This window comes from Clostridium homopropionicum DSM 5847 (assembly GCF_001263795.1).
Lineage (GTDB): Bacteria > Bacillota > Clostridia > Clostridiales > Clostridiaceae > Clostridium_H > Clostridium_H homopropionicum.
In genome coordinates this window covers 1-57,671 of record NZ_LHUR01000018.1, presented here as the reverse complement: position 1 = coordinate 57,671, position 57,671 = coordinate 1, and the positions used below count along the sequence as shown (strand labels likewise).

At 29.9% G+C, this 57,671-nt stretch carries 63 protein-coding genes and 3 tRNA genes (1 of these 66 running past the window's edge); 8 read left to right on the top strand and 58 right to left on the bottom strand.

Annotation, left to right across the window (positions count from 1 at the left end; genetic code table 11):
* The 26 genes from CLHOM_RS06780 to polA all read right to left on the bottom strand — a co-directional run.
* Positions 1-1,311, bottom strand: the 5' portion of a protein-coding gene (locus tag CLHOM_RS06780) for a glycoside hydrolase family 57 protein (protein ID WP_052220949.1). It extends 285 nt beyond the left edge of the window; only the first 1,311 of its 1,596 coding nucleotides appear in the window; its start codon is at positions 1,309-1,311; its stop codon lies beyond the left edge, outside the window.
* A gap of 15 nt (positions 1,312-1,326) precedes the next feature.
* Positions 1,327-1,737, bottom strand: a complete 411-nt coding sequence (locus CLHOM_RS06775; RefSeq protein WP_052220948.1) for a DUF4912 domain-containing protein — start codon at positions 1,735-1,737, stop codon at positions 1,327-1,329.
* A 95-nt stretch (positions 1,738-1,832) separates the two neighbouring features.
* A complete protein-coding gene (locus CLHOM_RS06770; RefSeq protein ID WP_052220947.1) occupies positions 1,833-2,654 on the bottom strand; it encodes a DUF7852 domain-containing protein in 822 nt (273 codons plus the stop codon).
* Positions 2,655-2,783: 129 nt separating this feature from the next.
* Complete coding sequence (locus CLHOM_RS06765; RefSeq protein ID WP_139205659.1) at positions 2,784-3,572, bottom strand: CsxC family protein; 789 nt, start codon at positions 3,570-3,572, stop codon at positions 2,784-2,786.
* A 133-nt stretch (positions 3,573-3,705) separates the two neighbouring features.
* Positions 3,706-4,824 (bottom strand): rod shape-determining protein RodA, encoded by a 1,119-nt coding sequence (gene rodA / locus CLHOM_RS06760; protein ID WP_052220945.1) that lies wholly within the window; start codon positions 4,822-4,824, stop codon positions 3,706-3,708.
* Positions 4,825-5,059: 235 nt separating this feature from the next.
* Positions 5,060-5,326, bottom strand: a complete 267-nt coding sequence (gene minE / locus CLHOM_RS06755; protein ID WP_052220944.1) for a cell division topological specificity factor MinE — start codon at positions 5,324-5,326, stop codon at positions 5,060-5,062.
* 11 nt (positions 5,327-5,337) lie between these two features.
* Positions 5,338-6,135, bottom strand: a complete 798-nt coding sequence (minD, locus tag CLHOM_RS06750) for a septum site-determining protein MinD (RefSeq protein WP_052220943.1) — start codon at positions 6,133-6,135, stop codon at positions 5,338-5,340.
* A gap of 13 nt (positions 6,136-6,148) precedes the next feature.
* On the bottom strand, positions 6,149-6,781 hold the full coding sequence (gene minC / locus CLHOM_RS06745) for a septum site-determining protein MinC (protein ID WP_052220942.1): 633 nt from the start codon (positions 6,779-6,781) through the stop codon (positions 6,149-6,151).
* Between the two features lie 105 nt (positions 6,782-6,886).
* The gene (locus CLHOM_RS06740; protein WP_052220941.1) at positions 6,887-9,949 is read right to left on the bottom strand and encodes a penicillin-binding transpeptidase domain-containing protein; all 3,063 of its coding nucleotides are present in this window, start codon (positions 9,947-9,949) and stop codon (positions 6,887-6,889) included.
* A gap of 16 nt (positions 9,950-9,965) precedes the next feature.
* Entirely contained in the window at positions 9,966-10,457 is a 492-nt protein-coding gene (mreD, locus tag CLHOM_RS06735; protein WP_052220940.1) for a rod shape-determining protein MreD, read from the bottom strand.
* An 11-nt stretch (positions 10,458-10,468) separates the two neighbouring features.
* On the bottom strand, positions 10,469-11,314 hold the full coding sequence (gene mreC, locus CLHOM_RS06730; protein WP_052220939.1) for a rod shape-determining protein MreC: 846 nt from the start codon (positions 11,312-11,314) through the stop codon (positions 10,469-10,471).
* 9 nt (positions 11,315-11,323) lie between these two features.
* On the bottom strand, positions 11,324-12,385 hold the full coding sequence (locus CLHOM_RS06725; RefSeq protein ID WP_175478673.1) for a rod shape-determining protein: 1,062 nt from the start codon (positions 12,383-12,385) through the stop codon (positions 11,324-11,326).
* Between the two features lie 52 nt (positions 12,386-12,437).
* Positions 12,438-13,124, bottom strand: coding sequence for a RadC family protein (gene radC / locus CLHOM_RS06720; protein WP_052220938.1), 687 nt, complete (start codon positions 13,122-13,124; stop codon positions 12,438-12,440).
* A 12-nt stretch (positions 13,125-13,136) separates the two neighbouring features.
* Positions 13,137-13,712, bottom strand: coding sequence for a Maf-like protein (locus CLHOM_RS06715; RefSeq protein WP_052220937.1), 576 nt, complete (start codon positions 13,710-13,712; stop codon positions 13,137-13,139).
* A gap of 10 nt (positions 13,713-13,722) precedes the next feature.
* Positions 13,723-13,983: a DUF4321 domain-containing protein gene (locus CLHOM_RS06710; RefSeq protein ID WP_052220936.1), complete on the bottom strand. Its 261-nt coding sequence runs from the start codon at positions 13,981-13,983 to the stop codon at positions 13,723-13,725.
* Positions 13,984-14,126: 143 nt separating this feature from the next.
* On the bottom strand, positions 14,127-14,831 hold the full coding sequence (locus CLHOM_RS06705) for an SPOR domain-containing protein (protein ID WP_052220935.1): 705 nt from the start codon (positions 14,829-14,831) through the stop codon (positions 14,127-14,129).
* A gap of 127 nt (positions 14,832-14,958) precedes the next feature.
* Entirely contained in the window at positions 14,959-15,540 is a 582-nt protein-coding gene (locus tag CLHOM_RS06700) for a C40 family peptidase (RefSeq protein WP_052220934.1), read from the bottom strand.
* Positions 15,541-15,697: 157 nt separating this feature from the next.
* Entirely contained in the window at positions 15,698-16,201 is a 504-nt protein-coding gene (locus CLHOM_RS06695) for a GNAT family N-acetyltransferase (RefSeq protein ID WP_052220933.1), read from the bottom strand.
* A gap of 95 nt (positions 16,202-16,296) precedes the next feature.
* Positions 16,297-16,665: a hypothetical protein gene (locus CLHOM_RS06690; protein WP_052220932.1), complete on the bottom strand. Its 369-nt coding sequence runs from the start codon at positions 16,663-16,665 to the stop codon at positions 16,297-16,299.
* A gap of 77 nt (positions 16,666-16,742) precedes the next feature.
* Positions 16,743-17,180 (bottom strand): ACT domain-containing protein, encoded by a 438-nt coding sequence (locus CLHOM_RS06685; RefSeq protein ID WP_052220931.1) that lies wholly within the window; start codon positions 17,178-17,180, stop codon positions 16,743-16,745.
* A 9-nt stretch (positions 17,181-17,189) separates the two neighbouring features.
* Positions 17,190-17,633 carry a hypothetical protein gene (locus tag CLHOM_RS06680; RefSeq protein WP_052220930.1) on the bottom strand — a complete coding sequence of 148 codons (444 nt, stop codon included), beginning with the start codon at positions 17,631-17,633 and terminating at the stop codon, positions 17,190-17,192.
* A 181-nt stretch (positions 17,634-17,814) separates the two neighbouring features.
* Positions 17,815-18,207, bottom strand: coding sequence for a bacteriohemerythrin (locus tag CLHOM_RS06675; RefSeq protein ID WP_052220929.1), 393 nt, complete (start codon positions 18,205-18,207; stop codon positions 17,815-17,817).
* Between the two features lie 188 nt (positions 18,208-18,395).
* Positions 18,396-18,480 (bottom strand) — tRNA-Leu (locus CLHOM_RS06670).
* Between the two features lie 60 nt (positions 18,481-18,540).
* Positions 18,541-19,149, bottom strand: coding sequence for a lytic transglycosylase domain-containing protein (locus tag CLHOM_RS06665; RefSeq protein WP_052220928.1), 609 nt, complete (start codon positions 19,147-19,149; stop codon positions 18,541-18,543).
* Positions 19,149-19,754 carry a dephospho-CoA kinase gene (gene coaE, locus CLHOM_RS06660; RefSeq protein WP_052221028.1) on the bottom strand — a complete coding sequence of 202 codons (606 nt, stop codon included), beginning with the start codon at positions 19,752-19,754 and terminating at the stop codon, positions 19,149-19,151. Before coaE ends, CLHOM_RS06665 begins: the two co-directional genes overlap by 1 nt.
* Positions 19,755-19,765: 11 nt before the next feature.
* Complete coding sequence (gene polA, locus CLHOM_RS06655) at positions 19,766-22,411, bottom strand: DNA polymerase I (RefSeq protein WP_052220927.1); 2,646 nt, start codon at positions 22,409-22,411, stop codon at positions 19,766-19,768.
* A gap of 203 nt (positions 22,412-22,614) precedes the next feature.
* Between polA and CLHOM_RS06650 the strand changes: the two genes are divergently transcribed.
* Together CLHOM_RS06650 and CLHOM_RS06645 are read left to right on the top strand one after the other, a co-directional pair.
* Positions 22,615-23,409, top strand: a complete 795-nt coding sequence (locus CLHOM_RS06650; protein WP_052220926.1) for a TIGR00266 family protein — start codon at positions 22,615-22,617, stop codon at positions 23,407-23,409.
* Between the two features lie 294 nt (positions 23,410-23,703).
* Positions 23,704-23,790: transfer RNA gene (locus CLHOM_RS06645), tRNA-Leu, on the top strand.
* 64 nt (positions 23,791-23,854) lie between these two features.
* Here CLHOM_RS06645 and CLHOM_RS06640 read toward each other — a convergent pair.
* The 8 genes from CLHOM_RS06640 to CLHOM_RS06605 all read right to left on the bottom strand — a co-directional run bounded on the left by CLHOM_RS06640 (position 23,855) and on the right by CLHOM_RS06605 (position 29,073).
* On the bottom strand, positions 23,855-25,198 hold the full coding sequence (locus CLHOM_RS06640; RefSeq protein WP_052220925.1) for an FAD-dependent oxidoreductase: 1,344 nt from the start codon (positions 25,196-25,198) through the stop codon (positions 23,855-23,857).
* 124 nt (positions 25,199-25,322) lie between these two features.
* Positions 25,323-25,763, bottom strand: coding sequence for a DUF134 domain-containing protein (locus CLHOM_RS06635; RefSeq protein ID WP_052220924.1), 441 nt, complete (start codon positions 25,761-25,763; stop codon positions 25,323-25,325).
* Entirely contained in the window at positions 25,733-26,206 is a 474-nt protein-coding gene (locus CLHOM_RS06630) for a Fur family transcriptional regulator (protein ID WP_052221027.1), read from the bottom strand. Before CLHOM_RS06630 ends, CLHOM_RS06635 begins: the two co-directional genes overlap by 31 nt.
* A gap of 17 nt (positions 26,207-26,223) precedes the next feature.
* Positions 26,224-26,580, bottom strand: coding sequence for a NifB/NifX family molybdenum-iron cluster-binding protein (locus CLHOM_RS06625; protein WP_052220923.1), 357 nt, complete (start codon positions 26,578-26,580; stop codon positions 26,224-26,226).
* A 32-nt stretch (positions 26,581-26,612) separates the two neighbouring features.
* Positions 26,613-26,972, bottom strand: coding sequence for a C-GCAxxG-C-C family (seleno)protein (locus CLHOM_RS06620; RefSeq protein WP_052220922.1), 360 nt, complete (start codon positions 26,970-26,972; stop codon positions 26,613-26,615).
* Positions 26,973-27,022: 50 nt separating this feature from the next.
* Positions 27,023-27,868, bottom strand: coding sequence for an ATP-binding protein (locus CLHOM_RS06615; protein WP_052220921.1), 846 nt, complete (start codon positions 27,866-27,868; stop codon positions 27,023-27,025).
* The gene (locus CLHOM_RS06610) at positions 27,859-28,689 is read right to left on the bottom strand and encodes a P-loop NTPase (RefSeq protein WP_052220920.1); all 831 of its coding nucleotides are present in this window, start codon (positions 28,687-28,689) and stop codon (positions 27,859-27,861) included. Before CLHOM_RS06610 ends, CLHOM_RS06615 begins: the two co-directional genes overlap by 10 nt.
* Before the next feature lie 18 nt (positions 28,690-28,707).
* Positions 28,708-29,073 carry a NifB/NifX family molybdenum-iron cluster-binding protein gene (locus CLHOM_RS06605; RefSeq protein ID WP_052220919.1) on the bottom strand — a complete coding sequence of 122 codons (366 nt, stop codon included), beginning with the start codon at positions 29,071-29,073 and terminating at the stop codon, positions 28,708-28,710.
* A gap of 230 nt (positions 29,074-29,303) precedes the next feature.
* Here CLHOM_RS06605 and CLHOM_RS06600 point away from each other — a divergent pair, with 230 nt between their 5' ends.
* Positions 29,304-30,209, top strand: a complete 906-nt coding sequence (locus CLHOM_RS06600) for a pentapeptide repeat-containing protein (protein ID WP_082204374.1) — start codon at positions 29,304-29,306, stop codon at positions 30,207-30,209.
* A gap of 55 nt (positions 30,210-30,264) precedes the next feature.
* On the opposite strand, the gene CLHOM_RS06595 is transcribed toward CLHOM_RS06600, so the two are convergent.
* The 3 genes from CLHOM_RS06595 to CLHOM_RS06585 form a co-directional block, all read right to left on the bottom strand.
* On the bottom strand, positions 30,265-31,317 hold the full coding sequence (locus CLHOM_RS06595) for an HD domain-containing phosphohydrolase (protein WP_052220918.1): 1,053 nt from the start codon (positions 31,315-31,317) through the stop codon (positions 30,265-30,267).
* Between the two features lie 9 nt (positions 31,318-31,326).
* Positions 31,327-32,841, bottom strand: a complete 1,515-nt coding sequence (locus CLHOM_RS06590; protein WP_052220917.1) for a sensor histidine kinase — start codon at positions 32,839-32,841, stop codon at positions 31,327-31,329.
* Between the two features lie 156 nt (positions 32,842-32,997).
* Positions 32,998-34,707 (bottom strand): methyl-accepting chemotaxis protein, encoded by a 1,710-nt coding sequence (locus CLHOM_RS06585; protein ID WP_052220916.1) that lies wholly within the window; start codon positions 34,705-34,707, stop codon positions 32,998-33,000.
* A gap of 337 nt (positions 34,708-35,044) precedes the next feature.
* Here CLHOM_RS06585 and CLHOM_RS06580 point away from each other — a divergent pair, with 337 nt between their 5' ends.
* Positions 35,045-36,622, top strand: a complete 1,578-nt coding sequence (locus tag CLHOM_RS06580; RefSeq protein WP_052220915.1) for a hypothetical protein — start codon at positions 35,045-35,047, stop codon at positions 36,620-36,622.
* Positions 36,623-36,675: 53 nt separating this feature from the next.
* Here the strand turns inward: CLHOM_RS06580 and CLHOM_RS18860 are convergent, their stop codons facing one another.
* The 8 genes from CLHOM_RS18860 to CLHOM_RS06550 all read right to left on the bottom strand — a co-directional run bounded on the left by CLHOM_RS18860 (position 36,676) and on the right by CLHOM_RS06550 (position 43,053).
* The gene (locus tag CLHOM_RS18860) at positions 36,676-36,969 is read right to left on the bottom strand and encodes a HesB/IscA family protein (protein WP_341376788.1); all 294 of its coding nucleotides are present in this window, start codon (positions 36,967-36,969) and stop codon (positions 36,676-36,678) included.
* Positions 36,970-37,022: 53 nt separating this feature from the next.
* Entirely contained in the window at positions 37,023-38,942 is a 1,920-nt protein-coding gene (selB, locus tag CLHOM_RS06575) for a selenocysteine-specific translation elongation factor (protein ID WP_052220914.1), read from the bottom strand.
* A complete protein-coding gene (selA, locus tag CLHOM_RS06570) occupies positions 38,939-40,345 on the bottom strand; it encodes an L-seryl-tRNA(Sec) selenium transferase (protein WP_052220913.1) in 1,407 nt (468 codons plus the stop codon). The genes selB and selA overlap by 4 nt, the downstream gene beginning before the upstream one ends.
* 70 nt (positions 40,346-40,415) lie before the next feature.
* Positions 40,416-41,441: a selenide, water dikinase SelD gene (selD, locus tag CLHOM_RS06565; RefSeq protein WP_200903904.1), complete on the bottom strand. Its 1,026-nt coding sequence runs from the start codon at positions 41,439-41,441 to the stop codon at positions 40,416-40,418.
* Between the two features lie 73 nt (positions 41,442-41,514).
* A tRNA-Sec gene (locus tag CLHOM_RS18145) sits at positions 41,515-41,611 on the bottom strand.
* A gap of 219 nt (positions 41,612-41,830) precedes the next feature.
* Positions 41,831-42,382, bottom strand: a complete 552-nt coding sequence (locus CLHOM_RS06560; protein ID WP_052220911.1) for a rubrerythrin family protein — start codon at positions 42,380-42,382, stop codon at positions 41,831-41,833.
* 135 nt (positions 42,383-42,517) lie between these two features.
* Positions 42,518-42,832, bottom strand: coding sequence for a hypothetical protein (locus CLHOM_RS06555; RefSeq protein ID WP_052220910.1), 315 nt, complete (start codon positions 42,830-42,832; stop codon positions 42,518-42,520).
* Positions 42,833-42,870: 38 nt separating this feature from the next.
* Positions 42,871-43,053, bottom strand: coding sequence for a hypothetical protein (locus CLHOM_RS06550; RefSeq protein WP_052220909.1), 183 nt, complete (start codon positions 43,051-43,053; stop codon positions 42,871-42,873).
* A gap of 135 nt (positions 43,054-43,188) precedes the next feature.
* Between CLHOM_RS06550 and CLHOM_RS18290 the strand changes: the two genes are divergently transcribed.
* A complete protein-coding gene (locus CLHOM_RS18290) occupies positions 43,189-43,347 on the top strand; it encodes a hypothetical protein (protein ID WP_161803204.1) in 159 nt (52 codons plus the stop codon).
* 69 nt (positions 43,348-43,416) lie between these two features.
* Here CLHOM_RS18290 and CLHOM_RS18790 read toward each other — a convergent pair whose 3' ends face one another.
* Positions 43,417-43,551, bottom strand: coding sequence for a hypothetical protein (locus tag CLHOM_RS18790; RefSeq protein ID WP_278321723.1), 135 nt, complete (start codon positions 43,549-43,551; stop codon positions 43,417-43,419).
* A 173-nt stretch (positions 43,552-43,724) separates the two neighbouring features.
* On the opposite strand from CLHOM_RS18790, the gene CLHOM_RS06545 reads away from it, so the two are divergent.
* Positions 43,725-44,030 (top strand): ArsR/SmtB family transcription factor, encoded by a 306-nt coding sequence (locus CLHOM_RS06545; protein ID WP_074782906.1) that lies wholly within the window; start codon positions 43,725-43,727, stop codon positions 44,028-44,030.
* A gap of 62 nt (positions 44,031-44,092) precedes the next feature.
* On the opposite strand, the gene CLHOM_RS18285 is transcribed toward CLHOM_RS06545, so the two are convergent.
* The 3 genes from CLHOM_RS18285 to CLHOM_RS06540 all read right to left on the bottom strand — a co-directional run bounded on the left by CLHOM_RS18285 (position 44,093) and on the right by CLHOM_RS06540 (position 45,269).
* A complete protein-coding gene (locus CLHOM_RS18285) occupies positions 44,093-44,233 on the bottom strand; it encodes a hypothetical protein (protein WP_161803203.1) in 141 nt (46 codons plus the stop codon).
* Between the two features lie 20 nt (positions 44,234-44,253).
* Positions 44,254-44,409, bottom strand: a complete 156-nt coding sequence (locus tag CLHOM_RS18475) for a hypothetical protein (RefSeq protein ID WP_175478671.1) — start codon at positions 44,407-44,409, stop codon at positions 44,254-44,256.
* Between the two features lie 71 nt (positions 44,410-44,480).
* Complete coding sequence (locus CLHOM_RS06540; RefSeq protein WP_052220908.1) at positions 44,481-45,269, bottom strand: N-acetylmuramoyl-L-alanine amidase; 789 nt, start codon at positions 45,267-45,269, stop codon at positions 44,481-44,483.
* A 125-nt stretch (positions 45,270-45,394) separates the two neighbouring features.
* On the opposite strand from CLHOM_RS06540, the gene CLHOM_RS06535 reads away from it, so the two are divergent.
* The gene (locus CLHOM_RS06535) at positions 45,395-45,880 is read left to right on the top strand and encodes a DUF4883 family protein (RefSeq protein ID WP_052220907.1); all 486 of its coding nucleotides are present in this window, start codon (positions 45,395-45,397) and stop codon (positions 45,878-45,880) included.
* A gap of 46 nt (positions 45,881-45,926) precedes the next feature.
* On the opposite strand, the gene CLHOM_RS06530 is transcribed toward CLHOM_RS06535, so the two are convergent.
* From CLHOM_RS06530 to CLHOM_RS06515, 4 genes are all read right to left on the bottom strand, one after another.
* A complete protein-coding gene (locus tag CLHOM_RS06530; protein ID WP_052220906.1) occupies positions 45,927-48,854 on the bottom strand; it encodes an insulinase family protein in 2,928 nt (975 codons plus the stop codon).
* A gap of 66 nt (positions 48,855-48,920) precedes the next feature.
* Entirely contained in the window at positions 48,921-49,751 is an 831-nt protein-coding gene (gene folK / locus CLHOM_RS06525; protein ID WP_052220905.1) for a 2-amino-4-hydroxy-6-hydroxymethyldihydropteridine diphosphokinase, read from the bottom strand.
* Positions 49,744-50,562: a dihydropteroate synthase gene (gene folP, locus CLHOM_RS06520; protein ID WP_052220904.1), complete on the bottom strand. Its 819-nt coding sequence runs from the start codon at positions 50,560-50,562 to the stop codon at positions 49,744-49,746. Before folP ends, folK begins: the two co-directional genes overlap by 8 nt.
* 34 nt (positions 50,563-50,596) lie before the next feature.
* Positions 50,597-51,094: an HD domain-containing protein gene (locus tag CLHOM_RS06515; protein ID WP_052220903.1), complete on the bottom strand. Its 498-nt coding sequence runs from the start codon at positions 51,092-51,094 to the stop codon at positions 50,597-50,599.
* Between the two features lie 154 nt (positions 51,095-51,248).
* Here CLHOM_RS06515 and CLHOM_RS06510 point away from each other — a divergent pair, with 154 nt between their 5' ends.
* Complete coding sequence (locus CLHOM_RS06510; protein WP_052220902.1) at positions 51,249-52,085, top strand: PHP domain-containing protein; 837 nt, start codon at positions 51,249-51,251, stop codon at positions 52,083-52,085.
* 196 nt (positions 52,086-52,281) lie between these two features.
* Here CLHOM_RS06510 and CLHOM_RS06505 read toward each other — a convergent pair whose 3' ends face one another.
* From CLHOM_RS06505 to glpX, 5 genes are all read right to left on the bottom strand, one after another.
* On the bottom strand, positions 52,282-53,703 hold the full coding sequence (locus CLHOM_RS06505) for an aminopeptidase (protein WP_052220901.1): 1,422 nt from the start codon (positions 53,701-53,703) through the stop codon (positions 52,282-52,284).
* 115 nt (positions 53,704-53,818) lie between these two features.
* Positions 53,819-54,760 (bottom strand): magnesium transporter CorA family protein, encoded by a 942-nt coding sequence (locus CLHOM_RS06500; protein ID WP_052220900.1) that lies wholly within the window; start codon positions 54,758-54,760, stop codon positions 53,819-53,821.
* A 50-nt stretch (positions 54,761-54,810) separates the two neighbouring features.
* Entirely contained in the window at positions 54,811-55,380 is a 570-nt protein-coding gene (locus CLHOM_RS06495) for a 5-formyltetrahydrofolate cyclo-ligase (RefSeq protein ID WP_074782908.1), read from the bottom strand.
* The gene (hprK, locus tag CLHOM_RS06490) at positions 55,355-56,284 is read right to left on the bottom strand and encodes an HPr(Ser) kinase/phosphatase (protein ID WP_052220899.1); all 930 of its coding nucleotides are present in this window, start codon (positions 56,282-56,284) and stop codon (positions 55,355-55,357) included. The genes CLHOM_RS06495 and hprK overlap by 26 nt, the downstream gene beginning before the upstream one ends.
* 55 nt (positions 56,285-56,339) lie before the next feature.
* Positions 56,340-57,308, bottom strand: coding sequence for a class II fructose-bisphosphatase (gene glpX, locus CLHOM_RS06485; RefSeq protein WP_052220898.1), 969 nt, complete (start codon positions 57,306-57,308; stop codon positions 56,340-56,342).
* Between the last annotated feature and the right edge of the window lie 363 nt (positions 57,309-57,671).

The window sequence follows — 57,671 nt, the reverse complement described above, 5'->3', positions numbered from 1 at the left end:
ATTTGCAAGCTTAATCATATTCCTTTCAGCTTTATGCAAATCCCTATAAATCCAGTGATTTGATTTGTTAAGCCATACAGAGTAATCACTATTTTCTCCCCAACTTGAAGCTGCTGGTTCGCAATTTTGAACATATTTGCTTTGAAGTAAATATTTCCATGGAGTAGTTAGCTCATAATTTATCCAATTCTCTGAAGAAACTCTTATAAACTCATCTATAAAATCTGGTCCTTCAAACCACCAATGTCCATAAAGTTCAGTATCATACGGAGCTACTATGATAGGTTTATCTTTAATATCTATATTTACTTTTTCAATTTGCTTGCATCTTTCTTCTGCAAAATGTCTTGCATGGAGTTTAACTTTACTCATAGCTTCTTCTCTATTGTAATATTCTTTTCTCTCAGTCTTACCAGTTATTTTATAATATTTAATACCAGTGTCAATTCTAATGCCCCCCTTGTTTATGTATGGCTTAATATATTCTATAGGAGCATCATATCCTAAATCTCTATAAAATTCTCTATAGGAATAATCTCCTGGATATCCAATTACACTACTCCATACCTGTTTTGATGAATCCATATCTCTTCCAAAAGCACATATACCATTTGTTGTTGCAATAGGCTTATATGTTCCGTATAACGGTCTAGGATTTGCATTTATTATTGCTTTATCTTCAGAAATAAAAAATTTTATCCCGAATTCTTTTAGTATTTCATCAATATTTTTTGAATAAGCACACTCAGGAAGCCAAATTCCCTTTGGCGATTGTCCCATAGTTTTTATATAGGATTTTACTCCTATTGATATTTGAGCCTTTATTGCTTCTCGATTTAAATCAAGTAATGGTAGAAATGCATGAGTTGCAGATGAGGTTATGACTTCCAATACTCCTATCTTTACAAACTTTTTAAAAGCATTAATTATGTTTTTATCATAATTATTATAAATATTAATTAATTCTTTAAATCTTTCATTATAAAAGCATGACAAATTATATAAGTCCTTGTTCTCTTTGTTTTTTTTTATTTCTTTTTCAGATAGCTCTAAAGCATTGTGAATATATTCACTAAATCTTTTATTAAGATAATTATCCTGAAGCATACTCATTAACGTTGGAGTTATTGACATTGTAATCTTAAAATTTATCTTATCCTTAATTAAAGAGTCATATACCTGAATTAAAGGTAAATAGCATTCTGTCATTGCCTCAAATAGCCATCTTTCCTCAATAGAATCAATTACTTCTGGATGCCTTATAAATGGCATATGGCTATGTAGTACTATGGAAACATCCCCTTTTTTCACCTTTCTCCCTCTTTTCTAATATGAATATATTTTGTCTTGAACAAATTCACAAACCTTAATAAATTTTACTTTATTATTACTTGACTCTTTGTTAGTCAAAGTTGTAACTTTATTTGAGGTTGCTATGGGTAATATAGTACCATTCTCAAATTTTCTGCACAGCTTAACTAGTACTTGAATATTGCATCTGTTCAATGTTATAAACCAATTGTCTGCAAAAGGATCTATATGCTCTTCATAGATTTTAATTTCTTTTTCATTAGTGAATTCATATACAATTATCATTGATTTTGATTTTTTCCAGCTTTCTTCTCCGTACAATTCTTTAATTTTATATACGTCCTTTGAAGAAATATTGAAATAGCAATAAATTGTATACGAACCTTGAACTAATAGACTTACAGATGAATTTCCATCATCATACAAATTGATCCCCTCCAAATTATGATATGACAATTATACCTTAATTTGTAATTCATGTCATTAATTTTAAATTAATTAACTAAAAAACCGTCTTCCTATTACATTGAAGAAGGTTTCTTAGATGTAAAATTATTGCTTACTACTATAGGATAAATTTGAGTAACTGTTATAAGTAAGTTAATTATATTCTTTCTATTGATCTTTTTAAATATATTACAATTGCTATTAGAACTATTAGAATCCATATCTAATATATTATCTGTAGTAAAAATATTTGCTTCATTAATATAACAGCTTATATTTTTGTTATATTTATCATTTGAAAATCTCTTTTCTGGACAGTAGCAGTGTATAATTGTATTAAATTTAAATGGGAAAAATAATTTTAAAGTTTTTATATATCCCTTATATGCATTATTATTTAAATCTTCAAAACTATTATACTCAAGGGTACTTATCAATTTACCCTCCAATAGTAATTCCCCTTCTATCTTATTTGTACTTTTCTTTGCTATATCTATTGGAATGAATTTACTATCAGTTATACAAACATCACTTTTGGTTCTTAATATTTCAGTAATATTTTCATTAAAATCGATTGCTTCTTCTATAGGGATACTAATCCTTTTTTCTGCAATTACTACTGGAATATTAACTATTATTGTATTTTCATTAGAATCCTCCTGAACTGTTATCTTTGGAGTTACTTTGTCAAAAAATGTTTCTTCAACATGTGAATTATTATCTTTTATTTCTTTATTGATTGAGCAATTTTTATTATTATTCATTTTCTTTTGTTCAATAGTTGAAAATACAGTATAATTTCTGTAGTAATTATATAATTCATATATTATTTTTATTAATAAAATAGCTTTTAAAGCCTGTTCTTGATTTTCATAATTTACTGAGCATTTTCTCACAAGTAACACCTCTTTATTCTTGCTAATAAAATCTTATATACTAATAATATATTCTAAAATAGAGAAATAGAAACTATTATTAATAAATTAAGACCTATAGCTAAAATGCTATAGGTCTTAATTTATTAATTAGCAAATATTAACTTGTTGAACTTGTAGTACTTTCACTGTAATGAAAACAACCATTTTTTCAGTTAATTTAGTAGTAATTTCTTTTTTCTTATCTTTAGCTTCATAATTAGCTTCTTTTTCCATTAAGCAATCTTCTTTATGCCAGTTTTCTTCTTCACATCTTTGAATATCTGCTTCAAATATTCTTGCTGATATTAATTCGCAGTATGGCTTTTCATTGTAGTACACTGTTTCTTCAAATTCTGTTTCACATAAGCTTCTTCCCATAAATTCTTCTTCACATACTTTGCAGTCCCCTTGTTTAGTGCATAATAAATCTATTTCCCTTGAGAAGCCCCTTAAATTTATTACTGGAGGAACAACATAAGTTACTTCAGTAACACAAGTAAAAGGTATCTTTGCTGTAATATGATTTATTTCCCCTTTAACTATCTTGTCTTCTTTACATTCAGATGTTGCATATTCTATATTCTTTCTAACATATCCACTAATAAATAACTTACCAGTTCTTAGCACTCCACCTTCAATAATTCCTGCCCTTGGAATTAGTTTACATTGTGTCAAAAATACATCTTTTTTAACTCTTTTTATTTCAAATAAAGGTTTTTTTAAATAAATTTTTGACTCTACATCAACTTGTACTTCCCTTTGAGCTAATACTACTGGAATTTTTGCAACTACTGGTCCACATATGCCAGTTGGTGTTATATTAACGCCTGGACAAAGAGGTAATGTTGTTGATTCTACTTTGCCACAGTCTTCTTTTTTAGAATTACAATACTCCATAAAAATATCCCCCTTAATTTTTCGTGAAGACATAATTTTTCATGTCTAATATATACTATGCAAAGCTTGTACATCCGTCCCAAAAAAAAAGAAAATCCTTGATGTTTTTTTTCATCAAAGATTTTTAATATACTTAAAAATTTATCTTTTTTCTTCTCATACCAACATTTAGCACTAATCCAATTGCCATAAAGCTAGTTAATATCGAACTACCCCCATAACTCATTAAAGGCAATGTAATCCCCGTAATAGGCATTAATCCAATAGTCATGCCTATATTTTGAAATATTGAAAATAAGAAAGTAGATATTACTCCAACTACAACTATAGAACCAAAAAGATCCTTAGAATTTTTAGCTATTTTAATAAATTTATATAATAATAATCCATATAAAAACAATAATACTAAAGCACCAATCAATCCCCATTCTTCACCTACAACTGAGAAAATAAAATCTGTATGAGCTTCGGGAACATTATTCCCTGCAATCTGTAGTCCCTTTGTAAATCCTTCTCCTAATATCTTACCTGAGCCTATTCCCATTAAAGACTGATTTAGCTGAAAAGAAAGTCCTTGTCCATGAGCCTCTGGACTAATAAAGGATAGTAATCTACCTTTCCAATAGGTTTTCATAAGAGGTGAATTCCAAATTACAACTATTAAAGCAAAAATACCTGCAAGACCACCAAGAATAACTCTCATATTTAGACCGGCAACATAAAATATGCCTAAGGCTATAAAAAATGTTACCATTGTCATACCCATATCAGGTTGTATTACAATCAATACCATAGGAAGTATACTGTAAAATGCAAGTTTGAAAAAGTTTTTTGGTTCATTAACCTTTCCTTCCATATCATCTAGTAATCTAGCAAGCATAATAATCATTCCTAGCTTTGCAAATTCAGAAGGCTGAATAGCTCTTGAACCTATCCCAATCCACCCGGTTGCCCCTTTATGAGTGCTTCCTAATACAAAATCATTTAATGCTAATAAAATGATGCCTGCCCAATATATTATACTTGCAAAGTTTCCAATCATTGAATAATCTATCAATAAAATAATATAAATTACAACCAGGCCTAAAATAAGCCAAGTAAATTGTAGTTTTGCATAATAAATACCTAAACTCCTAAAGGTAGCACTATATACATTTATACAGCTAAATAATACTATAATTACACAAATAATTATTATACTATAATCTAGCTGTCTTAATAATTTTTTATCAATTTTAAATTTGTCAAGCACAAGTATCCCTCCAATACAAATAAAATTATAACATATAAAACACAAAAAGCTATGTACAACTTATTAATTATACATAGCTTTCTTTATTTCATATGTCTTCATATATGAAACTCCTCTTCCTTTCAGTCAGAGGAGTTCTCAAAGAGTAAGCGATTCACTACAAATTGTAAATTTGTGTTCTCTGCTTAACCGAGCTTAACCGAGCATCACCAAATTATAAATTTGGGATGCCTGCTTATCTTGCTCTCATTTTTTTTATAGGTATACTAGCTACTAAAGCAGGAGCACTGCCTTCACTTTCATCAGTTTTTGTAAATCTTACATCTACATCCCCATCATCAATAATAACATACTTAGAAATAACTTCTAGAATATCTGTTTTCATCATTTCTAGCAGTTCTGGAGAAACGTTTGCTCTATCATGGATAAGGATTAACTTAAGTCTATCCTTAGCCACTTCTTTAGAAGAGGGCTTTCCCGTAAAAAACTTAAATAAATCCATCTTATACCCTCCTATTTAATCCCAAATATTTTCTTCAATGAAGAGAAAAATCCTGTTTGGCTGCTTGGCAATGTCATAAAAGGAACTTCTTCTCCTAATATTCTTTTAGCAATGTTATTAAACGCTTGTCCAGATATAGCTTTGTTATTTAAAACAACTGGCTCACCTTTATTAGTAGCTACAGTAATTTCTTCGTCTGCAGGTACAATACCAATTAATTTTACTGCTAGACTATCCAAAATATCATTAATGTCTAACATATCTCCTCTTTTAACCATATCTTGATTTAATCTATTTATTATAAGTTGATGGTTATCAAGTCCTTTAGCGTCTAATTTTCCAATAACCCTATCCGCATCTCTGACTGAAGTCACTTCTGGATTTACAACTATTAGTGCTCTATCTGCACCAATGATAGCATTTTCAAAGCCTTGCTCAATACCAGCTGGACAATCTATTAGTATGTAATCAAACTCTTCTTTCAACTCATTTACTAAATTTAACATTTGTTCAGGACTTACCTCGTCTTTATCTCTTGTTTGAGCTGTTGGAAGTAAATATAAATTAGGAAATCTTTTATCTTTAATTAGTGCTTGTTTTACTCTACATCTTTCTTCTATTACGTCAAGTAGAGTAAATACTATTCTATTTTCAAGTCCCATTAAAACATCTAAATTTCTAAGTCCTGTATCACCATCCACTACAACAACTTTTTTACCAAGAGAAGCAAGGGCTGTACCAATATTAGCAGTTGTAGTAGTTTTCCCAACTCCACCTTTACCTGATGTAATAACTATAGCTTCACTCATCTTTCTTCCTCCATTATACAAATTTATTAGGTATATAAGGTTCCACAATTATCGTATCATCTTTGATTTTTGCAACTTCTGGATAATATGGTTTTTCATCATTTTCTGGTGATCTAGTAATTATATTTGCAATTTGAAGTATTTGAGGGTAAAGTCTAAAAGCAGATATTATAGCTTTAGTATTTCCTGAATTACCTGCATATACATTTCCTTGCAAATTTCCAAGTACAATAACGTTTCCGCCAGCATATACTTCTGCACCTGGATTTACATCACCAATAATAACCACATTGCCTGGATACCTTATTATTTGGCCGCTTCTTAAGGTTTTTCTATAGAATTTAGTGCGGCCTTCATAAATTCCTTGAAATACTTTGTTACTTACTTCATCTTTTTCTTCAAAAATACAACCCTTTATTAAAAACTCATCAAATAATTTATCCTTTAGTATTATTATCTGCTTTTCATTAAATTCCTTTAGTTGAGTAGAGATTTTTATTGTAGCTCCTTTATAGAACTTCTTACCCACATTAAGCTTTTCTATGAGTTTTTCTAGCATATCTTCAAAATCTCTAAATTTATTCATATCTATTATTGCAACTAAACCTTCTCTATTGCCTTTTATAATTATTCCATCTACTAACATACAAAACCTCCAATAAAGCCTCATCACTTATATTTCAACATTTTATTGCTAATTCCTCCTAAAAAACAAAATAAATTTCAAAAAACCAGATAGTAATATCTGGTTTTATTGGGTAACTTGTACTTCTGTATTAGATTCAGTCTTTTCTTGTTGCTTACTAGTGTCTATTTTATAATTGTACATAGGTACATATCCTGGATAATCCTTTTTTAGAGTATCTTTAAAATACTCTTCATAAACAGCTCTTGCTACAGGTGCTACAGATCCACCATGTCCACCGTCAAATACTACAGCACATACAGCTATTTCAGGATTATCAAAAGGTGCAAAACCTACGAAAAGTCCATAAGAAGTTCTACCATATTCATCTTGATTACTGCTGTAAGTAGCAGAACCTGTTTTACCTCCATTAGGTATAGGAAAACCCTCAAAAGCAAACTTAGCTGTACCGTCTTCTGCATTGGTAACATCTTTCATACCGTCTTTAACTGCTTTAATGTTTGCTTCGTTAAAATTGATCTTTTCAATTACTTCTGGTTTGTATTCCTTAACTACATTTCCCTCTTGATCTAAAATCTTATCAACTAAATGAACCTTATATCTATTTCCTCCATTTACTAAAGTAGCAATATAGTTTGCTAACTGAAGTGGAGTAAATTGATTTGTACCTTGACCAATAGATGCGTCATAAACGTTATTTTGATTATTTATGTTGTAATTAGCATCGTCAATAGAATATATAATGGCAAGCCATGCTTTTTCAACTTGTGTTTGAATAAAGCTTTCTAGATTTAATCTTTTATTCATATCTCCAGTATATTGACTACTATAGTCGCTGTATGCATTTTGATAGTTTTGCTTTAATACAGTATCCTTATCAGCAAGCTTCTGTAACATGTCTTTAATATCAGAAGTTCCTTTATTTTTAAATTGCATCTCTTCTAATATCCTAGCTCTTAACTGATCTTTTAACTTGGCAACTTCTTCATTATCACTTTCACTTGTATTTATATTTATTCCAATATAATGGCTCTTATAATTTTGAGTTCTTGTATCTGTTCCTCTAGAAAGTAAACTTATTAATGTGCTCATATATAGATTTGAAAATATCTTTCTTCCTGACTCTAAATTATACACTTGACCAAACTTTTCTGGAATTTCTATTCCAGTGGAGGCTTTAACTCCTTGTGGAACACCAAGTCCAAATTTCCAAGCGTAATTTGCTATAACATCATAGCCATTGTTGTATTTCTTAGTCTGGTAAAGTCTATCTCCTACCTCAAAGAAGAAGTAGTTAACAGATCTTTCTATAGCGTCGGCAACAGTAATATTACCAAAGCTGTATGTGTTCCAGTCTTTTCCTTTATATCCATGTTTCGTAAATATAAGCCCATCATAAATAGTTTCGTTTGGACCTATTACTCCCTCCTCAAGTCCAGCAAGACCAACTACAGGTTTAAAAGTTGAACCAGGAGGAATAAGACTTTTTGTAGCATAATTATAAAGCGGCTTAGGATATATATCATAATAATCCTGTCTAATAGTGGTATTGTTTTTTATACTTTTATCTAGTGGAAATAATCTATCTATTATATCTTGAAGAGATTTGTCCTTATAGGCTTCTCTTGCAACATAATTGTTTTTGATTAAATCAGTAGCATACTGTTTTCCAAATTCCTGCAAATCAGGATTGAAGTATTTCTTTTGAAGATCAGCAGTTAATTTACCAGGAACTGCAAAGTCATTTGGATCATATCCTGGTTTACTAACTAAAGCAAGTATTTTCCCGGTTTTTACATCAAGAACCACAACAGCTCCCCTGGTTGCATTTGAAGTATCAACGTCTGCAACTCTTCCTTGAGCTTGTAAATTAGCCATTACTTGATCAAGAGCTTTTTCAGCTGTATATTGAATGTTACTATCAACTGTTAATTGAACTGTTTTTCCTGGGTATGGTTCTTTTATTCCAAGTTCTCTCATGATTCTTCCATACTTATTAATTTGAACTATTTTAGTTCCTTTTGAACCTCTAAGAGTACTTTCAAATGCACTTTCTATTCCTGCTGCACCTATATAGTCAGTGCTTGTATCATATCCTTTTTCTTCATATTGTTCCTGCTGCCATGAATTAATTTTAGATAGATAACCTAAAAAAGATGAACCTAAATCTCCATTAGGGTACACTCTTATTGGATCAACTGACACTTCAATTCCTGGCAATTGTTCATAGTATTGCATAAAAATAAATGCCGTATTTTTAGAAATATTAGTAGCAATTACTACCGGTTTAAACCCATAATAGCTTTGAAGTTTAATTGAATCTTTAACTAATATGAACCTTCTTTTTTGTTCTAATGAATATCTACTAGTGCTTATATTATATTTTTTAACAAGCCCTTTAAATTCTTCCTTAGGCATTTTACTATATACTTGGGCAAATTGCTTTTTTTCATCCTCTACTTCAATTTTATATTTTTTTAGGTAATCTTGAAATTTTGGATTAGCATTTTGATCCTTCTTTATCTTATTATATAGATCAGTATATGCAAGCTTTTCTTCTTCAGCGTTAATCTTGTAAAAATCTAATAGATAATTGAAGGTTTCTTCTGGTGTCTTTTTTAATAGTTCTTCGTCAATTTTTGCTTTATCTTCGTCACTTAACTCTTCATCTTTCTTATCTGGAAAAAGTTCTTTTTTTACCAGGCTATCCATTCCACGGTCCTTTTTAAATCTAATTTCCATCCATCTTCTTGTATTTTCGTTATCACTTCCGAATTCAAATCTAAATGGATTTATCTTTAACTCTAAGTCATCCTTTTGAAATTCTTTATTTTCGTCCAATAACTTAAAAACTGTTTCCATGGTCTTAAAAAAATTCTCTTTGCTTTCATCTGTTTCAGTGAAAGTCAATGTATATCCTTGTACGCTTTCTGCAAGAATATTCCCTTTAGAATCTATTATATTTCCCCTTGGAGGTGAAATAGGAATATTCCTAATAGATTTCTGGCTAGTTGCTTCTCTGTATTCATCAGCCTTTACAATTTGAAGGTAAATAAGCTTGGATACTATTAACGAAAAGCAAAAAATAACTGCCATAAACAAACCAGTATATCTATTAAATTTTTTTTCTTTTTTCTTTTTTTTAAAACTTAACTTATTTTTAGCCATTTAAAAATCACCGTTTCTAGAATCTCCAATTTTTTACCATAAATGGTCTTTCACATAATTTATATACTATTCTATACATAAAAATTGAAAATGGTATGCTATATATACTTCTATATAATATAACTTTTAGATATACATGATTTCCTAGTATATATAGAACTATAAGCATTAGTATTCCTTTAAGCAGCATCAGTAGAATGCACGTTAATACAGGTATAATAATCTTATCTTTAAATATAGTACTTCCTATTTGTGCTGCAATTAAGCACATTATCATGTTTAATAGCATATTTATTCCTACGCCATCGATAAAATATATATCTTGCAATAGTCCTGAAAAAATGCCAAGTATAACTGCACTTTTACTTCCATTTACTATTGAATAACAAATTACGAATAAAAATAATAAGCTAGGATATACTCCTTTAATAGAAATAAATGGCATTAATGCATTATCTAAAATCATTAAAGCTATTATCAAAAATGATACAGTAAATATTTTTTTCATTTTTAATCACCTTAGTATTTTACTTCCCTATTATTTTTAGGAATTACTATAAACAATTCTTCTAATTTATTAAAATCTACACTAGGCTCTATTAATGCATTTTTTATAAGCTTTCCCTTGTCCTCTTCAACATTAATTACTGTGCCAATTTTAATTCCTTTCGGATATAATCCTCCAAGTCCAGAAGTTAATACTAAGTCACCTTCTTTAACTAATGAATCTAAAGGAAGATAGTATAACTTTGCTAAAAGCTTATCATCATAATCCCTATATCCTTTTACTACTCCATCATTTTCTCTTGTGCTATTTAACATTCCTGCAACTGCAATATTTTCATTAACAAGAGATTGAACTATTGCCCAATTACTGCCTACAGCGGTAACTTGACCAACTAGTCCAGCACCAGTCACTACAACCATTCTGTCCTTAACTCCATCTTCTGTTCCTCTATTAATTACAAAACCGTCTAACCAATTGTCACCGCTTTTACCTATTATGTCACAGCCTAAATAATCATATTCAGTTCTTTGGTTTTTAAAATTTAACATTTGCCTAAGTCTTTCGTTTTCATTCTTTAAAGCGTCATAATTTAAGGCTTTATCTTTTAGTTGTAAATTTTCTTCTAATATTTGCTTATTTTCCTCTTTTATTTTTCTATAATTAACTATAAAATTAATATTATTTTTAAGACCATTATTAACCTTGTAAACAACACCTTGAATTGAGTTTAATACTTTACCAATACCATCTTCTGCTGCAGTCATATTTTTTTTATTCACAGTGTATCCAATTAATACCAAAAAGCTAACTGACAGTACAATTACAGTTACTGTCAGCTTATTCTTAAAAAAAGTCATTTCGATATTCTATTTCCTACTCATTTTATCAAGATTATCCAAAGCTTTTCCTGCACCTACTGCAACACAATCAAGAGGTGATTCTGCTATGTGTACTGGCATATGAGTTTCCTTATTTATTAGTTTATCAAGTCCCTTTAACAAGGCTCCTCCACCGGTAAGCATTATACCTTTATCCATTAAATCTGAAGCTAATTCTGGTGGTGTTTTTTCAAGGTTAGTTTTAATAGCATCTACAATTGCAGCAACAGGCTCCTTTAAAGCCTCTCTAACTTCTTCTTCATTAATTGTTATTAGTTTAGGAAGTCCAGTGATAAGATCTCTTCCTCTTATTTCCATAACGTTTAATCCATTAGAATCTATCTGTTCTTTTTCTAAAGTAACTCCCTCTTCCCCTTCAACAATCTCTTTTTCTTCTTTTTTATCAAATTCGTAAGCAGAACCTATTTCCATTTTTATTATTTCTGCTGTTCTTTCACCAATCATTAAATTATATTCCTTTTTAATATAAGCAATAATTGCTTGATCTAATTCATCTCCTGCTATTCTCAAAGATTTGCTTGTTACAATTCCTCCAAGAGAAATTACAGCAACCTCAGTAGTTCCTCCACCAATATCAACAACCATACTTCCTGTAGGCTCCTGAACTGGAAGTCCTGCACCTATAGCAGCAGCCATCGGTTCTTCCATTAAGTATACTTCTCTAGCACCAGCTCTTTTACTAGCTTCCTCTATGGCTCTTCTTTCTACAGCAGTTACTCCTGATGGAAAACATACAACTACCCTTGGACTTGTAAATGCAGATTTTGAGCATACCTTAGAAATAAAACTTCTTAGCATTTCTTCTGTTATATCAAAGTCAGCAATTACACCATCCTTTAGTGGTCTAATAGCAACTATATTTCCAGGAGTTCTTCCTATCATTTGCTTTGCTTCATTTCCTACAGCTAAAACCTTATTTGTAAGTTTATTTATTGCTACTACAGAAGGCTCTCTTAAAACAATACCTTTCCCTTTAGCATAAACTAAAGTATTCGCTGTTCCTAAATCTATACCCATGTCTTTCGTCATACCAAAAAATCCCACTATTGTTTCTCCTTTCAAACTTCCCTCTTAATAAAGACTATACTACATTCTTGTCTTTAAGACTTATATAAATACCATTCCCAATTATTATATGATCTAATAATTCTATTCCTAAAAGCTTCCCACACTCTTTTATTCTCTTTGTTACATTTATATCCTCAGCACTTGGCGTAGGATCTCCTGAAGGATGATTATGACATATAACTATTGTTGCACTACTTTTTTTAATGGCCTCAAGGAATATTTCTCTTGGGTGAACTATTGATGAATTAAGACTTCCTATAGAAACATCCTTAGATCCTATTACTATATTTTTAGTATTTAACATTATAACCTTTAAATGCTCTTCTTTTAGGTATCTCATTTCTTCCATAACTAAACTTGCTGCATCTTTAGGTTCACTAATTTTAAATTGCTCTCCTGATCTAAATGCTTTGAGCCTTTTGGACAATTCTCCTATTGCAGCAATTTGTGAAGCTTTTGCACTCCCAATTCCCTTTAAATTCATAATTTCTTCAGGTAAAAGACTAAGCAGACCATTTATTCCTCCACTTTCACCCAGAACTCTACTGCTTAAATTAATTACATTTTCTTTTGCAGTGCCAGTTCTAAGTATAATAGCAAGCAGTTCAGTGTTTGACAATACTTCTGGTCCATATTTTAAAAGTCTTTCCCTGGGTCTTTCATTTTGTGGTAAATCCTTTAATTTCATAGCATTATTCATATTACTACTCCTTTATAGATTTACCCCCATCACCCTTAACATATACTTTAGTTTATTTATTGGAAGTCCTACAACGTTGTAGAAATCTCCTTTAATATACTCTACGAATACACCCCCGAATCCTTGAATACCATATGCACCAGCTTTATCCATGGGTTCTCCAGAAGAAACATATTTTAATATTTCTTCATCAGTAATATCTGAAAATTTAACCTCTGTACATGCACAGTCTCTTATAACTCTACATTTTATAGTATCAAATATAGCAATACCCGAGTATACCTTATGTATCTTCCCGCTTAATCGCTTAAGCATTTCAAAGGCATCCTCCTCATTCTTAGGTTTGCCTAATACTTCATCATTATATGTAACAACAGTATCGCAACCTATAATTAAAGCGTCATATTTTAAGTCTTTAGCTACAGACCTAGCCTTACCTTCTGCTAAATCCATAACATATTTTGAACAATCTTCATTAAAAATTACTTTACTTTCATCAAAGTCGCTTATAATAATATTAAACTCCTCTGTTAGACGAGTTAATAATTCTTTTCTTCTTTCTGATGCTGATGCTAAAACTAATGTCACTTTATCACTCCTAGTACTTTCTATATAATAATATTGCCAAAATAACTCCAATTATAGTCATAATATTTACATAGAAATTGATACCAAAAGTTATTTGAGCTATCTTTAAATTTAAGATAAATGGACTTGAAGTCCCAATTGGATGTGTAGCATTTAAAAAACTCAAGGCTTTTATATTACTTCCAAGGATATCTCCAAGAAAACTCCCACATATGCCTCCCAGAAGTATTACAAAGATTAAAAAACCATTTTTTCCACTACCCCTAACCATCTTTTACTCCTTTTAACCTGTTTATCTTTTATAGTTTAACATTTAATAAAAACATACACAAGTATATAAGTCTATAAAATTTGTGAATTTAATTTAAATTTTAAAGGCATTGAAAATCTGATTTTCAATGCCTTTATTTATTATTATTTCAATGTTATTAACATTTTGTAGATGAAAGCTACCTGTTTATCCATATCACTTTCAACAAGATTATCTGGCAATTTTTTAGTATCCTCTTTCAGTTCATTTAATACAGCATAATTACTGCTTTTCTCATTACTATCTTTTAAACTAGATATCCACTCTTTTATTTGTTTTGTTTGGACTGACTTAACTTTTTCATTACTAAATTTATTTATTATTTGCAACCTTGCATCTACTATCTCTTTTATTTGTGCATTACATAAATCATTATCATTAATTATTATGGCTTTCTTAGAAAACTCTATTTTGTTTTCTTCTAATTTTTTTACAATTTCTTCAGTTTCTGTTTTTGTATGTATTCCTAGAATTACTCGATACTTGTCCTCTTGTTGTATAATAAAAGGAGTTTTTGCAAAACTCAACTTGTCTCTTAAAGCTTCTGCATTCACTTTGTTTGCAAATACCCCACACTGAATAATGAAAAATTCATTTGGACTTTCATTTTTGCTAATACTATCTTCAATCTTTTTCCCTTCAACTTCGCTAACACTCTTAGCATTAATGTCTATATTGTTATTTTTAATTATTAACTTTGATATTATGCTTCCAGAAATAAATGCAAGTATTAAAATACCTAATATTAATAGAATAAAAAAACTTCCTTTGCTATTTTTCCTTTTAAAATCAACTCTAGTGTATTTCATTTTTTACCTCCTGGTTGCAAATTATATTTACTTAATATAATAATATTTCGCAGGAACTTTTTTTATACTAAAAAAACTCAATCAAGTATGATTGAGTTTTTAAATTAATATATTTTATGTATCTTTTTTAGCTTATTATTCTTCTTGCTGCCGAAAATCTAGATTTATAATAAGCTTCACTTAGATCGCTTATCATAACCTTTCTTTTTCCAGAAGATGCATGAATGAATTTTCCATTTCCTATGTATATACCTACATGGCTGTCTGAGCCAGTAGTATCGAAAAATACAAGATCCCCTGTTTTTAAATTACTTCTAGAAATGGATTTTCCCATAGAAACCTGTTCTCCTGTATAGTGCGGAAGATCATATCCAAATTTACTATACACGTAAGAAGTAAATCCTGAACAATCAAATGCTTTAGGTCCTGACGCAGCCCATACATATGGTCTTCCTAAGAACTTATATGCATATTGGATTAGTTGAAAAGAAGCGCTGCTGCTTCCTCTAGACAACTGTTGTCTTTCTGACTCCTTATCTGGGACTTTAATGATTCTATTGCTTTCTACCTTTGTGGAACGAACACTAATGCCTTGGGATGATTGGACTCCGACGTCAGCTTTTGCATCATAGCTGTATAAAGAAGTTATAACTCCTAATGTTAAAATGAATAAAAATGGAGCTATAAATTTCCTAAGGGTAGCCTTCACTTTTTTTCCTCCTTTGAGCCTTTCATTGTTAACGTTTCCATTAGTCAATTAAAAGTTATTCATTTTGTTACAAATTATTATTTATTTTTACCTACTTTTTTTATTATATTCCATTTCATTAATATCTGTCAACTTTTTTAGAAATATTGGTTTTAAATCACACATTCCCAATTTTTTTCATAATCGCTTTTCTTTTCTTACCTTTTTCAACTAAAAATTCCAAAATAATGAATTTATTTTTTTTCCAAAAATCAAATGTATTAAAATTATCTTCTTCAATCTTTACAAAAAAATTTATTATACCAAAATCTTTAGTAAAATATTCTATTATTTCTTTTAAAATTATACTCCCTAAGCCTAGATTTCTATATTTTTGACTAAAAAAAACATAATTAATCCAAACTTCGTTAGGGTTTTTAAACTCTGCTCTTCCCTTTAAAATACCAGTTAATTCATTATGTATTTCTATTTTTAGAAAGAACTCGCATTCATTTAAATAATATTCTATAAATCTTTCATAAAATTCAGCTTCATTTATAAAATCTAAATTATTATTAATAGGTTCTACCTGACAAGTAATCCATCTATATATATTTCCTAAATCTTCTTTTTCTATACTAGTAATTTGAATTTTATCCGAATTTATTTTAATATCAAACATTAGTTACACCTCAGTATTTTAATTCTACAAAAATTAATTTTTCCCTTTAAAAAAGCCTTCAAGTTTTATCTTGAAGGCTTTTTTTATTAAGATTATCAATTCTCTTCATATATTAAGGTAAGTCTAATAATTTTTTTAATTAATGCTTTTGTAGATTTATATGGCATTCCATACATTTTCATCTCTCTAAATACTCCTGGATTGTATCGTTCTATTTTCATAAGTATTCTATTTATTTCATTTGGAGTATAATCTTTTTTTCTTGTTAATTCATCACCAAATTTTTGAAAAGACTCTTCTCCTATCTCCATCATTTCTGGAATAATTGCCATAAAGCTTGGCTCATATATTTCATAAAAATTATTATATAAGGCCATGGGCATTGGGACCATATCGTATTCCATATCTATATCACTTTCATCACTTATGTTCATGTTTTTTAAATCTTCTTTACTATATTCCATATATGCACCTCCTAATTTTACCTTTATTAATAAGTTATGCATATAATTCTAATTTAAATACACTTCAATAATTAATTTTATTCCACTGCTATTAAAGTTATTTTAACAACGTTGTCCATATTCTCTACTTCCTCAATAAAAGTATTTAATTCAACGTTCATTGCTGAAATATCCAATGTAATTGTAACGTTAGCAGCATTATTTACAGGAATATCTTGATTAATGGTTAATATATTTCCGTTAACCTGTGCCATTCTATCTAATATTCTTGATAAGGTACCTGCTTTGTGAGATAGAAGGAATCCTATTGTAGCCTTTTGAACATTGGTTCCTTCAGCAACTGAAAAAACATAGTCCTTATATTTATAATAAGAACTTCTGCTTATTCCAACTAACTTTACTGCATCTGAAATGTCTTTAGCTTTGCCAGTTCTAAGCATTTCTTTTACCTGTAAAACCTTTTCAAATATATCTGGCAATATTTGTGTATTAATTATTAAGTATTTATCCATAATTCCTCCTAACTAATAAATAAATTTATCTATTCGTTTTTCTAATACTTCGTATACTTTCTCACATTTTTTATTAATATCATAAACCAAATTTATAGTATCCTTTATTTCAGATTTTTTCCTAAATACAATTGTTGAATTAGTTAAGGTATTTGCACTATTTGCTAGATTAACTGATACATTAGAAAGATAATATAATAAATTCAACATAGGAAATAGGTTATTTTCATAAATTTCCTTTTCACATGGGTCTAATGGTAATTTGCAAAGTTCATCTTTTATTATATTAATATTAGTTAAAATATCAGTTGCATCCTGTATACTTTCGCTTAGTTTATCATCTGACTTTTGGCATTGAATCATATTTTTATCATCTTGATTTTTTGCTTTTTCATCTAACAAATTAGTTTTGTCCTTATCAACTTTATTATCTTTACTATTTTTATTGTAATTCATTTTTCCCTCAATAAACTAAATTGTTTTATATTATAATTACTATTATGAATGGATTTTAAAAAAAATACTTTCATGTATTATACTATTTTTTATAACTCTTATTCAAGTAAAATAAGTGGACATAAAAAATACACCCACTGGGGTGTTAATTAAAAATCACAGCTTACTAAATTAATTGAAATTAGTCAACCATAATAAACTTGTCTCTTTCTAGAATGTGCTGATTAATCCATTGCACTACAAATTCTAGTATATCCATTAAATACTTTTGCTGTTCTTGATCAACCTTTTTTAAATCAACATTATTAATTTTTTGTATAAAATTATCATGTTCAATTTTGTGAGAGAAGAATTTTTTATATTTTTTATTTAACATAAATTCTTCTTCAGTTTTAAAATGAAAAATTGTATACTCTTTTAATTCCTCTAATATTTCAATGATTTTGTCATATTTATCAGTAAAGAAATCATTTTTTAAAAGCTCATATGCCTTATTTGCAATATTGAACAATTCTTCATGCTGAGTGTCTATTAATTCCACTCCAATACTATAATCCTCTTTCCATTTAAACATATACAATATCCCCCTCAAAATTGTAATTTATTCAAGATTATATCACCATGATTAATGATGTTCAAGTAAAATATGTAAATATTTTATTGAATTATTAAAAATATCGAATTTTTTTTATAAATTTTTGTAAATATATGTTATAAAAATAAAAAAAATAAACCGATTTAGAAAAACTTTCTAAATCGGTTTGGTGCAGAAGATGGGACTTGAACCCATACACCTCGCGGTATGCGCCCCTTAAACGCACGCGTCTGCCCATTCCGCCACTCCTGCATAGTATAAATAATATTTACCTATATAATTATACTATCATAATACACACTGTCAATAGTCTTATAATAAAAATTTAGAAAAAACTAATTTTAAAAACTTTATATAATCTCCATCTTGGCCATATAAGAACTTATAAATATTATAATTTACTTCTATCTTTTTTACATATTGGTCTGTTTCTTTAAAGGGTATGTAATCTAATTTTTTTCCATCTTTAGAGTATTCTTTATTACTTAGCCACTTATTAACGTTCCCTCTGCCACCATTATATGCCGCTAAAATCACAGTAGTATCAGTGCCAAATTCTTTACAAAGATCATTTAGATACCAACATCCAATTTTGATATTTAACTCAGGGTCATACAAGCTATTTATATCAAAATTATCTATTCTTAATTTGGATGCGGCCCATTTTGCAGTAGAAGGTGTGATTTGCATAAGTCCTCTAGCATCTCTTTTTGAAACTGCATCTACTTGAAAATTACTTTCTGCTTTAATTACAGCGGCCACAAATAGTGGATTCAAATTATACTCATTTGAATATGTTTCTATATATTCTTTGTAGTTTAGAGGATAAAAAGTTTTTACTATGTTTTTTAAATTTAAAACTACTAATAATAAAGTTAAGATCAATACAAATATCATTGACTTTTTTCTATTTTTTTTCATTACTCCTCCCTAATATTTTTTATAGCTGCTAAAATTTTATTAATTTGTTCTCTAGTTTTTTTAAGATCTCCAGAGTTATCTATTATAAAATTTACCTTCGACTTTTTTTCTTCAAGTGTCATTTGAGAATTTATTCTATCTAATACCTGGTGTTCTTCAAGTAAGTCCCTTTTAATAACTCTGTCTATCTGAATTTCTCTGCATACCCATACTAAAATGTTAGCATCCATATCCTCATGAATGGAATGCTCAATTAAGGTAGGTGCATCTACAATACATATTTCTTCTCCTAATTCATTGTATTGATCTAATCTTTTAAATATTTCTGTTTTTATAAATGGTATTATTATTTTTTCATAATTTATCCTGTGTGTTTTATTTTTAAAAATGTAGTTTCCAAATTCGCGTCTCTTTAATTTCCCATTTTCATCTACAAATTCAAATCCAAAATCAGTTTTAATTTTCTCAATTATCTCTGGATAAAGCTCTAATACCTCTCTTGATATAATATCTGCATCAATAATAGGGATATTTTGTTCCCTTAAAATATTAGATACGGTACTTTTCCCGCTTCCAATTCCCCCTGTAAGTCCAACTTTTATCATAATAACCTCCATTATTTAGCCTCATACCAGTTATTCCCTATATTTATATCTGCCTCAAGCGGTACAGATAATTCCATTGCCTTTTCCATTTTGTCAATAATAATTTTTTTAACCTCTTCTAATTCATCCTTATAAACATTTAGTATCAATTCATCATGAACCTGAAGTATTAAAGAAGTTTTTAACTTTCTGTCTTTTAATTCTTTATATACATTTACCATAGCAAGCTTTATTATATCAGCAGCACTGCCTTGTATTGGTGTATTCATTGCCAGTCTTTCCCCAAAGGCTCTTAATATTTTATTGCTCGACTGTACTTCTGGTATAAATCTTCTTCTATTCATTATAGTTTTTACATATCCATCTTTATGTGCCTGTTTTATTACTTCATCAATATACCTCTTAACCATAGGATATCTTTCAAAATATGCATCTATATAAGCTTGAGCCTCTTTTCTTGAAACATTTATATCTTCGGCTAAACTAAAAGACCCTATACCATAAACTATCCCAAAATTTACTGCTTTAGCATTACTTCTCATTAATGGAGTAACCTTATCTATATCTACTTTAAATACCTCTGAGGCTGTTCTTCTATGAATATCCTCATGATTCTTAAAAGCATTTATAAATTTTTCATCCTTAGCAATATGAGCCAGAACTCTTAACTCAATTTGAGAATAGTCTGCTGATAATATTAAACAATTATCATTTTCAGGAACAAATACTTTTCTTATTTCCCTTCCCATCTCATACTTAATTGGTATGTTTTGCAAGTTAGGCTCAGTACTTGAAAGCCTTCCTGTAGTTGTTACAGTCTGATGAAAACTTGAATGAATTTTATTGTCTTCATCAATGACATTTTTTAAACCTTCTACATAAGTTGAATCCAGTTTAGTAATTTGTCTATACTCTAAAATTTTAGGTATTATTGGATGTTTAGCTTTAAGCTTTTCTAGAACTTCAGCATTTGTAGAATATCCCGTTTTAGTCTTTTTAACAGTAGGCAAGTCAAGCTTTTCGAATAATATTTTCCCTAACTGCTTAGGAGATTTAATATTAAATTCTTCTTCAGCCAAAGAGAATATTTCTTTTTCAAGTTCTTGAATTTTTATTTTGAATTTTTCCCCTATTTCAACTAGTCTATCCTTATCCACCTTAAATCCTAAGGTCTCCATTGAAGCTAAGACCTCAATAAGCGGCAGCTCCACCTGTTCAAACAGTCTTTCCATTTCCAACTGGTGAATTTCTTTATTTAACTCTTCAAACAGTGATTTTAAATAGAATACCTCTTTGGATTTTATTTCATCTGCTTCACCAGATAATTCTACATTTAATTTTTCTTTTACTAATTCGCTAATAATATAATCCTTACTTTCAGGCTTTATCAAATAAGCAGCTATTTTTGTATCAAAAATAAGCCCCTTAATAAAAATATTATCTTTGTTTAAGGCCACATATGCCATTTTACAATCGTGACATACCTTTTGTATTTTTTCATTTTCAAAAAAGTTTTTTAAAAGTGCTATTGTTTCTTCTGAATTTGCATCCTTTATTTTCTTTATCATTATGCAATATGTAATATCGTTATTTTTCAAATAAAATTTATTGAATTCTACTTTTGAAAATATATTTGGATTTAAAAATTCAAACTGCATATAAATTGTATTTTCTATACTTTCTAAGACCTCTTTCAAACTTTCTAATGAATCTATTACTTCAAATATAAAAGACTCCTTTGTTTCTTTTATATTTTTATCTTCTATGTTAGTGACTTCTTTATCGCCATCATCATCTAAAGCACCCATAAGTGATTTAAATTCAAGTTTTTTAAATAATTCTTTAATTCCTTCTTTGTTGTAGCTTTCCTTTGATTTTATATCTTCTAAAACTATATCAATTGGAACATCAGTCATTATTGTTGCTAACTTTTTACTAAAAATTGCTTGTTCAGTATTTTCTATAAGATTTTCTTTTAGTTTTTTCCCCTTTACACTTTCTATGTTTTCTAATAAGTTTTCAATACTACCATATTCAGCTATTAGTTTATAGGCAGTTTTACTTCCTACGCCTGGAACCCCTGGTATATTATCAGATTTATCGCCCATTAACCCTTTTACATCTATAAATTCAGTTGGAGTAACACCAAATTCCTGAATCATTCTATTTCTATCGTAAATTTCTTTTTCACTCATACCCTTTTTATTTATTACGACTTTTACATTGTCTGTTGCAAGTTGCAGTGCATCTCTATCACCTGTTACTATATATACTTCTATATCTTTTTCTTCAGCATATTTTGAAAGAGTACCAATTATGTCATCTGCTTCAAAGCCATCAATTTCAAATATATTAATTGCTAACATTTGAAGAAATTCTTTCAAAATTGAAAACTGTCCTCTTAGTTCTTCTGGCATTTTTTCTCTACCAGCCTTGTAATTTTCATATTTCTCATGTCTAAAAGTAGGTGCTTTTTTATCGAAGGCTGTGACAATGTAATCTGGCTTTAATTCCTCCCTCATTTTCAAAAGCATTTTTATAAATCCATATATTGCATTGGTATGAATACCTTCGGAAGTAGTAAATTGAGGTAGTGCAAAAAACGCTCTATACATAAGACTATGTCCGTCAAGTATTAATAATCTCTCTTTTTTCATTATAAACCTCCAAAAAAATTTGCATCTTCTATTTCATACGTTATAACTAGTTTACCTATTTTCTCTATTTATATCAACCTTGCTGTGAAAATAATAAATATTAATACTTAAATTATCATATTCTAATGACATAAGTCACTTTAATTAATTTTCATATTTTGATAGAATATAACTATATTTTACTATACGAGGGAGGTAATAACATGAATGCCCATGAAATAGATTATAAAATATACGGAGATGATATGCAATTTGTTGAGATTCAACTGGATCCTCATGAAAGTGTTGTTGCTGAAGCTGGAGCAATGATGATGATGGATTCTTCAATTCAATTAGAAACAATTTTTGGAGATGGAACTGGCAGTGAAGGTCCAGGATTCATGAATAAGCTTTTTGGAGCAGGTAAAAGAGTTCTAACTGGTGAAAGCTTATTTATGACTATGTTTACAAACCTTGGAGTTGGAAGACAAAGTGTCAGCTTTGCATCACCTTATCCTGGTAAAATAATTCCTATGGATTTAAGTAAATATGGTGGAAAAATTATATGTCAAAAAGATGCTTTTTTATGTGCAGCTAAAGGTGTTTCTATAGGAATTGACTTTAGGAGAAAACTTGGAGTTGGCTTCTTTGGCGGTGAAGGATTTATACTTCAAAAGCTTGAAGGAGACGGCCTTGCCTTTGTTCATGCTAGCGGAACTATTATTGAGAAAAAGCTAATGCCTGGAGAAATTCTTAAAATTGATACTGGCTGCCTTGTAGCCATGACAAAGGATGTTCATTATGATATTCAATATATTGGTGGAATAAAATCAGCTTTCTTTAGCGGTGAAGGTTTATTCTTTGCTACAGTTACAGGACCTGGTTCTGTATGGATTCAATCTTTACCATTTAGCAGGCTAGCAGATAAAATAATATCTTCTGCACCAATGGTTGGAGGAAAAAGAACAGGTGAAGGAAGTGCCTTAGGGTTCTTAGGAGATATTTTAGATGGAAAATAAGAAAAATGCGAAGCATTTTTCTTAAGTAACCAGTGACCAGTTTCCAGTGACCAGTAAATGAAATAATTAAGCGTAGCATAATTATAAAATCCGCCATTGTAGCAAGCTACAATAAGCATAATGAGCTACGCTCATATAAAATTCTAGTTTTGCTTCGCAAAACTTCCTTTACTGGTTACTGGAAATTGGTTACTGGTCACTAAGAATTTTACGTCGTAAAATTCTCAGTATATGTCACAAAAACATTTCTTGACTTAATTTTGGCAATATGATATTATAATATTCGTCAAATGCGCCGAAGTGGTGGAATCGGCAGACGCAATGGACTCAAAATCCATCGCTGGCAACAGCGTGCGGGTTCAAGTCCCGCCTTCGGCACCAATTTTATTAACGATTTAAGGACTTTGGATTAGTATCCAAAGTCCTTTTTAATTGTTTTATCTTTCTAATATTTTGTTAAAGCATCTAAAGATGCTGCATTTATTGGATATGCAATAGGTGAAGATGTAAGAAGTGGATGAGTAGCAACTTGGAAAGTATTTAGTTCATTAGCAGTTAAACCTTTCTGGATGGCTAAACTCAATATATTAATCATTTCACCAACGCTTTCTCCACCAGATATTTGTGCTCCTATAAGTACTCCAGAAGTTCTCACAAATATTAAAGTTAAATCTAATGTGTTTGTTCCTGGAAGGGAACCTGGATGCTTGTCCATAGTTGTAAACTTTCCTACAATTACTTCAAATCCTTCTTCTTTAGCTCTTCTTTCTGTAAGTCCAGCAGCTCCAAAGGATTTATTAAATATTTTTGTTGAAAATGCACTTATAGTTCCTTTATTTTCCCTTAAATATTTTAATCCATATAGATTACAAGCTGCCACTTTTGCTTCCATAGCAGCAGTAGATGCAAGTAATATTGGAATATTTTTATTAGTAAATAGACATGTCTTTTCAGCACAATCTCCTACTGCAAATATATCTTTTTCGCTAGTTCTCATATATTCATCTACAACTATCGCACTCTTTTCATTGACCTTTATTCCTGCTTCTTTTGCTATATTTGAATTAGGAACAACTCCCATACCTAGAATAACTGCATCTGCTTTTATTCTTTCTCCATTTTCAAGTTCAACTTCTTCAACTTTTTCATTGCCTAAAATATTTTTCACCTTAATGCCTGTCATAACATTAATGTTATTTTCCTTCATTTCTTGTTCAGCAATATCACAAATTTTATTATCAAAAGCCTGCCATAAGCATTTTTCTGCCACTTCAACAATAGTTACATTTTTACCATCTTTTTTTAGTTGCTCTGCAAATTCTACACCAATAAATCCTCCACCGATTACTACTATGTTTTGCATATTAACTAATTTATTTAAGATATCATTTAAATACTCTTCATCCTTTAGAATTGGGAATACATTGTTTAAATCATATCCATTAATAAACTTAGGTATAATTGGAAGTGAACCTGTTGCAATTACTAGCTTATCGTAAGATATTTCTTCATTTTCTGCTAAAGATGCAATCTTGTTTTCCTTATCAATTTTTACAACTTCGTCTATTAAAAGCTCAACTCCTGCATTTAATATCATTGCATCTGGTATTCTATTTTTACCTGCATCTTTTAATGTTCCAAATATGTAAGGTATTCCGCAAGGAACCATGACTGTCTTAGTTTTTCTTATAAGCATTACCTTTTTATCTGTAAATACCTTTTTAGCTGTGGTGGCAGTAAGTATTCCACCTGCACTTCCTCCTATTATTAAAATATCTGTTTTAATCATTTTTCCCCCTCCACTTCTATTACTTATTAAATAAGGATTAATATCAAATTTGGCATTTGCTAATTTAATATTAATCCTTATTTAAGTTATTGTCAAATGCTAATAACCATTTTTATCTTGTATACTAATCCATTTCTCTGCACCACTTTTTACAAATATCAGCTTTTTTACTGCAAATAACCTTATCCGAACCGCAAGCAGGGCAAGTATATTTATCCTGCTCATAGTTTATCTCATATAGATTACCACACTTAAAGCATTTAAATTTGCAAAATTTTGCTCTATAATTGCCACCGCTTATTCTAATAGCATTTCCATTGGTTAAACCTAAAGCTACTTTTTTTCTGGCACTGTCTATAATGTTTTGAAAAGTTTGTCTTGATACTTGCATTCTTTCAGCACACTCTTCTTGATTTAGTTCCTCAATATCCTTAAGCCTCATAGCCTCCAGTTCTTCAACTTTTAAAACTATTTCTTCAATTTCACATTTAGGTTTTCCCCAGGGAACAAAATATGTATCCTCTGGGAAGAACTCTACTCTTCTAAATTTTGTTGGTCTTGCCACTTTAAATCCCCCCTGCACTTATTACATAATCCAATAAACATAATATTTGAATCATATATTTCTAAATTATTTTCTTCCTCAATTTTCTTGTTTAATTTTAGATAGTCAAAGTTTAAACTTCGACTATCTATATCAATTATACTATTACATTTAATACATTTAAAATGAATATGCAAGGGCTTTCCACTAAATATCTTCATTTCGTAATAACTTGTTCCATTAATATTTATTTCTTTTACTATTCCTAGCCTTTTAAATATCTTTAAAGCTCTATATACTGTAGCAAGACCTATATTGGCTTCTTTTACTTTTTCATATATTTCTTTTGCTTGCAAATGTATACTGCTATCTAAAATTATTTTTAATATTTTTTGTTTTTGTACTGTAAATTCATAACCATTTTTTTCTAAAATCTTTTTAAAAGGCATCAAATCCTTTTTCATAATATCATCCTTCATAATTATTCATTACAGTGACCCTCATGTTCATGTTCCCTACAAACACTTCCTGTTGATTTTAATTCACCATTTATATATTTTTGTACAATTTCATCGCTAAAACCTTGCGCTCCAACTACAACTTCAATTCCATTTTCATTAAATAGCTCTTGTGCTGTTTCTCCCATACCTCCTGCAATAATAATATTTATGTCTAATCCTTTTAAAAATACTGGAAGATATCCTGGTCTATGCCCTGGATTTACAGTAAAGTTTTTATTTAATGCTTTACCTTCCTCTACTTCATATATTGTAAACCCTTCACAATGTCCAAAATGTCCACTTACATATTTTCCTTCACTTGCAATAGCTATTTTCATTTAAAATTCCTCCCTATTATTATTTATTAAATTTATTTTAAACATTCTTTTAAAATATTGTAGGTATACTCTATTATTTCACTACAAGATACCCCTTTTTTCTTTAACTCTAAACATTCAAATGTACCGTATTTTTCTTTTATTTTATTCATTATTTCTTTTGCATATTTTCTTGATTCATTTCTAACTGCAGCTTCTTCTCTTCCTTTTACTGAACCCAAAGCTATAATTGCACCTGTAATTGCTCCACAGGTACTTCCTACAGCCATACCAGTACCAAACGGACTAGCAATGGAAATTGGGATACTTGAATTGTTTTCTTCATTAAATGCCTTCACTATAGATTCAGTGCAATTGTATCCTTGCTTATAGTATTCTAATACCTTTGCCATTTGTATTACCTCGTATTTTTTATATTTAACTAAGTTTTCTGTATATTAACTTATATTAAGCTTTTCATATTACTCCACATCTCTTCAATGGCTTTTTCTGCTATACTCTCTTTATAATGAGTTATAGGCTTTAATTCATTTATAGATTTCATAACTGTATCATCATATGGAATTTTACCTACTAATTTTAAATCTTTACCATTAATAAAGCTCTCTATTTCTATAGACATTTCTTCATTAATGTCATATTTATTTATACAAACCATGGTAAAAACTCCAAAGTGTTCACATAAGGCTACTACTCTCATTAAATCTTCAAGACCTGATTTTGTAGGTTCTGTAACAACTAATACTGCATCTGCTCCTGTTATTGAAGATATAACAGCACATCCAATGCCTGGAGAACCGTCAATTATAGTTAATTTTTCATCTTCATTGAACTTTTTTCCATTTTTCCTTAAATACGTAATTAGTTTTCCTGAACCATCACTTCCTATGTCCATTTCTGCTCTTGAAATTATTCCTTTATCAAGTTCAGTTACAAATGTATCTGCTGTTTTTTCATCAATTAATTTTATAGCATTTTGTGGACATATTAATGTACATGCTCCACACCCTTCGCAAACAAATGAATTTATAGTGCAATTTTCTATAGCATTAAATCTACATATACCCTCACATTTTCCGCATTTAATACAAAGTATTTCATCTATAATTGCTTTTTTGCCTCCTATAAATTCACCCTCCTCAATATCCTTACCTTTATAAAATAGATAAAGATTTGGTGCATCTACATCACAATCTATTCTTATTACATCTTTAGCAAGTTCAGCTAATGCTGTTGCAATTGTAGTTTTACCTGTTCCTCCCTTTCCACTTAAAACAACTAATTCCAAAGTAGCACCTCCCTCGCTCCCTTTGAAAGCTTATCAAACACTATTTTATAGTGCACATAATCATATAATATTTTCCCCTTTGAATAAAGAACTGCCGTCTCCCTTCCATAAGGTATAACACCAATCAATCTTATTTTTTCTTCTTTGCAATATTTTTTTATTATATTCTCCTTTCCATCATCCTTGTTTATAACTATGCCAAAGGGAATATTATACATTTTAACAAGTTCTACAGCTAATTTTAAATCATGAAATCCAAATTCTGAAGGCTCTGTAACAAGTATTGCTCCATCAGCATATTTTAAAGCATTTACTACGTTGCAAGAGGTTCCCGGTGGACAATCAATTAAATTTATACCTTCTGGTAAATTTTTAAGAAGTTCTCTAATAACTGGTACTGCCATAGGTTCACTTATATTTAAAATTCCTCTGCTGCAATTTATTTCTCTTCCTTCTCCTCTTTCCATTCTACCTATTTCTCTTTTTTCATAAGTTATAGCACCATATTTACAGGCTATTTGACACGTTCCACAGCCATGACATAGTTTTTGAAAAAGTATAATATCATCTTTTACTTTTGCAAGAGCATTAAATTCACATACATTAACGCAAGCTCCACAAGTAGTACATTTATTATCATCTATAACAGGATATTCTACCATAATCTTTTCTGTTTTATTCACTTTAGGGTTTAAAAACAAGAAACCATTTGGCTCTTCCACATCACAGTCTATATAATTTGCCTTTAGTGCAAGAGCTAGATTAGTTGAAACTGTAGTTTTTCCTGTTCCTCCTTTACCACTAAGTACTGCTATATTCATCGTATCTTCACCTCCAATCTAATGACTTCCTCCATGATATGCAGGTCCAGACATTTTTATTTCTTCAAGTTCACCCTTCTTATATTTTTCTAACACTGAACTAATAGCTACATTTTCACATTTATAAGATTTTATTCCTGATTTTTCAATAAGCTCAAAGGCGTTAGGTCCTAGATTTCCTGTAATAATAACATCTATGTTTTCATCTATTAATTGATTAGATGCTGCAATACCTGCTCCTCCGCTAGAATTTTGACCTTTGTTTTCTAAAACTTTAACCTCTCCACTTTCAGTATCATGAATTTGAAAATATTCACATCTTCCAAATCTTTTATCAAGTAAATCTTCACTATTTTTTCCTGTTGCTGAAATTGCTATTTTCATTATTCTCCCTCCAATTTATTAATAATCTTTGTAACAATAGGATTGATATAAAATCAGCTCCTATATATTAAATTGGCATTTGCCAATTTAATATTACTCCTATTTTTTATTATTGTCAAATGCCAATAATAGATTTCTAATACAAAATTTCATCAGTTGAAATAATTGGTACATATGATATAATTTCAAAGTGACGATTTTATATTTTTTAATATTCGAGGTAAATTAGTATGATATCTAAATATAATAATAACACTGATAAACAATTATCTGAAAATCACATAGATTCTATATCATTTCACAACACAAATCTGAAAAAATTAAGAATTGACTGTCAAAAATGTTTTGGATTGTGTTGTATTGCACTTTACTTTTCTGCATCAGAGGGTTTTCCAACTGACAAGGAAGCTGGCAAGCCTTGTATAAACTTACAACATGACTTTCGTTGCTCTGTTCACAAAAACCTTAGAAATACTGGCCTTAAAGGCTGTACTGCTTATGATTGTTTTGGTGCAGGCCAAAAGGTATCTCAAATTACATTTAATGGAAAGAATTGGCGTCAAGTACCGGAATTAGCACGCCAAATGTTCGAGAGCTTTCTAATTATGAGACAGCTTCATGAAATGTTGTGGTACCTTTCAGAGGCATTAAATCTGCACTCTTCAAGAGAATTGAGTAATAATATAAGTTCAATGATTTTGGAAACAGAGCACCTTACTGCTCTAAACCCTAATTCCCTACAAGAATTAGATTTAACAGCACATCGAACAAAGGTTAACTCTCTACTTTTACAAACTAGCGATATGATACGTTCTAAATATCACAGCAATCAAAATAATCCTTCGAAGCAGCTGAAACCTCTTGCTAAAGGTATAAATTTTTTTGGTGCAGATCTGAGGAAAACCAATCTTATAGGTGCTAGCCTTCGAGGAGCATACCTTATTGCAGCAAATTTCAAAGGGTGTGATTTAAGTGGAGCTGACCTTATTGGAGCTGATTTACGCGATGCTGATCTAAGCGGTGCTAATCTTACAAACTGCATTTTCTTAACACAGGCACAGATCAATACTGCGAAAGGCGATTCTAAAACAAAATTACCTTCTTCACTAATACGTCCAGCCTATTGGTTAAAATAATTAAATACTAAAAAATCCAGTAGAATATTATACATTCTACTGGATTTTTTATCTATTACTCTAGTTCTAATTTTCCCGTTTCAATCAAATAAAAAAGTAAATTCACAATTTGCTTATCTATGTATCCTTCTTCTACCTCTTTCATCATAACACTTTTAACTTTTTCAATAGGCATCTTTGATCTATATGGTCTATCTGAATAAAGCGCATCAAAAATATCTACTATAGTTATGATTCTAGTAACTACATCTATTTCGTCTCCCTTTAATCCATGAGGATACCCTTTTCCATTTAATTTTTCGTGATGATGAAGTATTGGTCCTAAATACTTATTAAATGCTCCAAGTGGTCTGCAAATCTTTTCACCAATCTCTGGATGCTTTTTTATAATCTTAAATTCTTCATCTGTTAACTTACCTGCTTTATTTAGTATTTGTTCAGGTATGGCAACTTTACCTACATCATGAATTATGCCAACTACCTCCAATGTATCTAACTGATCTTTACTAAGATTCATGCTTTTTCCTAAGGCTGATGAAATTGATGATACTCTTCTAGTATGTCCATCAGTATAAATATCTTTTGCTTCAATAATATTAGCAAGTGATAACATTAAACTTTTTGAACCTTCTATTTCATTATTGTATTCCTTACTAGTTAATTCGTATAATCTCCTATTTTCATTATTTGACGCCTCAAGTTCTTTGATTTTTTCTTTTAGCTCATCAGATAATCTTTTTTTATCTAAGGCATTATTAATAATTTTTATAAGTTCCTCATTGTTCCATGGTTTTTCTAAATAGTAATAAACGCCTACCTCATTTATACTTCTAATGGCATTTTCCTTATCAGCATATCCTGTCAATAAAATCGTTTCTGTCTTTGGAGAAATTTTCTTTACTTCCATTAAAAATTCTATACCGTTCATTTCTGGCATTATAAAGTCAGATACAATTACATCTACTTCCTTTGATTGAAGCATCTGGCTATATAAAGCTTCGGTTGGCGTGTTAAAGGTTACTATGTTTTGTTTTGTCTTCATTTTGAGTAATAAGGATAAGGTTTTTGTTATCATGAGTTCGTCATCAACAACCATTATTGTTTGCATAGGTCACCTCTATTTATTATTATATTTTTCTTGATTGATTGGAATTTTAACTGTAAATGTGGTTCCTTTACCTTCTTCAGAATCAACAAGAATAGAACCATTGTGTTTTTTTATAATATTATTACTTAGGGCAAGTCCGATACCCGATCCTGAACCAGGCTGCTTTGTTGTAAAACCATATTCAAATATCCTATAAATATTTTTACTGCTTATACCACACCCCGTATCAGTTATTTTAGCATAAACAAAAGCTTCGTCAGCACTTGTCTCAATAGTAATAGTACCTTTTTCATCAATTGCTTGAATTGCATTTATAATTATATTCATAAAAACTTGATTAATTAAGCCTATATAACAGGATACATTAGGTATTTCACCTAACTTTTCTTCTATATGAATGCGATTCTTATGAAGATTAGTTGTTAATATAATTACACTTCTTATACTTTCATTTATATCTGCTGGCATAAAATCAGCTTGGTCAATTCGCGAAAAAGAACGTAAGCTTTTTATTATTTCTTGAATTCTTTTACTAGCTTCCTCTGAAAGTACAGCAGATTCTTTAATATTTTCATTCATTTCTCTTAACATATCTAAATCTTCTATATTTGATACTTCCTCAGCCATAAGCTTTATCATATTAACATTTGAATTAATTGTTCCAAGTGGGGTATTGATTTCATGAGTGATAGCTGCTGTCAATTGACCTACTGAAGCCATTTTTTCTGTTTGTGTAATAACCTCGTTATAATTTACCATCTTATTCAAAAGCCGATTGGTTACATTAGCTAGTTCATAAACTTCTCTTACTGTTTTCTTATCTATTGTTAGAGAAGGATTTACATTCTCATACTTTTCATCTGCCAACTGCTCCATTTGCCTCTGCAAAATATTTAGTGGTCTTAAAATTGGTTTTGTCATTATATTAGTTATAATCCTCATAATTATTAGTAAAAATACTCCTCCAAGTAATAATGAAGCAATTATACCTAAATATATCATCCATGCTAGTCTAGAATCAATTCCAACTCTAATCTCTCCCACTTCGCTGCCTTTTTTATCAAGAATCATTTTTGAAACTTTTGTTCCTTTATAATTTTCTTTATCAAATTCTAGAGGAGCATTATTAATTTCTTTATTTACTGCTGTATTTAAAAAAATCCTAGAATTTCTTTCAAAAACCACATCCCCCTGAATCTCTATCATTATACTAAATACAGGAATAATATTACTAACTCTATTCATTTCTTTCTGAAACATATCATTTTTTAAAAAATCTTTAGCTTCAACATTAGTTTTGGTATTTTCTGTTACTCTTGAAACAATCGTATCTATATGCTCTATATAATATTTAGAGGTACTTGTGCCAATAATAAATAGCATTCTGTTTACTATAAACAAAAACATAGCACTCATTATTATAACAGTAAAAAATGTTGATAAATTTACCATAAATTTAAAACGGTTTTTTAAGCTTTTATGTTTTCTAAAATCTATTTTATCTTTTTTACAATTATCTTTCATATTATCACCTGTATATCACTATTTTCCCTTAATAGAATACAATTATATCATATTCATAATATATTCTTAAGTATCCTAAAATTAATATTTAATGAATTTATTTATAAAAAATAACAATTTAAAAGCCACAGTTGACCTGTGGCTTTGTGACTTCAATTAAATTTTAAATTTTTGTACCATTTCGCTTAATTTTTGTGACATCTCTGCCTGTGCTTGAGCTGTTTTAGAAATTTGCTCCATTCCAATTGCTGCTTCGTTTACCCCGCCCTTTATATTTTCTGCATTATTATTTGCATTCTGTGCTTGATGAGCCATTTCCTGTATAGCAGAACTAACTTGCTCCATTGTTGCTGTAATTTCTTCTGACATGGAAGCTATGCTTTCAGACATATTAGCAACGAACTCTGCATCATTGTAATAGTCATTCCCAGTTTCTACGAAACTGCTAAGCTGAGGTCTAATATGTTCTCCTATAAATTGTAGTACTTCATTGCTATTATCCTTCAACTCTAAAACAGCTTCCCTAACTTCTGTTATTGTATCTTGAATTTTAACTACAGCTTCAGAGGATTGCTCTGCAAGCTTTCTAACTTCCTCTGCTACAACCGCAAAGCCTTTTCCCTGCTCTCCTGCTCTAGCTGCCTCAATGGCAGCATTTAGTGCTAGGAGATTTGTTTGTTCTGAGATACTTGATATAGTATCTGCCATAACTTTTATATTCTCCACTACCTCTGCTTTTTTCAGAGCTTGAAGAATATTCTCCTCTTTCTCTAAATAAATTTTATCTGTACTATCAACAGCTTCATTGCTGTCATCTCTAACTTTTATTGCTCTATTTTTTATAGCTTCTGATTTTTGACTACCTTCCACAGCTTGAGCCGAAAGGGTCTGTAGGCTTGAACCTACTTCTTCTGAAGAAGCTGAAACCTCTTCTGCTCCTGCACTAGCTTCTTGTGTACCTAATGTTATTTCTTCAGTTTGGGTATTAATTTCCTCTAGCTTTGCAGACATTTCCTCAACTGTTGCAGATAGTTCTTCACTGCCTGCACTTAAATCCTGAACAGAATTAACTACTTCTCTAATAAGTTCTCCTACATTGCTTTGAGCCTCATTTAGAGCTGCGGCAGTTTGTCCAAACTCATCCTTCCTAGTAACATTTATAGCTTTTGAAAAATCAGAATTTTTCATCCTCTCTGCAAAATCCTTTAATAAGCCAAGAGGATGAACAATATTTTCGAGAATTATTACTGATATTATAACTCCAATTAATATAGAGATTAAGACTAAACCTATAAATATTATTATTGTATTTCTATAACTTATATCACTTTGTTTTTTAACTTTATCTGCTTCTTTAATGTTATAATCTGATAATTCTATCAAATTCTTTTGAAATTCATTTGCTACAGCCTCTACTTTATTAAATTCATCCTTAGCTTCCTTTTGCTGCCCAGCTAAGGCTAGTTTAATTGTCGCCTCTCTTCCTTCTCTATATATAGCCATATTTGCTTCAAGAACTTTCATCAAATTTTTTTCAGATTGGTCTAGTTCTGAGCTTTTATATTTAGTAAAATTCTCGTCAGCAACTTTTTTTCTTTCTTCAATATCCTTTACTTTTTCATTCTGCTTTTCTTTTTCACCAGTATGTAAAATTAAATAATAAATATCTGCTTCTATAGCTCTTGCTTGCGCTTTATTGTCCATAAGATACTGTAATGACAACAGATTATTATTATACATATCTGTCATTCCATCATTTGCCTTAGAAATATTTATATATCCTACTACTGATATAATACCTATTAATGCTAGCATTGTTACAGATAAAGTAAATATTTTTGTTCTTACTTTCAAATTTTTAAACATAACTTATACCCCCTATTTAATAATGTTTCTACCCAAGAAGCATTACCAGGCTTACCTAATATATACCATTGGATAGCATCACACCCAATTTACCTTTTACCCAATCAAATCTAACCTATAATGGTATACTATTAATATATGACAAATATACAAATTTATTTTACATAAATTTGTATTATTCATCAATAAATACTAAATTTTGTCCTGGTTTATTCTCTGACAATTGTAAAAATTCCATTTTATTGTTGAATTAAATTGTTTTATATATAAGTATGTTATTTAAAATAGGATACTTATATATAATTTGACATTATGTTCAAAATCAGGAGGAACACACATGAAAAACAATAAAGGATTTGGAAACTGTTTATCAGAATTATTGAAAATTTTTAATTTGAAAGGAAGTAGACTTGCCAGGGGAATAAATGTGGATTCATCGCTAATATACAAGTGGCTGAGGAATGAAAGAGTTCCATCATATAATTCCACTTATATTGATCTTATAACAAATTTCTTTATTAATAATATTAGTAATTCTTTTCAAAAAGAAATTGTAGTAGAAGCTTTAAGAAAATGGTCCCTTGAGGAATTAGCCACCGAAGATATTTCTATTGAAGAAGCCATTAGAACTTATTTAAAAGAAGCACAAGGATATTCAATTGAACTATTGTCAAAGGAAAATAATAAAAAAAGGCAAGCTAAAAGTTTATCAAAAGATATGCTATCCTCTGGAATTGATTTTGTAAATATTATTACTGGAGAGGATGGAGTATTACAATCCGCTTTAGATATCTTAGAAAATATACCAAAGTATCCAGAAGGTAAAGATGATACAATACTTATTACTTTAAATAGTAATATGGATATTCTGGATAATTTCAAAGAGTTTAATATTAAATGGAAGAAAGTGCTTCACAAAATATTGAAAAATGGATGGAAAATTGTATATTTAGTAAAACTAAATAATAATATAAAAAGAACAATTAAAATTATTGAATATATGCAACTTTCACTTTATACAGGAAGATATGATATTTACTATTATAAAGATAGTTCTCTTGGATTCATGGGCAATGAACTTATTGTTGTACCAAATGTAGGGGCTTTATACTGTTTTTCCTCAAAACTTAAAAATCAAGTTGATAGTGCGTTTTTATTTAAATCTAAAGAGAGTATAGAAATTCTATCTGGACACTTTTTTCAACTATTTTCCTCTGCCAAACCTCTGCTAAAATCTTACAATTGGCAAAAAACAACTCAACTTCATCATACGTTTATTGAAGCAGAAGAAACATTGGGTGACAAATATGTTTTTAAAGGAGATATAAATACTATAACTCTACCACTGGACCTTTATAAAAAATACTTGAAATTAACTAAAAAAACTAATGAAGAAATAAAAGAACATTTATTCTTGCATAAGAGAAGGTTAGATGCCTTTGAAGCTCAAATAAAATACTATAAATTTAAGGACATTTTCTTTAAAGAGTCCATTGAAAATTTAGTAAAAGAAAAAATCTATTCCTTTGATCCGTACTTTATATTAGACGATATAACTTTAGATTATAATGATATTAAATGCCACCTAGAAAATATAATTAATATGCTGGAAAAATATGAAAATTACGAAATCGCTCTAGTTAATAAGAAAGATTTTGAGAACATTTCAAAGATATGTTGGATGGTAAAAGAAAATAATGGTGTATTTATACAAAAATTAAATGATAACATAATTAGTCCATACTCTTCCTATAATTGTAATGAAAATGTTGATCTACTAATCTCTGAAGCTGAAGTAGTAGATGCATTTATTAGATATTTCTTATCCATGTGGAGTTCTTTACCTTCAGCTAATAAGGATAAAAAAAAGGTAATAAAGTGGATTAAAAGCCAAATAGAATTACTTAAAGTTTAAATTAAGAAAATAAAAATACTGTGGACAATCATTTTTGTCCACAGTATTTTATTCTAGCAAGAGGATGTTCCTCTTATAACAAATCCACGTTCAAACCAACCATTAGAATAGTCAATTACAGCTCTATCCAAATATATTTCAAGATCCTTTTCAAACACTATAGTTATTCCTTCTGATTCAACAGTTACATCATTTTCTTTCTTTAACTCATCCAGAGTTAATTGTAATCTTGGACCTCCTCAGCCATACCCACCAAAAGATACTCTAATCATAGTTGTTTCTGGATTTATAGCTTTTTTTCTCAATTCTTGAAATTTTTCAGCTGCTAATTTAGATATTGAAATCATATTATTTTCACCTACCTCTCATGATTAAATTTTAAACCAGACTTTAATTAATTCTATATATAATAATCCATAAAATGGATTCCTGGTTTTCGCACATCTTCTTCTCTTATAGTAACACCTATATTATCTAGATATTCTAGTACTGCAAGAGTTACTTTTCTGCTTACTCCTAGGTAATCTCTAATATTTACTAATGAAGCAGAGTCTTGACCTTGAAAAATATATCTAATTTTATTTACTGCATCTTTTAGGCTATTCTTATGAATATACATTTCACTTCCTAAATCTACTATTTCCCCTATTTCTATTAGAAACTTTAAGATGTCTTCAATTTTATATTTACCAACATTAATAGATTTTTTTATTACACTTAAGCTTCTAATATTAAAACCATCCTTTTCAATGGCCTCTTTGACTAATTTTGTTTCTTTTAATTGCAAAATCCTATTAATGATGTTCCCATTCATTTGAACAATTTGATTATTATGCAGTTTAAACTTGTTATTTTCAATAAAGGAGTTAAGTAGATTCATAAATTCTTTCATATCCAGTTGTTTAAACAATTTACTCTTTATTTCTTCTTTATCTATTTGAAATTTAAAATTATTCCTTTTAAATAAGTTTTCAAATTCCTGGTTAATTTCTATTATAAATTGCTCGTATAAATCAATACTTAAATATTTATTAACTTCTACTAGTTTAATTACTTTACCAGTTTCCACTAATTTAGCAAGAATCTTTTGAATCTCGCTTTTACTTAATAGGGTTTCTTGCCATAAATCCTGAATACTATATAACTTTTTTGAACTTTTTAGAACATACTCTATTAGTTCTTCTGAATTGCCTAATTCCCCTATAGTTAAATCTTCTATATTTTTTTCAGAAAATCTCTGTCTATTTAATGTAGAATGAAAAATTACCTCTCCTCCCCCAATAGTAATTGCTGGAGAATAGGATCGAATAATAAACTTATCTCCCCTTAAAGCTACAACCGATTCTTCAAATCTAAGCTGAATATAGCCCTTAGCACCATTTTTTATCTCATTTGCTCCTAAAATTCTTAATCTAGCTAGAACTTCTTTAGTCCCAATATGAACATGTACCCGTTGATTATGTACTAACTTTTCCATATCTTTTGTGGTGAAAATCACTGCATCCACTAGCTTACTTGGCTTTATATCCCCTGGTCTAGCTATTACATTTCCTCTCTCTATTTCTGACTTTGAAACGCCAGTTATATTTATTGCACATCTATCTCCTACTGTAGCAAATTCAACATTTTTATTGTGGACTTGTAATCCTCTTACTTTTCCATTGATGCCTTCAGGCAATATTTCTATTATATCCCCTTTAGCAACTCTTCCTCCCATTAGTGTTCCTGTAATAACTGTACCATGCCCTGCAATTGTAAATACTCTATCTACATGCAATCTAAATAGTTCTTCAGCATTGTACTGTTCAGCATCCTTTGCTAACTTTTCTAAATAGGACAGAAGTTCCCCTATTCCCTCTCCAGTAATTGACGACACTGGTATTATAGGATAATTCTTAAGCCATGTTCCTCTTATACTTTCTTTTATATCAGTTTTAACCATCTGAAGCCATTTATTTTCAACTAAATCTGTTTTTGTTAAAGCAATTACTCCATTTTTTATTTTAAGAAGAGATAAAATTTCCATATGTTCCTTTGTCTGGGGCATAATCCCTTCATCTGCTGCTATTACAAGCATAACAAAATCAATCCCTGTAACACCTGCAACCATAGTCTTTACAAATTTTTCATGACCTGGCACATCAATTACTGAAATAACCTTTCCAGATGGTAAGGTTAATGGTGCAAAACCAAGTTCTATGGTCATACCTCTTCTTTTTTCTTCTTCTAATCTATCAGTATCAACTCCTGTTAATTTCTTCACAAGCGCTGTCTTTCCATGATCAATGTGTCCAGCAGTTCCCATTACAACATTCTTCATACTTTCTCTCCTAGTATACCTTTAAGAGTTTCAACAATCAGCTTAAAGTCTTCATTTTCAATGGTTCTCACGTTTATAATTACTCTGTCCTTTTTTATTTTACAAATAATTGGTATATGACTTTTTCTCAAACTTTCTTGAAATTCATTAATATCTCCATTAATGACCTTTAAGGCTACAGCTTTACCTTTTAGAATTACAGCTGGAAGAGATCCACCCCCTACCTCATCAAGGTCATCTACTATTTCAGTTTCAATTATACTTTTTAATTCTTTATTTATGAGCTTTTCAAGCTCACTGGCCTTATAAATTAATTCTTCTTCTTTTAGTGCCATCATTCTAAGAACAGGTATTGCCTTAAATGCTTTTTCAGAATCCATATACAAGTTGAGTACTGCTGTTAGTGAAGCAATTGTGAGCTTATCACACCTAAGCATGCGTGTAAGGGGATTAAGTTTAATTTTATCAATTAACTCTTTTTTTCCTACAATAACTCCAACTTGAGGACCACCTAAAAGCTTATCACCACTAAAGGTTATAATATCCGCTCCAGCTTTAAGACTATCTTGAACTGTTCTTTCGTAAGGCAATCCAATAGTAGATAAATCCAAAAGACTCCCGCTGCCCAGATCTTCCATAACAACTAAATCTTGCTCTTTACTTAAAGATACTAATTCCTCAAGTGGTACTTCCTCAGTAAAGCCTATCACTTTATAATTGCTTGTATGTACCTTAAGCAGTACTGATGTATCTTCCCTAATAGCATTAGCATAATCACTTATTCGAGTTTTATTTGTGGTCCCTATCTCTACCATCTTTGCAGAACTTCTAGCTATTATATCTGGTATTCTAAAGCTTCCACCTATTTCTACTTGCTGTCCTCTAGAAATTACTACCTCTCTATTATTTGCCAAAGTATTTAATGCTAAAAATACTGCTGCTGCATTATTATTAACCACTAGTGCACTTTCAGCACCAGTAATCTTCTTTATTAGAGGCTCAATATGAGAATACCTTGAACCCCTCTTTCCACTTTCAATATCAAATTCTAAATTGCAATATCCTTCACAAACTTCATTTATATACTTTATTGCATTTTGTGGCAGAGGAGCTCTGCCCAGATTTGTATGTAAAACAATACCTGTAGCATTTATAACTTTTCTTAATCCCATTGCTTCATACTCAGTTACTTCTACTAATAGTTTTTCTAAAATATATTGTGTAATTTCTGCTCTAGACATTATCTGAACATTATTTCTGAATTCCTCTATTATTAATCTTATTTTATCTAATACCGGATTTTTTCCGTGTTTATCTATAAGCTCTTTAACCACACTTAATTCTAGTAAATCATTTATAGGTGGAATATTTCTTAAAGTCTCATGTTTATGAAAGTTTTCCAAAACTTATTCCTCCTTTAAGGAAAGTGGACATAGCCTATAATTGAATATATCAATTTAAGGTTATGCCCTCTTATACAACAATAATAGTATTTTCCTCTGTATCTGCTTTTAATACTTCTCCAATTATCACCGATTTTATTGAACCATTGAGATTTAATATTTCTAAAAGCTTTAATCCTTTTTCTTTCGGTACAGATATTAATAGACCACCAGAAGTCTGAGGATCAAACAATGCAATTCTTATTGCTCTTTCAATAGCTTCATCAAAACTTACCCAATTCTCAAAGAACTTCATATTCAAATGTGCTCCTCCTGGAGCAGCATCCTTTTCAATTAATTTGATTACATTTTTCATAAATGGAATCTTTGAACTATAAATTTTAAATTGAACTCTACTGCCCTTAGCCATTTCGTAACTATGTCCTAAAAGTCCAAAACCTGTTATATCTGTACAGGCATTAACACCTATTTTTTGCATTTCTTCAGAAGCAGTCTTATTTAGTGCAGACATTACAGTTACAGCTTCTTTAAGTTCCTCTTCTAAAATCATGTCAAATTTAAATGCAGTTGTAAGAACACCAGCTCCAATAGGTTTTGTTAGAATAAGAACATCTCCTGGTACTGCTCCTGAGTTTGTTATAACCTTTGATGGATTAATTGTGCCAGTAACAGATAATCCATATTTAATTTCATTATCTGTTATAGTGTGACCACCTGCTAGAGTAGCTCCGGCTTCTTTTATCTTATCAGCTCCACCCTTTAAAATTTCGGCTAAAATACTTGGCTCTAGTGAACAAGAAAAGCATGCAATATTTAGAGCTGTTAGTGGTTCCCCACCCATAGCATAAACATCGCTTAAGGCATTTGCTGCTGCAATTTGACCAAAGGTATAAGGATCATCTACTACTGGAGTAAAGAAATCAACTGTTTGAACTAAAGCAAGCTCATCTGAAATCTTGTAAACCCCTGCATCATCTGATTTATCAAAACCAACAATTAAGTTTGGATCTCTTCTATTATCATTATCTAAATGACACAAAACTTGTGCCAGGTCTTCCGGACCTAATTTGCTAGCTCATCCAGCCTTTGATGACATATGAGTAAGTCTTTTTAATTCCTTATCAGTCAATATAGACACCCCCTTGCAGCTAGCATATCAATTTTAAAATTGGCGGGAACGTGTAGGAATTGAACCCACCTCGGCCGGTACTACCACCCGACTATGGATTTGAAGTCCAAGGGATCCACCAGAATCCATCCGCCCCCAAATTATAAAATAGATTTTAGTATATTATATACCCATAGCGGGTATATGTAAATAGTTTTATTAAGCTTTAATATAATAAATAAATAAGTAATGTATAAAATTATTGCATTTTGTAAATAATTTAAATACTCATTATCCCCACCCATTATTAAAACCTCAGCCTAGCTCATTATGCTTACTGAGGTTTTTTTACTTTTTATATTTTTCAGTTACTTCTATTAAAATTCTTTAAATAGTTCCTTTTTTGCACCACAAATAGGACATTTTTCTGGAGCATCCTTCTCTTCTGTATATCCACATATAGGGCATACGTAGAAATTATCCTTTTCTAAATCTTTTCCTTCCTTTGCACTTTCCTTAGCTTTATTAAATAGCTCAGCATGCTTTTTTTCAGCTTCCACTGCATAATGAAAAGATCTTTCAGCATCTTTTTCTCCTTGAAATCTTGCAGTTTCAAGATACACAGGATACATTTGATCAATTTCATGTAACTCTCCATTTATTGCACCTTGAAGATTATCTACTATGTTGGTAATTCCAAAAACTGCCCCTGCTGGAACTGTATTATCACCAACTTGCTCCTTAAGTACTTTAAAATGATTTTTTGCATGGACTAATTCCGCATATGCCACTGCCTTAAAAAGCCTAGAAATATTAGGGAAATCATCTTTTTCTGCTGCTTCTCCCCATATTAAATATCTCATATGTGCCATACTTTCTCCCCCGTAAGCAGATCTTAAAAAATCAGCTGTCATTGCATTTTTTAACATAAAAAACCAACTCCTATTTAACAAATTTTATATAATATATACTTCTCTTATAAAACTTTTTTATACTTAAGCAAAAAAAGAAAAAAGACTGGTTGTTCCAGCCTTATACTAATATAAATTAATTCACCGCTTGTACTATAAATTTTCTAATTCTTTAATGGTCATTCCTTCAAGTTTATCTTCACTATCAGTAGCTTTAAAAAAAGAATCTTTGTGCTGAGGATACATAAATTCTATCATAGCGAAATTGGCCACATCTAACAAATACTCAGTATTTCCAGTGTCCTTGTATTTTTTTAGTCTTATCTCTAAATTTTCAATAGCATTTATTAATTTTTCACCATAATTATTTTTAATAGGCCCATATTTATAATAACTAGTTATCATTCTATTTTTTCTTAAATCATCAAATTTCAAACTGTATTCCGTTTTTAAAATATCCTCAATCAAGCTTATTCCTCCTATCGTTAAAGGTATAGAATTTGTCCTTATCTCAATTTAACCTTTAAAATAAATTTTTCAACTTTATCAGTAATAATATATCTATAACAAGGTTTTTGTATACAAAAAACATATGGCATATGCTCTATAAATCCTTCTACTATACCATAAAGTCCATACCATTCACCTTCGTCTAAAATTAATACAATATCATCTTTATTATAATCCATTTAATCTCCTCTTTAAAATTATTATTAGTATATTTTAACCATAATATTATTATTTATAAGATATATTTTTACAATGTTATAATTCAGCAAATAAATGGTAATAATTACAATAAAGACAAATTAGGAGGTAATCCAATGAATGAGAATTTAAAACAAATAAGCTTAACTACTAGAATAATTACAAATGAACTTAATAAAAAAAGAGTTAAAGAACTTATTCAAGAACTAGAAGATTTAAAAGCAATTGATAAGCAAGACTCAGAAGTTATAAAAGCTGCTGCTGATTGTCTTTAAATACCTCTCTTTTATATATTATATTCACAAAGAATAGAAATGGCTATGGAAAACTATCCATAGCCATTTCTATTCTATAGGTTCTCCATCAAAATTTGTATATCTCTCTGGAGTTCTTTTACCTCTCTTCTTAGCATCATCAGCTGGCCTATGTCCATCTAACTTTTTGCTTTTTTTATGTTTTTCTCCTTTTATTTTTTCCATCCGCTAATCTCCTTTCCATTCTATATAACATATACTAATAATAATATAACTTTAATTTTCCCAAGGATATGGCTTTTATTCCTTAATTTTTATTGACAAAATGTCATTTATTTCATACAATTTGAATTAATTATTTTATTAATTTTAAAATACAAGCATAAGGTGTGATTAATTTGAGTCTTGATAATTATAACGAAAAGATTATTGATGTATCTGAAATTTTAAAAACCATTGGACATCCAGCGCGACTTTGCATTGTATGCAGACTTATGGTAAAAGAACACAATGTTTCTCAGATGCAAAACTGTCTCAATTTACCCCAGTCAACAATTTCCCAACACCTATCTATACTAAAATCAAAGGGAATAATTGAAGGAACTAGAAATGGTACCGAAATAATATACAGTTTAAAAGATGATAATGTACGAAAAATAATAAACAGTATTTTTACTTTAGACGAAATACCTATAATCAACTAGTAATCAAAAAAGGAGCATTATGCTTTATATGCTCCTTTTTTACTTTTTTTATCTTGTACCTGCTATTTATCTTTAATGTTTTTTCTGTCTTTATTAGGTGTCAAGTCTTCACTGACTTCATTCATTAATTTTTCATGTTTCAAATTATATGCTTCTTTACTCTTGTTTCTTGATTTTTTATTGCTGCTTGCCTTTTTATCCATTTTACATTTCTCCTTGCATTCTACTTAAACTGATTTCTTGCACTTCCTTTGCCTTGCTTTCTTTTTTTATCTGTATTAGGCATTTCCATAAGTTCAGCAGCCTCCATATTTACCTTCTTAAACTCTCTTGAAAGTTCTTCTGTTATCTTATGTGTTTTACCCATTTTCCTAGCCATCTTCTCTCTCCTCTTATAGTTAATATTTTATTACTCAAGCATTATTATTTGCATTAATTTTTAAATTATTATTAATTAAATAAGCTATCCCAAGTTTTCTTTCCTACAATTCCATCTACCACTAGTCCTATAGATTGCTGATATTTTTTTACTTGTGTTTCAGTTTTATATCCAAAAATTCCATCAGCATTTCCAACATTGAATCCTAATTCATTAAGTTTTTTCTGTAGTAGTCTTATATCCTCTCCCTTCATCATTGGCTTCTTGTACATGAGTATTTTCTTATAAGCAATTTTTTCTGAATTTTTATACTCCGTTATATTTTTTTCATTAAATTCTTTTCCTATAATCCCATACACTACAGCCTCAGCACACTTTTGTCTCATTTCCGCTTTACTCATAATAGCCATATCAAAGCTATTGTCTATAAATCCAAACTCATTTAATATTGCCGGCATTTTAGTAGCTCTAATTACATACAAATAGTCTCCATTGTTACCTCTCATACTTTTCAAACCTCTTGATTTAAAAATTTTTCTTAAGTTGTTTTCTACTTTTTCTGCATATAGTTTTCCAATTCCACCTGTAATGGAATGCCAAACCTCTATTCCTGTACCTCCTCCAGAGTTGATATGATTTGAAATAAAAATATCTGCGCCCCATTGATTTGCATTTTCTACTCTCTTTTCTAAGGATACTGATTCATCTGTAATTCTTGACATCTTTACTTGATGTCCAAAACTCTCAAATAAACTCTTTTGACGAAGTGATATATCTAAATTTAGATTTTTCTCTAAAAAGCCATTTCCAACTGCACCTGAATCATTTCCGCCATGTCCTGGATCTATAAATATTTTCATGTGATTCCTCCTTGTATACTAAATAATCGTTCAATTTAATATATGCACATAAAAATAAAGTTGTAATAATAAGATAAAATAACACATATTTTTATTTATATAAATTACTTTTGAGGTGGTTCTCTTTGAAAAAGGGCAGCTTAATAATACTCTTCCTAATACTAATACTAGTTTTATTTGGAAGCTACACAGCTTATTATAATAAAAAAAAGCCGAACAATTACTACTATACAAATCAATTGGCTAAAAATCTCACCCTTAATAAAAAGTATGAAATTAAAATTCTAGACAACAATTTTTATAAAGTAGAAGAGGTTTCTGAAGAAAATATTGAAATAATACTTTCGTTTATTAAGGAACTGAAAAAACAAAATTTTATTGATAAGCCTCAAATCATAAATGTAAAGCCCAAATATAAGTTTTTTATTAAATTTCTTGATAATAATGATAAATTTGTAGTTAATATCTATGATACAAAATATATATCCATTCACCCTTGGGATGGTGAGTTTACTATGGATTATATAACAATGGAGAATATCCCTATTCGTTATAATCTTTATAGCCTTGGGAAAAATACTTTTGTAAAATATCCTGACTTAAACGAGTAATTAAGAAAAGTGTGCTTATCTTTATAAAGCACACTTTTCTTAATTACTATTTAAATACTTCTACTAAATTATTAAAAATATCTTTATTATTTTTTATTTTTGATGAATTTCCTAAAACACATATATAATTTTCTTTCATTGCATCAGCAATAAGACTTGAGAAAGACTTAATCATTTCTTTATTACAATTTAATATTTCATCTCTTTCCTTTTGCACATCTTCTTTAGTAATATTACTTAAATAGTATGCTACTGCTTTTTCAGATTTAGCAGCTGGTGTTAATGGCATATCTAATCCACTTATAGTGCCTATAATATACTTTGTCATTTCTCTTTCATTTACATCAAAGTTTTTTAAATAAAGTTCTGCTTTTTTATATGCATCTATAGTTTCTTTTAAGTTTGGATCTCTATAAGAGCCAAAAAACATATTTCCACTTCTTCCAAAGCTAGCAAAAGAACCATAAGCTCCCCCAAGTACACGGATATTATGCCATAAATAATCAAGACTTATAATAGTCTTCAACACCTGTAAACTTCCACTATATTCGTAACCTAACTGTTTAAAATTGCATCCTTTAACCACATATTGAACATCTCCTTCAGTTAAAAGCCCCTCATTTTGTGGATCAATCTCAAACTTATATTCATTTATTTTTAAAACCTTATCATCTAGTTTTTCAATAAATTTAATTATATTTTCCTTAGCACCATTAAAATGTTCTTCCTCAATTGCTATACTTATTATTAAATTATTCTTATTAAAAATAGCTTCTGCAACCTTTTTCAAACTACGAATTATTTCATCAGCCTTTTCATCGAAATTTTCCTCTAATTCTTCTACAAATTTATAGAATTGAAGTCCTGAAATATTTTCTTCATATTTTCCTACAGGTGAGAAGTATGAAAATAGCCTGTTTGCAGCTACAATATGACCAGCATCAAAAATAACCATTTCTAGTCTAGATTTTGTCTCTTGTATTATCTCCTTGAGTCTCTTTTTATCATCCATTTTAGTATTTAAGATTATTTCTTCAAGAATATCTATGTTTTTGGGCAGCTTATCAATCAATACCTTTGCTTTCACTATAAACTTAGGTAGATATTCTCCCTCAGTACCATTTTTAATAAAGGTTGAAGAAGAGTACCCTATACCACCTGTATAAATATTAATTTCATTTGCCAAATCAGCATAATCATATTTTTCAGTTCCTATTTTCCCAAGCACTGCAGAAAGTAAGCTAACATACGGAATATAATTTTCTTCTACAGTTTTTGAATCAAAAATAAATTTTAAGTAGACTATCTTGTTAGTAAACAATGAATGATATAGTAATTTATTATTTCCTATAGTTGTTTCTTCTAATGGCAATTCCTCAGCCTTAGGATCTATATCCTTCAATGACAACAATGGTATTTTTTCTAAATCTTCCTTCTTTTCAGGAGAAGTCTGTCTTTCTCTTAGACTATTTGTTTCTTCTACTAATTTCTTTAATTCTTTTTTTGACAGAGTTGATTTATATTCTTTTAATTTTAATCTTAACTTTTCTGCCTTTTCTTCTGCTAACCCTTGTTTTGGAGTAAGGGTAATTATTGACCCGTGCTTTACATTTAATAAATATTTTTTAATTAACTCTTCAAAGTAATTAGTAGTTAATGCTATTTTTATCTTATTAAATGTTTCTTCATACTCTAAATGGGAAAGTGGATTTCCATCATAAAGCCAGCTATCCATAGCTTTTGTATAATATATGAGACCCTTTGGATAATTCCTAGTATCTCCTTCTCTTAATCTAAATTCTTTTATGTTAATACATGCCTCAATGAGTTTTTTATCTATTCCTTTTTCAACTAGTTCATTAAAAGTATCAAATATTATCTTTTTGAATTCCTCTTTTTTATCCTCATTGGAATTTTTTACAACCACACTAAATACAGGTTGAAGTATACTATTATCAAAAAAACCATAAACATCTTTTCCTATTCCTGCCTCAATAAGAGCTTTTTTTAATGGAGCAGCTGGAGTTTCTAGTAATAAATATTCCAAAATATCAAAGGCTAAGTAAAGCTCATCATTACATGCCTCACCAAGAACAAAATTTAAGCTGAAAAATGTCTTATCTTTTCCTTGGTCTTCTTTTGAAACGGAATATTCTGCTTTGAAATCTCTTATTCCACCAAAGGGTTTTTGGACTTCTATTCGAGAATTTATTTCAGCTTTATCAAATTTATTTAAATATTCTTCATTAATAAATCTAAGCTGTTCATCTAAGTTTCCATTTCCGTATAAATATATATAACTATTTGAAGGATGGTAAAAGTTTTTATGAAAATCAATAAATTTCTCATAAGTTAGGTCTGGTATATATTGAGGATCTCCTCCTGATTCAAAACCATAAGTAGTGTCAGGAAATAAAGACTCTTGTATTTTTCTATACAAAACGTCTTCCGGTGAAGAAAAAACTCCCTTCATTTCATTATATACTACACCTTTATATGTTATTTCATCATCCTCACTATTTAGCTCATGATGCCATCCTTCTTGCATTAATATTTCCGGATACTTATATATGTTTGGATATAAGACCGCATCTAAATACACATCCATAAGGTTAAAAAAGTCTTTATCATTCTTGCTGGCAACTGGATACAAGGTTTTATCTGAAAAAGTCATTGCATTCAAAAATGTATTTAAAGAACCTTTTGCAAGTTCTACAAAGGGGTCCTTAATTGAGAATTTTCTAGAACCGCATAAAACCGAATGCTCCATTATATGGGCAATTCCTGTGCTATCCTTTGGAGGAGTCCTAAAGCCTATAGCAAAAACCTTATTATCATCATCATTTTCTAAATTTAATAGTCTTGCTCCCGTTTTGTTATGCTGGAATATTCTAGCTTTTGAATTTATTTCTTTAATATACTTCTCTTCAATTAATTTAAAATCATGATATATTTTATTCAGAGAAAAATCCATTTTTATGCCTCCTCTTTTATAATAACTATATTATTACCTTTAAAGCCTAGATTATTTCAAAATAACTTATATGATATTTTCATTTTTCTCAAGCTCTTCTTTAATTTCGTAAATCCTCTTATTTAACACAGGATGAATAACGTAAGGAGCAATATCACAAAGAGGTTTAATTACAAATAATCTTTCATGCATTCTCAAATGAGGAATAACTATTTCTTCAGAGCTTGTTACAATGTCATTGTATAAAAGAATGTCTAAATCAATAGTTCTTGGTCCCCATTTTATAAGTCTTTCTCTTTTTAATTCCTTTTCTATTTCAAGCAAAAGCACAATAAGTTCCTTTGGATTAAGAAGAGTCTTTGCTTCAAATACTGCATTAATAAAATTATCCTGTTCTAAATATCCTACAGGCTTTGTCTCATATTGTGGGGACTGATTAATTATTTTTGTTAAACCAGAAGAATTAATTTTTTCAGCAGCAAGTTTAATATTTTCTTTTTTATCACCTAGGTTTGAGCCTACTCCAATAAATACTCTATTCCATCTTCTATCAATTTCAACTGCCGCATAATCTATCGGCTTTCCAATAGGTGCCCAAGGCTTTTTAATAGTTATTTTAACTCTTTCAACTTCACCATAATTTAATAATACAAATTTTGATAATTCTTCGGCTGCTTTTTCTATTAAGTCATACTTATTTTTATTAAATTCTTTTTCTAGTTCATTAGAAAGCTGTCCATAGTTTACTGTTTTGCTTAAGTCATCACTTTTACCTGCGGGACTTAAATTTAAAAAAAGTTCTGCAGAAATTAAAAATTTTTGTCCTATTCTTTTTTCTTCTTCATAAACACCGTGATATCCATATATTTCTAGATCTTTTATAAATATTTTATCCAATAGACTCTCCCCTTACTATAGCATCTGTCATTACTGCTGCTCGCTTATTTTCTTTAATATCATGAACTCTTACAAAATCACAGCCTTTCATTATTCCAATTACTGTCGTAGCCACAGTACCTTCTACTCTTTCATTTACCGGTAAATTCAAAGCTATCCCTATCATTGACTTTCTAGATGTACCTAATAGCACCGGATATCCTAAAACATTTAACTTATCTAAATTACTCATAACTTTTAAATTATCCTCATAGGTTTTTGCAAATCCAATTCCTGGGTCAATCATAATATTTTCACTCTTTATTCCTGCTTTTAAAGCTATATCTATGCTTTCCCTTAAATCTCTAATAACATCTTCTATTAAATTATTGTAGTTTTTATTTTCTCTATTGTGCATAAGGCAGCAAGTAACTTCATATTTTGCTGCAATCCTTGCCATTTGTTCATCTCTTTTAAAGCCCCATATATCATTGATTAAAGAAGCACCTGCCTCTATTGCTTTTTCAGCAACTACTCCTTTATAAGTATCTATAGAAATAGGAACATCTAATTCCTTTGACAAAACTTCAATAATAGGAGCAACTCTTTTAATTTCTTCCTCTGGTGATATTTCAACAAAGTTAGGTCTTGTAGACTCACCGCCTATATCAATAATATCCGCTCCAGCTTCTATCATTTCCTTAGCGTGCTTTATTGCTGCTTCAATATTGTTATACTTTCCACCATCAGAAAAGGAATCTGGAGTTATATTTAAAATGCCCATAATATAAGTCCTTTTGCCTATATTAAATTCTTTCTTTCCAATTTTCATTTATTCTGTCCTCCTGTAAACTATATAATTCTGCTTAGTACTTTATATATAAATTCTTTTTATCTTCCTTCCAGTTGCACTTTTCTATGCTAGCACAAGAATAACAATTTCTTGAAAGCTTATCTGCTGAATAAAATATACTAGATAAATCTTCAGTTTTCTTTTTATCCTTTATTTTTTTTCTATGATTTAAAATTGCATTTTTTATTTCATCTATTTCCTCTTGATTAAAACCGCAATCAACTAATATTTCTTCACATAAATCTGCACTTGCAACATCATGTTTAATTCCACTTTCATATTGAATCCACTTCCCAATATCATGCAAAAGTCCTACTGCATATATCAATTCTTTATGTATATCTAATCCCTTTTCTAAAGCTAAAATATACGCTATTCTAGCTGCATCTAGAAAGTGCTGCATATCATGCCTGCAAAATTCTCTTGTCTTTTCATGAATCTTAATTTTATTTGTATATTCAATATACTTTTTATGATTAATTATTCTATTAATTCTATCTGGTTCTTGCATTAATACGCCCTCCCTTTAGGCATTTTAAGGAAACTCTTCTTTTATTATATCAAAAGGTTTTTTATGGGTACAGGAAAAATAAGCCTTCAATTTTTTTTTATTATAGTGTATATTTATATATACTATTTAAATTTTTTAGATTAGAGGTAATATTATGTATAATAAAGGAGATTTTCATTTACATACAAATGCTTCTGACGGCAAGCTTGCTCCAAAAGAACTAGTATCCTTAGCTAAATTAGAAAAGCTTGACATAATTGCTATTACAGATCATGATAACACCTTTGGAGTTGAAGAAGCTATAAAAGAAGGTAATAATATTGGAGTCAAAGTAATACCTGGTATAGAACTTTCAACTAGATATAATGGGGAAAGTATACACATTCTAGGGTATTTTTCTAGCAATTCTTATAGCTCTAGCTCTTTTCAGCAATATTTACAAGATATACAAGACTTCCGCATTAAAAGGGCAGAAAAAATAGTATTTAATTTAAAAAAGCTTTTTAATATAGAATTATCTTTGGATAATCTACTACTATCAAATAACGGAATTATTGCAAGACCTCATATTGCCAAGGCTATAATAGAAGCTGGTTATCCTTACACTTATGATTATATATTTGACAACTTTATTGGATCTACTTCTCCAGCTTATGTGCCAAATAAAGAAATTAGCATTGAAGAAGGTATAGAAGTATTAAAATCAGTAAATGCAATTACGGGACTTGCTCATCCAGTTCTTATAAAAAATTCACCTGTTGAAGAAATTCTACAATTTAATTTTGATTGCATAGAAGGAATATATCCCTTAAATGAGCCTGAAGATGAACTACGTTTTAGAACACTAGCAGAAAAATACAAAAAAATAATAACCGCTGGTTCTGACTATCATGGAATTGAAGAAAGCGATAGCAAACATGGTTATTTAGGGAAGAGTGTATTACAAGGTATGGATCTTAAAATATTTTTAGAAAAAATAGGATCTCTTTAATTAAATAATAGAGATCCTATTTTATATTTTTATATTATTTTCTTTTTATTTCATTCATTACTCTTTTAACCAAATTCCCAATAAAGCCGAGTCCTATTAACACAAATAATATATATATTTTTTTTGTATTGGCTGGATCATTTATAAATTCAAATAATTTATCCATTTTTCTAATCACTCATCTTTTTTATTATCTTTAAGCTTCTTCTAAGAACGCACAATAAGCCTTCATTGTTTCATAAACGTCAGCTTTTGAAACTACTTCCCAAGGAGCATGCATATTTTGAACAGCAACTCCGCAATCAATTACTTGCATACAATATTGAGCTAGAATATATGCAATAGTACCGCCGCCGCCTTCATCAACTTTTCCAAGCTCAGCTGTTTGCCATGATACATTATGTTTTTCCATTATAGCTCTAATTTCAGCTATATATTCTGCATTAGCATCATTAGAACCAGATTTTCCTCTAGCCCCTGTATATTTATTAAATACAACTCCTTTTCCGAAATATGCAGCATTCTTCTTTTCCATAACTGATGGATAGTTTGGATCAAAAGCTGCACTTACATCAGACGAAAGCATCTTAGAATTTGATAAAGCTCTTCTCAACATAAGGTCATTATAACCATCAAGAAGATTCATTATTTCTGCTACAGAATTTTCAAAAAACTTTGACTGCATTCCTGTAGCTCCTACGCTTCCTATTTCTTCTTTATCAACTAATAGAGTAACACATGTTTTGGCTGGCTTTTCTACTTTAAGCATTGCTTCAAAGGATGTATAAGCACACACTCTATCATCATGTCCATATGCCATTACCATACTCTTATCTAATCCATAATGTCTTGCTCTACCTGCTGGAACTACTTCAAGTTCTGCAGAAACAAAATCCTCTTCGTTAATATCATATTTCTCATTTAAAATTTTTAAAATGTTTTGCTTTACTCTGCCTTTAACTTCCTTATCTTCTACAGGCATACTTCCTATCAATACGTTTAAGTCTTCTCCTTCAATTCCCTTAGCTAATTTCTTTTCTAGTTGGTTTGCAGAAAGGTGTACTAGTAAATCTGAAATTCCTACAACTGGATCATTTTCATCTTCTCCTATTACAACTTTTGTAACTGTTCCATCCTTTTTACCTAGAACTCCATGAATAGCTAGCGGAATAGTAACCCATTGGTATTTTTTAATTCCTCCATAATAGTGAGTTTCAAATAAAGCTAAATCAGTATCTTCATACAATGGATTTTGCTTTATATCTAGCCTTGGTGAATCCACATGTGCTCCTAATATTGTCATTCCATTTTCGATTGGTTCACTACCGATTACAAACATTGCTAGAGTCTTTCCCATGATTTGAGAATAAACCTTATCTCCAGCCTTAAGTTTTGTATTATTACTAATTAGCTCATCTATATTTCTATATCCCTTTTTCTCAGCTAATTGGATAAATTCTGTGATACATTCTCTTTCAGTTTTACATTTTGACATAAAATCTATATATCTATCATTCAAATCATTTAAATTTTCCAAGTCTTCTTTTGAATATTTATCCCAAGCATAATCATAGGTTTTTTCTAAAGAAGATTTAGTAATCTTTTTTGCCTTGACCATTATAATATTCCCCCTCATTTTTAGTTATCTTTGTTTCTATTACATTTTTATTACTCAATAACCATATTATATCATACTATTCATCCATGAGAAAATCATAACTATCTCTAGTATTTTATAGCCATTTATTTCTTTTGAAAAAAATGAGCATTGTGGCAGAAATTAAAATCATAATTATCAAAATATAATAATATCCATTAGGTGAAGATGAAAAGGGCATTTTTTCATAATTCATTCCTTGCAAACTTGTTATAAGGTTTAATGGTAAAAATATGCTTGTAACTATAGTAAAGACCTTCATAAAATCATTTGTCTTATTTCCTATCTCTGATTCAAAGGCTTCTCTTACTAAAGCTAAATCCTGAACTAAGCTTTCTAATGCTAACATAAGCTTATTTATCTTCATATTTATACTATGAAAATGGTTTATATCCTCTTTATCGATTATTGAATTATCATTACTTACAAGACTATCTCCAACGTATCTTAAAGGGTTTAAGTATTTTCTAAGCTTATAAAGTTGTCTTCTTAGATGGATTAAATCTTCTGCATGTTCCCTAGAGGGATTTTTTAAAATAGCAATTTCAATTTCATCAGCTTTTCCCTCAAGTTTAGACATAATATTATAGTTTTTTAAAATTATTCGATCAATTAGATAGTAGAGAATCATAGATGGTCTAGGATTATTTTTGAGCAGAAAGCAGTTTTTCAAATCTTTTATATCTTTAATTAGCTCATCGATTATACCTATTTCTTCATTATACAAAGTAACTATATAATCTTTACTCAAATATATATTTAACTCTCTGCTTTTAACAATCCCATTTTTGTATCCTAATATATTAAAGCTTAGAAACATATACCCATCAAAAAAAATTATCTTAGAAGAGGTATTTCCGTAGGTCATACATTCTTCAAGACTCTCTTCATCTAAAACAATTTTTTTCTTTAACTCATCTAATTCATATTTGTCCAGTAATATCCAATAGTTACTTTTACCAACTTTCCACTCCTCTGACACTTCATTAAAATTATCTAAAATGTCAAATATCTGCATTTAATCACCAACCCTATATAAGCTTGATTTGCAGTTATAAATATTTATTATTAATTATTATCTGTATTTACATTGGTGATTATTCTATGTATTTTTTCATCATGAACTTCCATAGGTATATTTTTTAATATTTGAAAGTCATATGCTATGGCAACTTTAAATGTATCTTTAGAAATATTTTTTAAAAATCTATCGTAAAAGGCTCCACCATAGCCTATTCTCCCTCCCTTTAAATCAAATGCCACTCCAGGAACAATTACTAAATTGATAGATTCTTCATCAATTTTTTTATTAAAGGAAGTAGGTTCTAGGATACCATAAGAGCCTATTTTTAAATCTTCAAAATCTGAAATTTCAATTGCTTTCATTCCTTCTTTTTTTGACACTATCTTTGGAACGCATACTATTTTATTATCTTTTAAAGCATGCTGAATAAATTTATGAGTATCAACTTCTCCATTATAACTAACATAGACTAAAATAGTCCTAGAATTTTTGTACTCTGCACTTTCAATAATTTTTTTAAATATTATTTCATCAAACACTTTCTTTGCTTCTGGTTTCAACGAAATTCGTTTTCTATTAATTAACTCTCTAATCCTCTTTTTTTCTTGCACCATTTATCACTTCTCCCATTCTTTTGTTAATGGTTTCTGCAGGAGATATTTTAGATACAAGCTTGTATCTGAAGTTTGCAGCAGCAGCTTCTATAATAACTGCCATATTTCTTCCTGGTCTTATTGGAACTGTAATCTTTCTAACAGGTACATCAAGTATAGTATCGTATTCCTCATCCAATCCTAATCTGTCATAATTATGCTCAGTTTTCCATTGTTCTAAGTATATTATAAGTTCAATAGTTTTCTCTTCAAGAATTGAACTTAATCCATATAGAGCTGGTACATCAATAATTCCCATGCCTCTCACTTCCATCATTCCTGATGTAATATAAGGTGCTGTACCGTGTAAACTTCCATCTATTGCCTTTATATCTACAGCATCATCTGCTACTAACCTATGTCCTCTTTTCATAAGTTCTAATGCGGTTTCACTTTTACCTATACCGCTTTCTCCAGTAATCAGAATCCCTATTCCATAGACGTCTACTAATACTCCGTGCATTCTTGTCTCAGGTGCTAAAGCAGCATCTAAATAATTTTTAAGTCTTGTTACATTTTCTGTTGTTAGTCGTTTACTTCTAAGTACCCACCTTTTATTTAATTTTGCATTTTCAATTAATGCCTTTTGAGGTTCTAAATCTCTAGAAATTATTACGCAGGGAGTTTCAAACTGAAAAAATTTACTCAATCTTTTTTCCATTACTTCCAAAGGCATATTTTCAAGAAAGCTCCATTCTGCTTTTCCAATAAGCTGCACTCTTTCATTTGCAAAATAACTATAAAAACCAGCAAATTGTAATCCCGGTCTATTAATATCACTGGATTTTATTTCAGTATTCTTCTCACCTTCAACTACTACATCAAATTCTAAATCCTTCATTAATTTTTCAACTGTTATTTTCATAGTCCTCCCTCTCTTTCTTATGAGATTTTAACTACAAAGCTACTATTATTTTTACCTAAACTAGGTTAGTTATATCCAATCTATGTATCGCTTCTACAAATCTTATAGTTCCAGTTTTAGATCTCATAACTACTGAATGTGTTGTAGCAGTATTATCTCTATTAAAAACTACTCCTTTTAATAAATCACTATCAGTAAGTGCTGTAGCAGCAAAATATACATCTTCATTATTCACTAAATCATCAATTGTCAGTACCTTGTCCACATCCTCTATGCCCATTGACTTACATCTATCTATTTCTTCTTGGGTATGTGGTTCAAGTTTAGCCTGCATTTCTCCTCCCATACATTTTATTGCAGCAGCAGCAATAACACCTTCTGGAGCTCCTCCAGTACCTATCATGAGGTCTATTCCTGTATTTTCAAAGCCGCAAGCTAATATAGCAGCTACATCTCCTTCTCCGAAAAGCTTAACTCTAGCTCCAACTTCTCTAGCCTGTTCAACTATATAATTATGTCTTTCTCTTTCTTGCACAATTATAGTTAATTCTGTTATATCTTTATTTAATGCTTTAGCAACATTTGTAATATTTTCTTTTGGAGATTTATTTATATCAATTGCTCCTTTTGCTCCAGCACCAACTGCAATTTTTTTCATATACATATCCGGTGCATGAAGAAGGCTTCCTTTAGGTCCCATAGCTACAACTGCTATAGAATTTGGCAAACCTTTTGCAATCAATACAGTCCCATCTACAGGATCTACTGCTACATCCATCTCAGGCATATTTTCTTCCCAACTTCCTACTTTTTGACCAATATAGAGCATTGGTGCCTCGTCCATTTCTCCTTCTCCAATAACAACTGTACCTCTAATTGGCATCATTGCAAAAGCGCTTTCCATGCCGTCAACAGCTGCTTGATCAGCTGCACTTTTATCTCCTCTACCCATAAGTTTCGCACCTTTTAAAGCAGCAGCTTCTGTTACTCTTACTAATCCCATAGCTACATCTATATTTATCATATATATACCTCCAAATTTATTCTTGAGTAAACAAGAGCGTCACCGCCCAAGCTCCTCTACAAAACCGTACGTGCCCTATTAAGGCATACGGCTTTTCACATCATATTTCAATCATATATAGAATAAGCTAACGCTTATTGTCGGTTCTAATAGTGGAAAAGTTTTAAGTAGACCATTATAAAATGATTCTAGAGTATAACTCCTCTTTTGACTTCTTCTATTTAGCCATTTAAAAAAGCAGATATTTAACTGTATTTTGATAACTTTTCACACTTCTTGTATTATCAGTTACACCATAATACTGGTAGTGCCCTCTAAGCTTAAGATTAATTTTCTTAATAAGCTCACATACGGGCATTATTC

Coding starts and splice junctions, on each gene's coding strand:
- CLHOM_RS06585 (WP_052220916.1), bottom strand. CDS start 34,707: ATGTTTAAAAATTTGAAAGTAAGAACAAAAATATTTACTTTATCTGTA.
- CLHOM_RS06595 (WP_052220918.1), bottom strand. CDS start 31,317: ATGCAAACAATAATGGTTGTTGATGACGAACTCATGATAACAAAAACC.
- CLHOM_RS06640 (WP_052220925.1), bottom strand. CDS start 25,198: ATGATTAAAACAGATATTTTAATAATAGGAGGAAGTGCAGGTGGAATA.
- CLHOM_RS18285 (WP_161803203.1), bottom strand. CDS start 44,233: ATGGATAAAAAGGCAAGCAGCAATAAAAAATCAAGAAACAAGAGTAAA.
- CLHOM_RS06740 (WP_052220941.1), bottom strand. CDS start 9,949: ATGGCTAAAAATAAGTTAAGTTTTAAAAAAAAGAAAAAAGAAAAAAAA.
- CLHOM_RS06695 (WP_052220933.1), bottom strand. CDS start 16,201: ATGTTTGATATTAAAATAAATTCGGATAAAATTCAAATTACTAGTATA.
- CLHOM_RS18290 (WP_161803204.1), top strand. CDS start 43,189: ATGAATGAGAATTTAAAACAAATAAGCTTAACTACTAGAATAATTACA.
- coaE (WP_052221028.1), bottom strand. CDS start 19,754: ATGATAAAAGTTGGACTTACAGGGGGAATTGGAAGCGGGAAAAGTACC.
- CLHOM_RS06625 (WP_052220923.1), bottom strand. CDS start 26,580: ATGAAAATAGCTATTGCAAGTGAAGGAAAATATGTAAGTGGACATTTT.
- selB (WP_052220914.1), bottom strand. CDS start 38,942: ATGAAGAATGTTGTAATGGGAACTGCTGGACACATTGATCATGGAAAG.
- CLHOM_RS06560 (WP_052220911.1), bottom strand. CDS start 42,382: ATGTTAAAAAATGCAATGACAGCTGATTTTTTAAGATCTGCTTACGGG.
- CLHOM_RS18475 (WP_175478671.1), bottom strand. CDS start 44,409: ATGGCTAGGAAAATGGGTAAAACACATAAGATAACAGAAGAACTTTCA.
- CLHOM_RS06665 (WP_052220928.1), bottom strand. CDS start 19,149: ATGAAAAAAAATAGAAAAAAGTCAATGATATTTGTATTGATCTTAACT.
- CLHOM_RS06610 (WP_052220920.1), bottom strand. CDS start 28,689: ATGAATATAGCAGTACTTAGTGGTAAAGGAGGAACAGGAAAAACTACA.
- CLHOM_RS06600 (WP_082204374.1), top strand. CDS start 29,304: ATGATATCTAAATATAATAATAACACTGATAAACAATTATCTGAAAAT.
- CLHOM_RS06650 (WP_052220926.1), top strand. CDS start 22,615: ATGAATGCCCATGAAATAGATTATAAAATATACGGAGATGATATGCAA.
- CLHOM_RS06515 (WP_052220903.1), bottom strand. CDS start 51,094: ATGCAAGAACCAGATAGAATTAATAGAATAATTAATCATAAAAAGTAT.
- CLHOM_RS06500 (WP_052220900.1), bottom strand. CDS start 54,760: ATGCAGATATTTGACATTTTAGATAATTTTAATGAAGTGTCAGAGGAG.
- CLHOM_RS06690 (WP_052220932.1), bottom strand. CDS start 16,665: ATGGAATATAGTAAAGAAGATTTAAAAAACATGAACATAAGTGATGAA.
- radC (WP_052220938.1), bottom strand. CDS start 13,124: ATGAATAATGCTATGAAATTAAAGGATTTACCACAAAATGAAAGACCC.
- minE (WP_052220944.1), bottom strand. CDS start 5,326: ATGGATTTATTTAAGTTTTTTACGGGAAAGCCCTCTTCTAAAGAAGTG.
- CLHOM_RS06725 (WP_175478673.1), bottom strand. CDS start 12,385: ATGACGAAAGACATGGGTATAGATTTAGGAACAGCGAATACTTTAGTT.
- CLHOM_RS06590 (WP_052220917.1), bottom strand. CDS start 32,841: ATGAAAGATAATTGTAAAAAAGATAAAATAGATTTTAGAAAACATAAA.
- CLHOM_RS06580 (WP_052220915.1), top strand. CDS start 35,045: ATGAAAAACAATAAAGGATTTGGAAACTGTTTATCAGAATTATTGAAA.
- polA (WP_052220927.1), bottom strand. CDS start 22,411: ATGAAAAAAGAGAGATTATTAATACTTGACGGACATAGTCTTATGTAT.
- folP (WP_052220904.1), bottom strand. CDS start 50,562: ATGAAAATTGGAAAGAAAGAATTTAATATAGGCAAAAGGACTTATATT.
- CLHOM_RS06765 (WP_139205659.1), bottom strand. CDS start 3,572: ATGGAGTATTGTAATTCTAAAAAAGAAGACTGTGGCAAAGTAGAATCA.
- hprK (WP_052220899.1), bottom strand. CDS start 56,284: ATGAAAATAACAGTTGAAAAATTAATGAAGGATTTAGAATTTGATGTA.
- minC (WP_052220942.1), bottom strand. CDS start 6,781: ATGTTAGTAGATGGAATAATTATAAAAGGCAATAGAGAAGGTTTAGTT.
- glpX (WP_052220898.1), bottom strand. CDS start 57,308: ATGATAAATATAGATGTAGCTATGGGATTAGTAAGAGTAACAGAAGCT.
- CLHOM_RS06495 (WP_074782908.1), bottom strand. CDS start 55,380: ATGGTGCAAGAAAAAAAGAGGATTAGAGAGTTAATTAATAGAAAACGA.
- CLHOM_RS06605 (WP_052220919.1), bottom strand. CDS start 29,073: ATGAAAATAGCAATTTCAGCAACAGGAAAAAATAGTGAAGATTTACTT.
- CLHOM_RS06630 (WP_052221027.1), bottom strand. CDS start 26,206: ATGAAAAAGGATTTGATGCCTTTTAAAAAGATTTTAGAAAAAAATGGT.
- mreC (WP_052220939.1), bottom strand. CDS start 11,314: ATGACTTTTTTTAAGAATAAGCTGACAGTAACTGTAATTGTACTGTCA.
- CLHOM_RS06550 (WP_052220909.1), bottom strand. CDS start 43,053: ATGGATTATAATAAAGATGATATTGTATTAATTTTAGACGAAGGTGAA.
- CLHOM_RS06705 (WP_052220935.1), bottom strand. CDS start 14,831: ATGAAATACACTAGAGTTGATTTTAAAAGGAAAAATAGCAAAGGAAGT.
- CLHOM_RS06510 (WP_052220902.1), top strand. CDS start 51,249: ATGTATAATAAAGGAGATTTTCATTTACATACAAATGCTTCTGACGGC.
- CLHOM_RS18790 (WP_278321723.1), bottom strand. CDS start 43,551: ATGGAAAAAATAAAAGGAGAAAAACATAAAAAAAGCAAAAAGTTAGAT.
- CLHOM_RS06505 (WP_052220901.1), bottom strand. CDS start 53,703: ATGGTCAAGGCAAAAAAGATTACTAAATCTTCTTTAGAAAAAACCTAT.
- minD (WP_052220943.1), bottom strand. CDS start 6,135: ATGAGTGAAGCTATAGTTATTACATCAGGTAAAGGTGGAGTTGGGAAA.
- mreD (WP_052220940.1), bottom strand. CDS start 10,457: ATGAAAAAAATATTTACTGTATCATTTTTGATAATAGCTTTAATGATT.
- CLHOM_RS06710 (WP_052220936.1), bottom strand. CDS start 13,983: ATGGTTAGGGGTAGTGGAAAAAATGGTTTTTTAATCTTTGTAATACTT.
- CLHOM_RS06680 (WP_052220930.1), bottom strand. CDS start 17,633: ATGAATTACAATAAAAATAGTAAAGATAATAAAGTTGATAAGGACAAA.
- CLHOM_RS06530 (WP_052220906.1), bottom strand. CDS start 48,854: ATGGATTTTTCTCTGAATAAAATATATCATGATTTTAAATTAATTGAA.
- CLHOM_RS06675 (WP_052220929.1), bottom strand. CDS start 18,207: ATGTTTAAATGGAAAGAGGATTATAGTATTGGAGTGGAATTAATAGAC.
- CLHOM_RS06620 (WP_052220922.1), bottom strand. CDS start 26,972: ATGGCAAAGGTATTAGAATACTATAAGCAAGGATACAATTGCACTGAA.
- CLHOM_RS06540 (WP_052220908.1), bottom strand. CDS start 45,269: ATGAAAATATTTATAGATCCAGGACATGGCGGAAATGATTCAGGTGCA.